The sequence below is a fragment of the Roseateles sp. genome (assembly GCF_049240545.1).
In the GTDB taxonomy this organism is placed as follows: domain Bacteria; phylum Pseudomonadota; class Gammaproteobacteria; order Burkholderiales; family Burkholderiaceae_C; genus Paucibacter_A.
Map to the genome: position 1 here is coordinate 1 of NZ_JBMLSK010000211.1, position 56,004 is coordinate 56,004.

The 56,004-nt window shown below is 63.5% G+C and carries 46 protein-coding genes and 1 pseudogene (1 of these 47 only partly in view); 27 read left to right on the top strand and 20 right to left on the bottom strand.

Features of this window, described 5'->3' with window-relative positions:
• The first annotated feature begins 501 nt into the window (after positions 1-501).
• Entirely contained in the window at positions 502-693 is a 192-nt protein-coding gene (locus tag ACOVRJ_RS13405) for a heavy-metal-associated domain-containing protein (protein ID WP_339597141.1), read from the top strand.
• Between the two features lie 4 nt (positions 694-697).
• Here the strand turns inward: ACOVRJ_RS13405 and ACOVRJ_RS13410 are convergent, their stop codons facing one another.
• The 3 genes from ACOVRJ_RS13410 to ACOVRJ_RS13420 form a co-directional block, all read right to left on the bottom strand.
• A complete protein-coding gene (locus ACOVRJ_RS13410; protein ID WP_422044351.1) occupies positions 698-2,848 on the bottom strand; it encodes a molybdopterin cofactor-binding domain-containing protein in 2,151 nt (716 codons plus the stop codon).
• Between the two features lie 2 nt (positions 2,849-2,850).
• Positions 2,851-3,318, bottom strand: a complete 468-nt coding sequence (locus ACOVRJ_RS13415) for a (2Fe-2S)-binding protein (protein WP_422044352.1) — start codon at positions 3,316-3,318, stop codon at positions 2,851-2,853.
• 101 nt (positions 3,319-3,419) lie between these two features.
• Positions 3,420-6,344 (bottom strand): DUF349 domain-containing protein, encoded by a 2,925-nt coding sequence (locus tag ACOVRJ_RS13420; RefSeq protein ID WP_422044353.1) that lies wholly within the window; start codon positions 6,342-6,344, stop codon positions 3,420-3,422.
• A 117-nt stretch (positions 6,345-6,461) separates the two neighbouring features.
• Here ACOVRJ_RS13420 and ACOVRJ_RS13425 point away from each other — a divergent pair, with 117 nt between their 5' ends.
• Entirely contained in the window at positions 6,462-7,352 is an 891-nt protein-coding gene (locus ACOVRJ_RS13425) for a hypothetical protein (protein ID WP_422044354.1), read from the top strand.
• Positions 7,349-9,646, top strand: coding sequence for an ATP-dependent DNA helicase (locus ACOVRJ_RS13430; RefSeq protein WP_422044355.1), 2,298 nt, complete (start codon positions 7,349-7,351; stop codon positions 9,644-9,646). The genes ACOVRJ_RS13425 and ACOVRJ_RS13430 overlap by 4 nt, the downstream gene beginning before the upstream one ends.
• Positions 9,647-9,656: 10 nt before the next feature.
• Here the strand turns inward: ACOVRJ_RS13430 and ACOVRJ_RS13435 are convergent, their stop codons facing one another.
• The 3 genes from ACOVRJ_RS13435 to ACOVRJ_RS13445 all read right to left on the bottom strand — a co-directional run bounded on the left by ACOVRJ_RS13435 (position 9,657) and on the right by ACOVRJ_RS13445 (position 12,575).
• The gene (locus ACOVRJ_RS13435; RefSeq protein ID WP_422044356.1) at positions 9,657-9,935 is read right to left on the bottom strand and encodes a protease inhibitor I42 family protein; all 279 of its coding nucleotides are present in this window, start codon (positions 9,933-9,935) and stop codon (positions 9,657-9,659) included.
• 18 nt (positions 9,936-9,953) lie between these two features.
• A complete protein-coding gene (locus tag ACOVRJ_RS13440; protein ID WP_422044357.1) occupies positions 9,954-11,642 on the bottom strand; it encodes a C1 family peptidase in 1,689 nt (562 codons plus the stop codon).
• A 207-nt stretch (positions 11,643-11,849) separates the two neighbouring features.
• Positions 11,850-12,575, bottom strand: a complete 726-nt coding sequence (locus ACOVRJ_RS13445) for a TetR/AcrR family transcriptional regulator (RefSeq protein WP_422044393.1) — start codon at positions 12,573-12,575, stop codon at positions 11,850-11,852.
• 163 nt (positions 12,576-12,738) lie between these two features.
• Here ACOVRJ_RS13445 and ACOVRJ_RS13450 point away from each other — a divergent pair, with 163 nt between their 5' ends.
• The 8 genes from ACOVRJ_RS13450 to ACOVRJ_RS13485 all read left to right on the top strand — a co-directional run bounded on the left by ACOVRJ_RS13450 (position 12,739) and on the right by ACOVRJ_RS13485 (position 23,010).
• A complete protein-coding gene (locus tag ACOVRJ_RS13450; RefSeq protein WP_422044358.1) occupies positions 12,739-14,346 on the top strand; it encodes a carboxyl transferase domain-containing protein in 1,608 nt (535 codons plus the stop codon).
• 63 nt (positions 14,347-14,409) lie between these two features.
• Positions 14,410-15,192: an enoyl-CoA hydratase/isomerase family protein gene (locus ACOVRJ_RS13455; RefSeq protein WP_422044359.1), complete on the top strand. Its 783-nt coding sequence runs from the start codon at positions 14,410-14,412 to the stop codon at positions 15,190-15,192.
• Positions 15,193-15,214: 22 nt separating this feature from the next.
• Positions 15,215-16,573 (top strand): adenosylmethionine--8-amino-7-oxononanoate transaminase, encoded by a 1,359-nt coding sequence (bioA, locus tag ACOVRJ_RS13460; RefSeq protein WP_422044360.1) that lies wholly within the window; start codon positions 15,215-15,217, stop codon positions 16,571-16,573.
• Positions 16,563-17,804: an 8-amino-7-oxononanoate synthase gene (gene bioF / locus ACOVRJ_RS13465; RefSeq protein ID WP_422044361.1), complete on the top strand. Its 1,242-nt coding sequence runs from the start codon at positions 16,563-16,565 to the stop codon at positions 17,802-17,804. Before bioA ends, bioF begins: the two co-directional genes overlap by 11 nt.
• Positions 17,801-18,487, top strand: coding sequence for a dethiobiotin synthase (gene bioD, locus ACOVRJ_RS13470; RefSeq protein ID WP_422044362.1), 687 nt, complete (start codon positions 17,801-17,803; stop codon positions 18,485-18,487). Before bioF ends, bioD begins: the two co-directional genes overlap by 4 nt.
• A 51-nt stretch (positions 18,488-18,538) precedes the next feature.
• Positions 18,539-19,627 (top strand): biotin synthase BioB, encoded by a 1,089-nt coding sequence (gene bioB / locus ACOVRJ_RS13475; RefSeq protein ID WP_422044363.1) that lies wholly within the window; start codon positions 18,539-18,541, stop codon positions 19,625-19,627.
• Between the two features lie 442 nt (positions 19,628-20,069).
• Complete coding sequence (locus ACOVRJ_RS13480) at positions 20,070-22,070, top strand: biotin carboxylase N-terminal domain-containing protein (protein WP_422044364.1); 2,001 nt, start codon at positions 20,070-20,072, stop codon at positions 22,068-22,070.
• A gap of 25 nt (positions 22,071-22,095) precedes the next feature.
• The gene (locus ACOVRJ_RS13485) at positions 22,096-23,010 is read left to right on the top strand and encodes a hydroxymethylglutaryl-CoA lyase (protein ID WP_422044365.1); all 915 of its coding nucleotides are present in this window, start codon (positions 22,096-22,098) and stop codon (positions 23,008-23,010) included.
• A gap of 41 nt (positions 23,011-23,051) precedes the next feature.
• On the opposite strand, the gene ACOVRJ_RS13490 is transcribed toward ACOVRJ_RS13485, so the two are convergent.
• Together ACOVRJ_RS13490 and ACOVRJ_RS13495 are read right to left on the bottom strand one after the other, a co-directional pair.
• Positions 23,052-23,714: a dienelactone hydrolase family protein gene (locus ACOVRJ_RS13490; protein ID WP_422044366.1), complete on the bottom strand. Its 663-nt coding sequence runs from the start codon at positions 23,712-23,714 to the stop codon at positions 23,052-23,054.
• A 58-nt stretch (positions 23,715-23,772) separates the two neighbouring features.
• Positions 23,773-24,990 carry a 6-phosphofructokinase gene (locus tag ACOVRJ_RS13495; RefSeq protein WP_422044367.1) on the bottom strand — a complete coding sequence of 406 codons (1,218 nt, stop codon included), beginning with the start codon at positions 24,988-24,990 and terminating at the stop codon, positions 23,773-23,775.
• Between the two features lie 191 nt (positions 24,991-25,181).
• Here ACOVRJ_RS13495 and ald point away from each other — a divergent pair, with 191 nt between their 5' ends.
• Positions 25,182-26,297, top strand: a complete 1,116-nt coding sequence (gene ald / locus ACOVRJ_RS13500; protein WP_422044368.1) for an alanine dehydrogenase — start codon at positions 25,182-25,184, stop codon at positions 26,295-26,297.
• Positions 26,298-26,431: 134 nt separating this feature from the next.
• A complete protein-coding gene (locus ACOVRJ_RS13505) occupies positions 26,432-26,734 on the top strand; it encodes a DUF883 family protein (RefSeq protein ID WP_422044394.1) in 303 nt (100 codons plus the stop codon).
• A gap of 73 nt (positions 26,735-26,807) precedes the next feature.
• On the opposite strand, the gene ACOVRJ_RS13510 is transcribed toward ACOVRJ_RS13505, so the two are convergent.
• Positions 26,808-29,060 (bottom strand): GGDEF/EAL domain-containing response regulator, encoded by a 2,253-nt coding sequence (locus tag ACOVRJ_RS13510; RefSeq protein WP_422044369.1) that lies wholly within the window; start codon positions 29,058-29,060, stop codon positions 26,808-26,810.
• A gap of 184 nt (positions 29,061-29,244) precedes the next feature.
• Between ACOVRJ_RS13510 and ACOVRJ_RS13515 the strand changes: the two genes are divergently transcribed.
• Positions 29,245-29,658 carry a phage holin family protein gene (locus ACOVRJ_RS13515; RefSeq protein ID WP_422044370.1) on the top strand — a complete coding sequence of 138 codons (414 nt, stop codon included), beginning with the start codon at positions 29,245-29,247 and terminating at the stop codon, positions 29,656-29,658.
• A 17-nt stretch (positions 29,659-29,675) separates the two neighbouring features.
• Entirely contained in the window at positions 29,676-29,915 is a 240-nt protein-coding gene (locus ACOVRJ_RS13520) for a hypothetical protein (RefSeq protein WP_422044371.1), read from the top strand.
• A gap of 1 nt (position 29,916) precedes the next feature.
• On the opposite strand, the gene ACOVRJ_RS13525 is transcribed toward ACOVRJ_RS13520, so the two are convergent.
• Together ACOVRJ_RS13525 and ACOVRJ_RS13530 are read right to left on the bottom strand one after the other, a co-directional pair.
• Positions 29,917-32,331: a YgiQ family radical SAM protein gene (locus tag ACOVRJ_RS13525; protein ID WP_422044372.1), complete on the bottom strand. Its 2,415-nt coding sequence runs from the start codon at positions 32,329-32,331 to the stop codon at positions 29,917-29,919.
• A gap of 160 nt (positions 32,332-32,491) precedes the next feature.
• A complete protein-coding gene (locus tag ACOVRJ_RS13530) occupies positions 32,492-33,223 on the bottom strand; it encodes a TetR family transcriptional regulator (RefSeq protein ID WP_422044373.1) in 732 nt (243 codons plus the stop codon).
• Between the two features lie 203 nt (positions 33,224-33,426).
• Between ACOVRJ_RS13530 and ACOVRJ_RS13535 the strand changes: the two genes are divergently transcribed.
• The 3 genes from ACOVRJ_RS13535 to ACOVRJ_RS13545 are packed head-to-tail and all read left to right on the top strand — an operon-like array spanning position 33,427 to position 39,243.
• Positions 33,427-34,704 carry an efflux RND transporter periplasmic adaptor subunit gene (locus ACOVRJ_RS13535; protein WP_422044374.1) on the top strand — a complete coding sequence of 426 codons (1,278 nt, stop codon included), beginning with the start codon at positions 33,427-33,429 and terminating at the stop codon, positions 34,702-34,704.
• Positions 34,705-34,719: 15 nt separating this feature from the next.
• Positions 34,720-37,848, top strand: a complete 3,129-nt coding sequence (locus ACOVRJ_RS13540) for an efflux RND transporter permease subunit (RefSeq protein WP_422044375.1) — start codon at positions 34,720-34,722, stop codon at positions 37,846-37,848.
• 3 nt (positions 37,849-37,851) lie between these two features.
• Positions 37,852-39,243 (top strand): efflux transporter outer membrane subunit, encoded by a 1,392-nt coding sequence (locus ACOVRJ_RS13545; protein ID WP_422044376.1) that lies wholly within the window; start codon positions 37,852-37,854, stop codon positions 39,241-39,243.
• Positions 39,244-39,741: 498 nt separating this feature from the next.
• On the opposite strand, the gene ACOVRJ_RS13550 is transcribed toward ACOVRJ_RS13545, so the two are convergent.
• Positions 39,742-39,960 carry a hypothetical protein gene (locus ACOVRJ_RS13550; protein WP_339597183.1) on the bottom strand — a complete coding sequence of 73 codons (219 nt, stop codon included), beginning with the start codon at positions 39,958-39,960 and terminating at the stop codon, positions 39,742-39,744.
• A gap of 408 nt (positions 39,961-40,368) precedes the next feature.
• A complete protein-coding gene (locus ACOVRJ_RS13555) occupies positions 40,369-40,575 on the bottom strand; it encodes a cold-shock protein (protein WP_058720877.1) in 207 nt (68 codons plus the stop codon).
• A 373-nt stretch (positions 40,576-40,948) separates the two neighbouring features.
• Here ACOVRJ_RS13555 and ACOVRJ_RS13560 point away from each other — a divergent pair, with 373 nt between their 5' ends.
• Positions 40,949-41,797 (top strand): alpha/beta fold hydrolase, encoded by an 849-nt coding sequence (locus tag ACOVRJ_RS13560; protein WP_422044377.1) that lies wholly within the window; start codon positions 40,949-40,951, stop codon positions 41,795-41,797.
• Between the two features lie 26 nt (positions 41,798-41,823).
• Here ACOVRJ_RS13560 and ACOVRJ_RS13565 read toward each other — a convergent pair whose 3' ends face one another.
• The 4 genes from ACOVRJ_RS13565 to ACOVRJ_RS13580 all read right to left on the bottom strand — a co-directional run bounded on the left by ACOVRJ_RS13565 (position 41,824) and on the right by ACOVRJ_RS13580 (position 44,523).
• Positions 41,824-42,231 carry a PilZ domain-containing protein gene (locus ACOVRJ_RS13565; protein ID WP_422044395.1) on the bottom strand — a complete coding sequence of 136 codons (408 nt, stop codon included), beginning with the start codon at positions 42,229-42,231 and terminating at the stop codon, positions 41,824-41,826.
• 15 nt (positions 42,232-42,246) lie between these two features.
• Entirely contained in the window at positions 42,247-42,702 is a 456-nt protein-coding gene (locus ACOVRJ_RS13570) for a hypothetical protein (RefSeq protein ID WP_422044378.1), read from the bottom strand.
• 101 nt (positions 42,703-42,803) lie between these two features.
• Positions 42,804-43,475 (bottom strand): GGDEF domain-containing protein, encoded by a 672-nt coding sequence (locus tag ACOVRJ_RS13575; protein ID WP_422044379.1) that lies wholly within the window; start codon positions 43,473-43,475, stop codon positions 42,804-42,806.
• Positions 43,476-43,758: 283 nt separating this feature from the next.
• Complete coding sequence (locus ACOVRJ_RS13580; RefSeq protein WP_422044380.1) at positions 43,759-44,523, bottom strand: hypothetical protein; 765 nt, start codon at positions 44,521-44,523, stop codon at positions 43,759-43,761.
• Positions 44,524-44,641: 118 nt separating this feature from the next.
• On the opposite strand from ACOVRJ_RS13580, the gene ACOVRJ_RS13585 reads away from it, so the two are divergent.
• From ACOVRJ_RS13585 to ACOVRJ_RS13610, 6 genes and pseudogenes are all read left to right on the top strand, one after another.
• On the top strand, positions 44,642-45,187 hold the full coding sequence (locus tag ACOVRJ_RS13585) for a DUF962 domain-containing protein (protein WP_422044381.1): 546 nt from the start codon (positions 44,642-44,644) through the stop codon (positions 45,185-45,187).
• Between the two features lie 79 nt (positions 45,188-45,266).
• Positions 45,267-45,575: pseudogene (locus ACOVRJ_RS13590) on the top strand (2-dehydropantoate 2-reductase N-terminal domain-containing protein); the annotation flags it as partial.
• Positions 45,576-45,586: 11 nt separating this feature from the next.
• Entirely contained in the window at positions 45,587-46,273 is a 687-nt protein-coding gene (locus tag ACOVRJ_RS13595; RefSeq protein WP_422044382.1) for a ketopantoate reductase C-terminal domain-containing protein, read from the top strand.
• A gap of 238 nt (positions 46,274-46,511) precedes the next feature.
• A complete protein-coding gene (locus ACOVRJ_RS13600) occupies positions 46,512-49,487 on the top strand; it encodes an adenosylcobalamin-dependent ribonucleoside-diphosphate reductase (protein WP_422044383.1) in 2,976 nt (991 codons plus the stop codon).
• Between the two features lie 20 nt (positions 49,488-49,507).
• Entirely contained in the window at positions 49,508-50,134 is a 627-nt protein-coding gene (locus ACOVRJ_RS13605; protein WP_422044384.1) for an EcsC family protein, read from the top strand.
• Positions 50,135-50,221: 87 nt separating this feature from the next.
• Positions 50,222-50,740 carry a hypothetical protein gene (locus ACOVRJ_RS13610; RefSeq protein ID WP_422044385.1) on the top strand — a complete coding sequence of 173 codons (519 nt, stop codon included), beginning with the start codon at positions 50,222-50,224 and terminating at the stop codon, positions 50,738-50,740.
• A 15-nt stretch (positions 50,741-50,755) separates the two neighbouring features.
• On the opposite strand, the gene ACOVRJ_RS13615 is transcribed toward ACOVRJ_RS13610, so the two are convergent.
• Positions 50,756-53,368: a diguanylate cyclase domain-containing protein gene (locus ACOVRJ_RS13615; protein WP_422044386.1), complete on the bottom strand. Its 2,613-nt coding sequence runs from the start codon at positions 53,366-53,368 to the stop codon at positions 50,756-50,758.
• Positions 53,369-53,471: 103 nt separating this feature from the next.
• On the opposite strand from ACOVRJ_RS13615, the gene ACOVRJ_RS13620 reads away from it, so the two are divergent.
• Both ACOVRJ_RS13620 and ACOVRJ_RS13625 read left to right on the top strand, forming a co-directional pair.
• Positions 53,472-53,900, top strand: coding sequence for a universal stress protein (locus ACOVRJ_RS13620; protein WP_422044387.1), 429 nt, complete (start codon positions 53,472-53,474; stop codon positions 53,898-53,900).
• Between the two features lie 90 nt (positions 53,901-53,990).
• Complete coding sequence (locus ACOVRJ_RS13625) at positions 53,991-55,367, top strand: NRAMP family divalent metal transporter (protein WP_422044388.1); 1,377 nt, start codon at positions 53,991-53,993, stop codon at positions 55,365-55,367.
• On the opposite strand, the gene ACOVRJ_RS13630 is transcribed toward ACOVRJ_RS13625, so the two are convergent.
• Together ACOVRJ_RS13630 and ACOVRJ_RS13635 are read right to left on the bottom strand one after the other, a co-directional pair.
• Positions 55,364-55,582 (bottom strand): cysteine-rich CWC family protein, encoded by a 219-nt coding sequence (locus ACOVRJ_RS13630; protein ID WP_422044389.1) that lies wholly within the window; start codon positions 55,580-55,582, stop codon positions 55,364-55,366. The genes ACOVRJ_RS13625 and ACOVRJ_RS13630 overlap by 4 nt on opposite strands.
• Positions 55,579-56,004: the final stretch of a malonate--CoA ligase gene (locus tag ACOVRJ_RS13635; protein ID WP_422044390.1), read on the bottom strand. It continues 1,104 nt past the right edge of the window; 426 of the gene's 1,530 nt are visible here — the last part of the coding sequence; its start codon lies off the right edge, out of view; its stop codon occupies positions 55,579-55,581. Before ACOVRJ_RS13635 ends, ACOVRJ_RS13630 begins: the two co-directional genes overlap by 4 nt.

A 56,004-nucleotide genomic window follows, 5' to 3' on the forward strand; every position in this document is an offset into this window, starting at 1 on the left:
TCGTCCAGGTGGATTCCACCTATCGAGGTGTCCGGGGAAATTAGACCAGCACAGAACTGGCGGGGCCAAGTCTTGAATATGAAGGCAAGACCTGCCCCTAAACCATCGACTTGCGTGGTGCATGCGCGCACGCAGCACCTATCGAGGCGACGCGCAGCGAGCCGAGTAGGTTGGAGTTCCCCTTCTGCATGGGCGAGGAGCGCAGAATTTGCCGGGCGTCGCGCAGCGACTTCAAGAACTGGCTTCGCGCCTCTTGTTTGAGCGGAGCGTAGCGCAGTGAGTTGGGCGCGGCCCGGTAAATTTGAGCATCCGAGCGGACCCGCAGGGCCATGCGGCAGGGGCGCCTTCTTTTGCTCACTTTTCTTGGCGCCAAGAAAAGTGAGTCGCCCGCCGGGGCGAACTCCCGGCATCGTCCGGGGCGCCTGCCTCAACCATACCGGCAATACATGCCCCTACCTCGCCGGTTTATGCTGAGAGCTGTTCAATGAGAAGGTCCCCACCATGTACGAATTCAAACTCCCCGATATGACCTGCGGCCACTGCGTTGCCGCCATCACCAAGACGGTGGCGAGCGTGGACGCCGAAGCCAAGCCCTTGTTTGACCGCGAAGCGAAAATTCTGCGGGTCGAAAGCGAAAAAGGCCGCGACGTGTTTGTCGCGGCCTTGACAGAAGAAGGCTATCCGCCCGCTTGAGGACTTAGGCCGGTTTCAGAAGGGCCGCCGCTTCGATCGGCAGCTTGCGCACCCGCACGCCGGTGGCGGCAAAGATGGCATTGCAAACCGCCGGCGCGATCGGCGGGGTGCCGGGTTCGCCGATGCCGCCGGGGGCTTCGGTGCTGGGCAGGATGTGAACCTCGATCTTGGGCATCTCACCGATGCGCAAGATCGGGTAGTCGTGGAAGTTGCTTTGCTCGACGCGCCCATCTTTGTGCGTGATCTTGCCGTACAGCGCGGCGCACAGTCCGTAGCAGATGGCGCTTTCCATCTGGTGCGTGATGGTCAGCGGGTTGACGGTCTGGCCGCAGTCCACCGCAGCCACCACGCGTTGCACCTTGGGTGTGCCGTCCTTGCCGATGGAGAGCTCGGCCACCTCGGCCACATAGCTGCCAAAACTCTCGGCCACCGCAATGCCGCGGTGGATGCCCTTGGGCGCTGGCTTGCTCCAGCCGGCCTTGGTGGCGGCCAACTCCAAAACACCGCGCATGCGCGGGTGCTGGCTCAACATCTTCAGACGGAACTGCAGCGGGTCGGCCTTGGCCGCATGGGCCATCTCGTCGACAAAGCTCTCCAGGAAAAAGACGTTTTGCGAGTGACCGACCGAGCGCCAGAACCAGACCTGGGGGCCGGGCTCGGCCTGGCCATAGGCGACGCGCTGGCTGGCAATCTCATAGTGATGGTCGGCAATGCCCTCGACCGCCATCGCGTCCACGCCGCTGGCGGGAATCTTCATGAAGCCGGAGGCGGCCATGATGGAGGGCGAACCGATGTCGGCGCGCAGCAGGCTCATCTGCCCCTTGTCGTCCAAGGCGCCTTCGAACTTGACCACCGAGGCGGGGCGGTAGAAGCCGGCGGCCATATCGTCTTCGCGCTCATAGATCAGCTTGACCGGGTGGCCGCTGATCTTGGACAAAAGCGTGGCGCTGATGGTGAAGTCATGCGCGAAGCGGCGCCCGAAGCCACCGCCGAGCAGGGTGGTGTGCACCTTGACCCGGTCGGTCGGCACGCCGGTGATCTTGGCGACGATTTGCTGCGTCGGCCCTTGACCCTGGGTACCGACCCAGACGCTGGCTTCGCTCTCGCGCACCCAGGCCGTGCAGTTCAGCGGCTCCAAGCAGGCATGGGCCAGATAGGGCACTTCGTAGGTGGCGCTCAGATGCTGGCTTGAATTGGCGGCGGCGTCCTTGAGGTTGCCTTTGTCGACCGCCACGGCGCTGGCGTTGTTGGCGGCGGTTTCCAGCAGGCTGCTGACCTTGGCGCTGTTCAACTCCGCTGCCGCGCCCATCTCCCACTGCACATTCAGCGCGGCGCGGCCTTTCTTGGCGGCCCAGAACCCGGTGGCCAGCACGGCCACGCCATGATCCAGCGCGATCACATGTTTGACGCCCTTGACGGCGCGTGCGGCCGCTTCGTCCATGTGCTTGGGCTTGACGCCGGGCGCGGGTGCACGCGACATCACCGCAATCAGCATGCCTTCGACAAAGGTGTCAATGCCGAATTGGGCGCTGCCATTGACCTTGGCCGCCACGTCCAGACGGCGGGTGGGCTTGCCAAGAATCTTGAAGTCCTTGCTGGCCTTGAGCCCTGGCTTGGCAGGCACGGCTTGTTGGCTGGCGCGCTCCACCAAGGCACCGTAAGGGATTTTCTTGCCGCTCGGGGCGATCACGTGGCTGCGTTCAGTGCGCAGTTGCGCGGCGTCCACCTTCCACAGATCGGCGGCTGCGGCCACCAGCATCTGCCGGGCCGCGGCGCCGGCGCTGCGCAGCGGCGTCCAATGTGCCCGCACCGTGGTGCTGCCGCCGGTGCCTTGCATGCCGAACATGGGGTTGTTGTAGGCCGTATCAGCCGGCGCTTGCTCCACGCCGACCAGGGCCCAGTCGGCATCCAACTCTTCGGCCACCATCATCGGGATGGCGGTCAAGACGCCTTGGCCCATTTCGGAGGAGCCGCAAATCACCGTGACGCGGTTGTCCGGCGTGATGCGCAGCCAGGCATTGGGTGTAAAGGTGTTGGAGCTTTGCGCCTCTGCACGCTTGAAGCTCAGCGGCAGGGCAAAAGACAGCAGCAGGGCACTGCCGGCGCTGCTCTTGAGAAAGCCGCGGCGGGAGCTTTGCAGGATCGTGGTGTCCATGTTCAGGCTCCCTTCTTCAGCAAGGCCGAGGCGTCGTGAATGGCGGCGCGCACCTGTTGGTAGGTGCCGCAGCGGCAGATATTGCCGCTCATGGCCGCGTCGATGTCGGCGTCGCTGGGCGACTTCTTGCGCGCCAGCAGGGCGCAGGCGCTCATCACCTGGCCGCTTTGGCAGTAGCCGCATTGCGGCACATCCAGCTTGACCCAGGCGGCCTGCACCGCGCGGCCGGTCTTGCTGGCCCCCACGCCCTCGATGGTGGTGACCTTCTTGCCGACGGCTGCCGACAGCGGGGTGGAACAAGAACGCACCGGCTGGCCGTCCAAATGCACGGTGCAGGCGCCGCACAGCGCCATGCCGCAGCCGAACTTGGTGCCGGTCAGCTGAAGGTCCTCACGCAGTGCCCACAGCAGGGGCATATCGGGTTCGGCATCCACCGAAGCGGCTTTGCCGTTGACGTTCAGTTGAATCATGGGGCGTTCCTTGCGTCAGCGTTGAAACAGCGCTGGGTTCACCCAGCGCCGGCAAGCATACACAGGGAGCGCGCACCTGTCTTGTCTGCGCCGTGTTGGCCTCAGACTTTGGCCACGACGGTGCCCAAAGCACCGGCCGGAGCATCAGGCAAGGCGCTGATGATGGCCTGAACCCGCCCTTGCTGCTCGGCGCTCAGCTGGCTTTGGCGCAAGGCGGCCACAAACCAAGCGGATTGCTGGACCGGGCCTTGCTCGTTGCTGCCGCGGCCTTCCATTGCATCCTTCAGCGCCTTGAGCTTGAGCTGGCGGCGCGCGGCCATCAGCTCGGGTGAGCTGTCCAGGTCCAGTGCAGCTTCGAGTTGCAGCAAGACTTCATCGAAAGCAGCATCGGCCGGGCCGGCCAGGCGTTGGGTCAAAGCCTGCTCCCACGAGGCGGGCAGGGCGCCGGCTTGGGTCCAAAGTGCTGCGAAGCTGTCCTCATCGAGGCCGGACGGATTCTGTTCGCGGCGCAAACACAGCGCCCACTTCTTGGCCAAGGCTTCGCACTGCGACTGCCATTGCAACTGGCTGCGGCCTTGCAGGATCTGCAGCGCCGCTTGATGGGCGGCTTGCAAGCGTGTGTTCAGCGCCGCCTCGGTGGCGCGTGGCAGCTCGCCGCCTTGGCGCCAGCCGCGGTCCACCTCGACCAGGGTGCGTCGAATCTCGGCGTCAGGCGTTTCCAAGCTCAGCGCGCTCAGCTGCGCCAGCAGAGCTTCATAGCCGGCCACGCTGGCCGAGATGGCTTCATCGCGGGCATTGAAGGCGGCTTCGCGCTGGGCAAAGACGGCGTCGGTGGCGGTCTTGAAGCGGGCCCACAGACTGTTTTCTGAAGAGCGGGCCAGCGGCAGGCTGCGTGCTTGTGCTTGCCACTGGGCTTGCAAGTCACGCACCCGCTGGGTGGCGTCGCGCTGCTGCGGCTGTGCTGCGATGTCGCGGGCCAGCGCCTCGGCGGCGGCAATCAGTTGTTCGCGTTGTGCTTCGGCGCGGGCGCGGGCTTGCTGCAAGGGTTGCTCAATGCGTTCCAGCAGGGCACGCTGGCGCTGCAGCAAATCGCTTTGCGCCGCATGCGGCACCGTGTGTTCCAACGGGCCGAGTTGGCGCCAGGCTTGTTGGAACTGGCTCAAGATGCGCAGCTGCTCTTTCCAATGGGCGCAGGCCTCTTCAGCGGCCAAGGCCGCTGTGGCTTCGCTGTTCAGCACCGCTGCGTTCTGCAGTTCGCTGAGCAAGACCTCGCGCGCCGCCAGATTGCTCTCGCGTGCGGCGCGCATCTCGGCCACTTGGGCAGCGATGGGGCGATGGGCGATTTGCAGCGCGGCATCGAAGCGCGTCCACAGGGCCTGACCGGCGCCGCCACTGAGGCGCTCGACCTCTTTCCAGCGCTGGCGCAGCGATTGAATCGCTTCGCGGTGGGCTTTCAGGTTCAGCTTGGGGGCTGATGGTGCAGGGGCAGCGGGGGCTTCCTCTTGGACGCTGTCTGTAGTGCTGCCGGGGCTGCTGGCCTGGGGGGCTTCGGCAACTTCAGCGCTTGCTGCGACTTCAGTCTCGGCCTTTGGCGCTTCAGCTACTGCATCGGCAGGCTGCGGCGTGGCTTGCGCCAGTTGCTCAGCTTCGGCAACCAGCGCGTCGAGCGCGCGGGCGCCGCCCCAATGCTCCCAGTCGCGCAGGCGCATGCGCTCGGCATGCAGCGCTTGCAGGCGGCCGCGCAGGGCCTCGCTCAGGTTCTTGGCTGCGAAGCTTTCGGTCAGCGTGTCCACGGCTTGCAACTGGCGCAGCATTTCGCTGCTCAGGCCTTCGCTAGAAGCGGCTTCGGCGGCTTGCAGCAAGACTTCGAGTTGCTGCAACTGCTCGGCGCTGGCATCGGGCAAGCTGGGCCGGCGTTTCTCATCAATCTTGTTCTTTTTCTTCTCGGCCTTGGGGGCCGCAGGTTCAGCGGCCTCGTGCTTGGCTTGGGGCGTCTGTGCACGCTTCCAGGCCGCAAACTGCTGTTGCAGCGCTTGCTCCCAGCTTGCTTGGGTCAAGGCGGGCAAAGCCTGCCATTGCTGCACCGCTTGCTCGAACGCTTGGCTGGCGGAGTTCACCTCAGGCGGGGGTGCTTCAGTCGTTTCGCCTTCGGCTGGTGCAGTGCTTGCTTGTGCCGGTGCTGCAGGCACAGCCGGCAAGGCGCGGCAATGCGTCAGCAAATTCAGCTTGGCCAAGAGCGACTCGGTTTGGCCCAAGGCCTCGGTGATGCGCTGTGCCAGCGCTTCGCTCTGGGGCAACTGGGGCTGGGCTGCGTGCAGCGCATGCAGCGCGGGGATCAATCCGTCCAGGGCCTCAGCTTGGGCTTCGCTCGCTGCGTTTGTGCAGCGGGCTTGCCAGTCGCTCAGGGCCTGTTCGGCCTCTTGGCACCAGCGCTGCAGCGCTTGCTCTTGCTCGCTGCGCTCGCGCAGGCTTTGGTTCAGCGCGGCGCTCAAGCGCGTGAAGGTTTCGATCTGCTCAGGCGCCAGCAGTGCCGCGTCCAGCGCCTGCCATTCGCGGTCCAAACTGATCAGGCGATTGACCGGCAGTTCGGCGTCCGCCTGCAAGGCCTGGGCGCTGGCGATCAGTGTCTGCGCCTGCGTGCGGGCCACGCGCTCGGCCACGGCTGCTTCCAGCTTTTGTTTGGCCAGACGTTGCACCCGGCGGTCGTGCTTGCGGAACTCGCGCTCGGCCTGCTTGAGGCTTTCTTCGCTGCTCAGGGCCTCAATCGCGGCCAGCTTGATGTCCAAGAGTGGCGTGGCCTGGGCCAGGGCCAGCAGGGCCGCTTCGTCGCCGAGGGCGGCTTGCAGGCGAGGAGCCCATTGCGATTTGGCATCCTCAATCGCGCGCGCTTTTTGTGCGGATTTTTGAGCCTGTGTTTCTTGCGCCAGCTCGGTGGCCCGGGCTTTTTGCTCTTGGGCAGCGGCTTGTGCAGACGGGGCAGCGGACGCGCTCTTGCGTCCAAATTTCTTGAAGATCCAGCTCAGCATGGGCGTGCGGCCTGGGCCGCGATTCGGTTGGGGGTTGTTCGACTTGGCAAGGCGCTTGCGTCGCGCGGTGCCGCCCGCAGTGTAGGTGGCTACCCATCACTGTAAACTTATACAGGCATGGACTCGCCTCAAACCCTCAGCCCCACGCGGGCCCAGCTCTCGCGCCTGATGAAGATCTGGCGCTCTGCGGGCTGGCCCTGTCATGACGGTTTGGAGCTGGATTTGATCGCCGCCGGCTGGGTGGAGCCCATGTCTGCTGCCACCAGTGGTCTGCACAGCCTGAGGCTGAGCACCAGCGGCATTCAAGTCTTGGCTGCGGCGCGGCGCCGCAATCTGCGCGCGGCCAGCGCTCATGACCAATTGGCGGAGCGGGTGGTGCGCAGCCTGCAGCAAAACGGGCGCGTGGTCTGGCGTGAGTTGTCGCTGCGGGCTCAAGTCTCACCAGCAGCAGAGGGCACCGCCGCTGCGGTGCTTGCGTCCGATGGTTTGGCTTCGCCGGAGCAGCCGGGCTTTTTGGCCGAAGCGCCCGATGCTGCGCCCGCGCCTCAAGCCGCAAGCGGCAAAGCGGTCTGGCGCATGGCGCGGCCGGATGTGTTTTCGGTGCGCAATACCTCGGTGCAGGCCTATCTGCAGCCGGTGGTGCATGAGGTCAAGGTCAGCCGGGCCGATCTCTTGTCGGACCTGCGCCATGCGGCCAAGCGCGAGTCATATCAGTGGCTGTGCAGCGAGTGCTTTTATGTATTCCCCGCCGGCATCGCCGAGCCGCAAGAGATCCCCGAGGACTTTGGTGTTTGGGTTTTGCACGGCGCAGTCGCGGACGGCCGGCTGGAGCTGTTGCGCCCGGCCCGGCACCGGCCCTGCGAGCTGCCGTTTGCGGTCTGGATGGCTTTGGCCAAAGCGCATCCGGCTCCAGGCCCGGAGGAGTCGGCGCAAGCGCAGCTGGGCGGCGAGGCCGAATTGCCTCTGCCTGAGTTGCCTGATCTGCCTGACCTTCCCGGGCCGTCGTGAGCACTCCGCCGCAGTACACGGTGGCGGTGCGGGCGCTGTGCGAGTTCGCCGCCAAGTCGGGCGACCTGGACCTGCGCTTCACCCCGGCGCCCAGCAGCCAAGAAGGCATCGCCGGCCATGCCCTGGTGGCGAGCCGTCGCGGCGCTGACTATCGCGCCGAGCTGAGCCTGAGCGGCCAATACCAAGCGCTCTTGGTGCGGGGCCGCGCCGATGGTTACGACCCCGGCCGCAAGCGTTTGGAGGAAGTCAAAACCCATCGCGTTGCGCTTGCGCGCATGCCGGCCAATCACCGCGCCCTGCATTGGGCGCAGCTGAAGGTCTACGGCGCGTTGCTGTGCGCCAGCGAGGATTTGACTGAGCTGGACCTGGCGCTGGTGTACTTCAACGTCGTCAGTGAAGAGGAAACAGTGCATTGCGAGCGCCACAGCGCGGCGGAGCTGCAAGTTTTTTTTGAGCAGCTGTGTGAGCGCTTCCAGGGCTGGGCCGCGCGTGAGCTGGATCACCGGGCGGCGCGCGACCTAGCCTTGAATGCGCTGCGTTTTCCGCATGCCGACTTTCGTCAGGGTCAGCGCCCCTTGGCGGAGTCGGTTTACAAAGCGGCGGTTTCTGGGCGCTGCCTCTTGGCGCAAGCGCCCACCGGCATTGGCAAAACCGTGGGCACGATTTTTCCGCTGCTGAAGGCCAGCCCGGGCCAGCGCCTGGACAAGGTTTTTTTCCTGGCGGCCAAAACCTCGGGGCGGGCCATGGCGCTGGAGGCCTTGAACAAAATCTCTCGTGCCGCACCCGAGGCGCCGCCGCTGCGGGTGCTGGAGTTGGTGGCCCGCGACAAGGCGTGCGAACACCCCGACAAAGCCTGCCATGGCGAATCCTGTCCGCTGGCTCAGGGATTTTATGAGCGATTGCCGGCGGCACGCTTGGCGGCCGTGTCGCAGGCGCCGGGCACGCTGCTGGACAAGGCCGTGCTGCGCACAATCGCCTTGCAGCATCAAGTCTGCCCCTATTACCTGAGCCAGGAGTTGGTGCGCTGGGCCGATGTGGTGGTGGGCGACTACAACTACTTTTTTGACCTCAGCGCCATGCTGCACGGCATGAGCCAGGAGGCGGGTTGGCGGGTGGCGCTTTTGGTGGACGAGGCGCACAACCTGGTGGAGCGCGGCCGCAAGATGTACAGCGCCGAGCTGCAGCAGGCCAAGCTGCGGGCCTTGAAGCTGGATGCGCCGGCCGTTCTGAAAAAGCCACTCGACAAGCTGCAGCGCACTTGGGCCGCCTTGAACAAAGAAGCGGGCGAGGCGCAGCGGGACTACGCGGTTTTGGAAGCTCTGCCGGCCAAGCTGCTGACGGCGCTGCAACTGGCCAGCGCCGCCATCACCGAGTACATGAGCGAGCACCCCACCGAAAGAGATGTGGCTCTGCAAGACTTCTATTTCGAAGCCTTGCAGTTCACCCGCTTGGCCGAACTGTTTGGCCCGCATTCGCTGTGTGACTGGCAGCTCAGCAGCCAGGGTTTGGCCAAGACTTCGTCCACCCTGTGCATCCGCAATGTGCTGCCGGCCGAGTTCCTGAAGCCGCGCTTGCAAGCCGCGCACACCGCCGTCTTGTTCTCGGCCACGCTGCAACCTTTTGCTTACTTTGCCGACCTTTTGGGCTTGCCCGAGCGCAGCGCCTGGCTGGAGGTGGAGGCACCCTTCAGTGCCGAACAGCTGCTGGTGCGGGTGGCGCAGCAGGTGTCCACCCGCTATCAGCATCGCCGCGCTTCCTTGCCGGCCTTGGTGGCTTTGATGGGACAGCAGTTTCAGCAGGCCCCAGGCAACTATCTGGCTTTTTTCAGCAGCCACGACTACTTGAACGAAGCGGCGGATCTGTTCGAGCGTGAGTTTCCAAACATCACGATCTGGCGCCAGCAGCGGCGCATGGCCGAATCGGCGCAAGCTGAGTTCCTGGCCCGCTTGACCGAGAGCAGCCAGGGCATTGGCTTTGTGGTGCTGGGCGGTTCTTTTTCTGAAGGGGTGGATCTGCCGGGCAAGCGTTTGATCGGCGCCTTCATTGCCACCTTGGGGTTGCCGCAGCTGAATCCGGTCAATGAGCAGATTCGGATGCGCTTGGATGAATTGTTAGGCCAAGGCTACGACTACGCCTACCTGTATCCGGGCCTGCAAAAAGTGGTGCAGGCCGCAGGTCGGGTGATTCGCACCGTCAGCGACGCCGGCGTGGTGGTCTTGATGGATGACCGCTATGCACGGCCCGAGATCCAGGCCTTGCTGCCGCGTTGGTGGCAAATCGATCGCTCGGCTTGAACTGCTTCGTTCAGTACAGATCAAGCTCAATGACGCGGGTTTCGATGGGCTCGCGCTCCCATCGACGCTTGTATTGAAACGCCAAGACATAGTGGCCGGGCTTGTCGGCCAGCACCTGAAAGACTTGTTGGCCGCCGTCCCCGGGGCTGGGGGCGGCGACTTGTTCCATGGCGAGTTCGCTCACCCGCAGGCCCGCCGGCGGGGTCAGCGGCTCCCAAAGATAGCCGGTGCTGGGCGCGGAGCCCAGCTTCAACTCAAAGGGTTTGCCGGCTTCAAACTTCAGGCGCATAGCGGGCTGGGATGTCTTTCAGGCATACCACTTGTGATACATCGCCGAGTCGGTGCCCTCGACAAAGCAGTCCAGGCGGCCGGGGGCCCAGGAACTGACGCCCACGCCTGAGCTCAGGATGCCACCCAGGTCCTCTTCGCCGCTCCAGCTGCTGCCGTTCCACCATTTGTGCATCATGTGCGAGGTGGCGCCGGCGTAGAACACATCGATGCGGTTCGGCCCCCAGGACTCCGCAGCCGGCTCGGCGGAGACATAGCCGCCCAGGCTCTCCCAGCCGCTCCAAGCACCGTTCCACCACTTGTGATACAGCTTGCTGTCGGTGCCTTTGACGAAGCAGTCGAGCCGGTTGGCGGCCCAGCTGGAGACCGCCGGGCCCGATGCCAAGACGCCGCCGAGGTTCTCCCAGCCGCCCCAGTGGGCGCCGTCCCACCACATGTGATACATCGCGGAGTCAAGCCCGCGGCCGAAGATGTCGATGCGATTCGGCCCCCAAGACACCGCGCAAGGCTCGGAGGAAAACTGGCCGCCCAGCGACTCCCAGCCGCTCCAGCCGCCTTGGAACCACTTGTGATACATGCGGTGATCCATGCCAACGGCGAAGATGTCCAGCCGGCCATTGCCCCAGGAGCAGATCGCCGGTGCACCCTGGATGCCGCCGCCCAGGCTCTCCCAGCCCTGCCAGCTGCTGCCGTCCCACCAGCGGTGGTGAACCGCCGAATCGGTGCCGCGTGCCACCACATCGATGCGATTGGCCGCCCAGGAGGTGGCGCTGGGCCGCGAGGTGATGATGCCGCCTAAGCTTTCATAGCCATGCCAACCCACTTGCGGTGGGGGCAAGACCACGCCTTGGGCGGTGGCGAAGGGGTAGGCGTCGAACTTGCATTCGCCGTAGCCGATCTTGAAGTAGCCCGCCATGCCAAAGCTCTCGGCCCAGGAGTTCTTGCAGATCCAGCATTGCTCGGCTTCGGAATAACCAATCACTTCAACGCAATGGCCGCCACGGTAGACGCCCGAGACATGGTGATAGACCCCGCTGCCATACGAGAAGAAATCGTCGTAGACATCAAAGGATGCCGAGCAGGGGCCGACATTGCTGAGGTAGTTTTTGCGGTCCACGATGCTGCTCAGCAGACCGTGCGAGTTGATCTTGATGGCCGAGGCCGCGCGGTTCGGGATGGCGCCGGCATGCGGTATCCAATAGTGCGGCTCGGCCGGGCTGCTTTGCGGGGGATTTTCAAAGGCTGCCATATAAGGGAAAAGCGCATCTGGCACCACGCCGCGCACCTTGATCTGCTCCAGGCAGTCATTGGCATTCCAGCCGCTACAACTGGCGCCGTGCGAGGAGCCGAAATGGGCATCGGCCTCCGAGAGATTCAGCAACTGACCTTTCTCGATCGAGGCCATGGACTCCACCAAGGCGGTGCAGCAAAAGGACACACAGGAGCCACAGTTTTTTTGATCCTTCACCGAGGTGACGTGATTGCCATTGCGGTTGCGCCAATCGACGGCCGGCGCGAAAGCTGGGGCGGCCTTGCTTTGCGCCGCAGGCGCTGCGCCGGCGTCGATGAACTCCTTGGTGAAGATCACGCCGAGCAGAGCCATCTTCTGGCTGTCTGTGAGCATTGATTGCGGGGTTTGTCGGGCGGTCCAGCGCGCCTTGGCCAGGTTGAGATCTTTGGACAGGGTGTTGATGTCAAGGTTCGGCATAGCAGGGCTCCCAGGGTGAATGCATATCGCCAGTGCACGGGGCGCTGACTGCTAGACACTAGGCGCAGAGCTGCTGGATTGATATGCCAGCCCCCTAGCTTGACCTGGGGGGGGCTTGGCCGGCCTATCGACGCGGGTTGATGGTCTTGGGCTGTACGTAGGGATAACGCATTGTTTACACGGCAACTGCTTGCTGAGCTTGGCGGCTCAAAGCCGGGCCATGGCCTCACCCAGCTCATCACGCAACCGGCGCAACTTCAGTAGCTCTTGCTCCGGCGCTTGCAGGGCCGGCCAGAGCAGGGCGACCAAGTCGCGTGCGGCGGTGTCGATCTCGATCTGCCGGCCGGCGATGATGACCTCCCACAGCATGTGCTCCATCGGCCCGAAGACCAGGGAGCGCAAGAGGCGCAGCGGGATGTCGCTGCGCACTTCGCCGCTGGCTTGGCCGCGTGCAAGCAAATCCATCAACGGCGCGGTGTAGCGGCGCTGCAGCTCGACAAAGGCGTCGCCAAACTCCTGCCCCTTGGTGCGACCCTCCGACAAGACCAGGGCGCACAAGCCGGTGCCCTGGATCAAAAACAGGCGCAAATGGGTGTGGACCATGAACTCCAGCTGCACCCGCACCGGCGCTTCGCGCGGCAGGCCGGCTTCGATGGCTTCGATGATCTCGTCGTACCAGTCGCCAATGACCCGCATGCACAGCTCGCGCTTGCCGCGAAAGTAGGTGAACACGGTGGCTTCCGAGATGCCCAGCTGCTTCGCAATCTCGGTGGTGGTGGCATGTTCATAGCCGCGCTGGGCAAAGACCTCGCGGCTCACGCGCAAGATGTCGCGCACCCGCTGCTCCGCCTTGGCACCGGCGGGCGCGCGGCGTTGGGTGGTGGTGTTGGCGGAGGAAAGGGAGGGCGGCTTGGGCGGTGTCACCGGGCGGATTCTGCGTATAAATTGAGTAAAGCTCAAGTCTGGCTTGCAACATTGTGGCTGCTGGCCTATTCTTCGGCCCTCGCGCGAAGACAGAAGCCGATAAATTGAGTACGCCGATCAAGATGTGAGCCGCACTCATGCAAAATCCGGTGCAGCGATTTTTGGAGACACCATGCCCGCCCTCAGCAGCAAACTGAATGCCCGTTCCGCCGATTTCAAGGCCAATGCAGAGGCCATGCGCGGCCTGCTGGATGACTTGAACAGCCGCTTGGAGAAGATTGCTCAGGGCGGCGGCGATGCGGCGCGCGCCAAGCACACCGCGCGCGGCAAGCTGCTGCCGCGCGACCGGGTCGAGATGCTGCTGGACCCCGGTACGCCGTTTTTGGAGCTGGCACCGCTGGCGGGCCTGAATATGTACGACAACGCCGCACCCGGTGGCGGCATGATCGCCGGCATCGGCCGCGTCTCCGGCGTGGACTGCATGATCGTCTGCAACGACGCCACGGTGAAGGGCGGCACCTACTACCCCATCACCGTTAAGAAGCATCTGCGCGCCCAAGAGATCGCTCAGCAAAACCGCCTGCCCTGTGTGTACTTGGTGGACTCGGGTGGCGCCAATTTGCCCAATCAAGACGATGTGTTCCCGGACCGCGATCACTTCGGCCGCATCTTCTTCAACCAAGCCAATCTGTCCGCTGCCGGCATCCCGCAAATCGCGGTGGTGATGGGCTCTTGCACCGCAGGCGGCGCCTATGTGCCGGCCATGAGCGATGAGACCATCATCGTCAAGAACCAAGGCACCATCTTCCTGGGCGGCCCGCCCTTGGTGAAGGCCGCCACTGGCGAGGTGGTGACGGCGGAAGACCTGGGCGGCGGCGATGTGCACACGCGGCTTTCTGGCGTGGCCGACCATTTGGCCAATAACGACACCCATGCCTTGGCGATTGCCCGCCAATCGGTGGCCGGCCTGAACTGGCGCAAGGACTCGCAATTGCTGCTGCAAACGCCGCGCGAGCCTTTGTTCGACGCCAGCGAGTTGCACGGCGTGATCCCGACCGACACGCGCAAGCCTTTTGATGTGCGCGAGGTCATCGCCCGCGTGGTGGACGGCTCCGAGTTCGAAGAGTTCAAGGCCCGCTACGGCGCCACCCTGGTCTGCGGCTTTGCGCACATCGAGGGCATGCCGGTCGGCATCGTCGCCAACAACGGCATCTTGTTCGCCGAGAGCGCCAACAAGGGCGCGCACTTCATCGAACTGTGCTGCCAGCGCAAGATCCCGCTGGTGTTCTTGCAGAACATCACCGGCTTCATGGTCGGCCGCAAATATGAGAACGAGGGCATTGCCCGCGCCGGCGCCAAGATGGTGACGGCGGTGGCCTGCGCCCAGGTGCCCAAGTTCACCATCATCATCGGCGGCAGCTTTGGCGCCGGCAATTACGGCATGTGCGGCCGCGCCTTCAGCCCGCGCTTCTTGTGGATGTGGCCGAATGCGCGCATCTCGGTGATGGGCGGCGAGCAAGCGGCCAGCGTGCTGGCCACCGTCAAGCGCGACGGTATCGAAGGCAAGGGCGGCGCCTGGAGCGCCGAGGAAGAAGAAGCCTTCAAGGCGCCGATCCGGCAGCAATACGAAGACCAAGGTCACCCCTATTACGCCAGCGCACGGCTGTGGGACGACGGCGTGATCGACCCGGCCGACACCCGCCGCGTCTTGTCCCTGGGCCTGTCGGCCGCCTTGAATGCGCCGATTCCGGATACCAGGTTTGGTGTCTTCCGGATGTGATGGGACTAGAGGCCAGCAAGATCGAGCAAGCGCCCTGATTGCGATACCGAGGGAGATGAATGCATGAGTAGCAGCCTGAAGATTGACCGGCAGGGCCATATCGCCACTGTCACCCTGAATCGCCCCGAGGTGCGCAATGCCTTCAATGAGTCGGTGATTGCCGAACTGACCGAGGCCTTCAAAACCCTGGGCCAGGACGCTAGCTTGCGCGCCATCGTGCTCGCCGCTGAAGGCAAGGCTTTTTGCGCTGGCGCCGATCTCAACTGGATGAAGGCCATGGCCGGCTATTCCTGGGATGAGAACCATGCCGATGCCTCGCGCCTGGCCGAGATGCTGTGGACGATTTACAGCTGTCCGGTGCCGGTGATCGCGCGGGTGCAGGGCGATGTCTACGCCGGTGGCGTGGGCCTGGTGTCGGTCTGCGATGTGGTGGTGGCCGTGGATGCGGCGGGCTTTTGCCTGTCGGAGGCCAAGCTGGGCCTGCTGCCCGCCACCATCGGGCCATATGTGGTGCGCGCCCTGGGTGAGCAAGCCTCGCGCCGCTGCTTCATCACGGCAGAGCGTTTCAGCGCTACCGAGGCGCATCGCCTGGGCCTTGTGCATGAGTTGGCCACGGTTGAGACCCTAGACGCCAAGGTGGCAGCGCTGGTGGAGGCCCTCTGTGCCAACGGTCCGGCGGCGGTGCGCGCCTGCAAGCGCCTGGTGCAGGACGTGGCACACGCGACAATCACGCCTTCGCTGCGAGATGACACCGCGCGCCGCATTGCTGACATCCGTGCCAGCGAAGAGGGCCGCGAAGGTGTGCAGAGCTTTTTGAACAAGAGTCGGCCGTCCTGGTTGGCTTGATGTTTTGATTCGGTCCTTGTCGATGAATTCCAGCAGTACCCAAGCCGATTGGCAGCGCCGCAGCCGCGCCGCCGTTTGGCACCCTTGCACCCAGATGGCACGCGCCGAAGTCGTGCCGCCGCTGCCGATCGCGCGTGGCTCTGGACCTTGGCTTTACGACTATGAAGGCCGCCGTTATTTCGATGCCAACAGCTCTTGGTGGGTCAATCTGTTTGGCCACGCCGATGCGGGCATCAATGCCGCCATCAAGCAGCAACTCGACACCTTGCCGCATGTGATGCTGGCCGGCTGCACCCATGCGCCCGCCGTGCGCCTGGCCGAGCGCCTGAGTGCGCGCACCGGTGATGCACTGGGGCATGTGTTCTTCGGCAGCGATGGCGCCAGCGCGGTCGAGATCGCGCTGAAGCAGAGCTTTCACAGCTGGCGCAACCTCGGCCGCGACCAGAAGCGTGAGTTCGTCTGCCTGAAGAACGGCTATCACGGCGAAACCATCGGCGCCTTGGCCGTCACCGACGTCAAGGTCTTTCGCGATGCCTATGACCCGCTCTTGATGCAGGCGCACATCGTCGAGTCGCCCGACGCCCGCCTGGGCAATGAGGCTCAGGCCCTGGCCGCCATGCGCGCGCTGCTGAGCGAGCGCGGCGCGCAGATCGCCGCCGTCATCATCGAGCCGCTGGTGCAAGGCGCCGCCGGCATGGTGATGTACAGCGCCGACTATCTGCGTGGCCTGCGCGCCTTGTGCAGCGAGTTCGAAGTGCATCTGATCGTCGATGAGATCGCCATGGGCTGTGGCCGCACCGGCACCTTCTTCGCCTGGGAACATGCCGAGCCCAAGACGAAGTCGGACTGGCCGGACTTCATCACCTTGTCCAAGGGCATCACCGGCGGCACCCTGCCGCTGTCCCTGGTGTTGACGACCGAGTCGGTCTACCAAGCCTTCTGGAGCGAAGACGTCACCCGCGGGTTTTTGCATTCGCATTCCTACACCGGCAATGCCCTGGCTTGCGCGGCGGCGAATGCGGTGTTGGACCGATTTGACGCGGGCCAGCTGGAGGCCAATGCAGGCCAAGCCGAATTGTTGAAGGCTGCCTTTGCGCCCTTGGCCGCGCACCCCCGCGTGGCGCATCTGCGCCAGCTGGGCATGGTCTTGGCCTTTGATGTGACGGAGCCCGGCCTGCGCTTCGCTGAACGCTTCCATCTGGCAGCGCGTGCGCATGAGTTGCTGGTTCGCCCCATCGGCAACACGGTGTATCTGATGCCGCCTTATGTGATCGATGCTGAAAGGGCCGCCTTTTTGGCGCAGGCCGTCACCCGCACGCTCGACGAGGTCCTGGCGCAAACGCCCGATTCAAGCAGCAAGGATCAACCTCATGTTGCTTGATCACTTGAACGAGAAGCTGCGCGCCATCGAGGCGCAAAGCCTGACTCGCTTTTTGCGTCAGGCTGAGAGCCCGACCGCGCCGCGTCAGCAAGTGCGTGGCGCCGATGGGCGCAGCCGCGAGCTGCTGATGTTCTGCTCGAACGACTATCTGGGCCTGGCTGCCGAGCCCAAGATCACCGAGGCCTTGATCGAGGGCGCGATGATTTACGGCGGGGGCTCCGGCGCCTCGCCCCTGGTCAGCGGCCACAGCCGCGCGCATGAACAGGTGGCCGAGACCTTGGCGACCTGGTTGGCGCCGAACATCCCCGAGGCGAGGGCGCTGGGCTTTTGCACCGGCTATATGGCCAATTTGGCCGTGGTCACGGCGCTGGGCGACGAGGGTGCGGAAATCTTCTCCGAAGCTTGGAACCATGCCTCGCTGATCGATGGCGCCCGCCTGGCGCGCGCTGAGGTGAAGCGTTATGCCCATGCCGATGTGGTGGGCCTGCGCGAGCTGCTTTCGGCCAGCACAGCCAAGATCAAGCTGATCGTCACCGACGCTGTTTTCAGCATGGACGGCGATCTGGCGCCGCTGCCGGCTCTGTTGGCGCTGGCCGAAGAGTTCGATGCCTGGCTGATCGTGGACGATGCGCACGGCTTTGGCGTCTTGGGCGAGAAGGGGCGTGGCTCGCTGGAGCATTTCGGTCTGCGCAGCGAGCGCCTGATTTTGGTTGGCACCCTGGGCAAGGCCGCCGGCCTGGCCGGGGCCTTTGTGGTGGCCCATGCCACCGTTACCCAATACCTGCTGCAGGCGGCACGCAACTTCATCTTCTCCACCGCGTCGCCGCCGGCCGTTGAGCATGCGCTGCTGAGCAGCTTTGCTTTGATCGAAGGCGAGCTGGGCCAGGCGCGCCGTGCCAATCTGCGCCGCTTGCAAGCCCAGCTGCGCGCGGGTGTTGAAGTGATTCTGCAGCGGCACCCGAGCCTGGGCTGGCGTTTGCCGCCGTCCGACACGCCGGTGCAGCCGCTCATCATCGGCGGCAATGCCGAGGTCATGGCGCTGGCCGCAAGGCTGGAGTCCGAAGGCATTCGCGTGCCCGGCATTCGGCCCCCCACCGTGCCCAAAGGCGAGGCGCGGCTGCGCATCACCTTGTGCGCGACGCATACCGAGGCCGATGTGGCCCAGCTGCTGGCCGCCTTGAGCGCAGCGGCAGCTGAGATGGACAAAACCGAAGAAAGGGCCAGCGCATGAAAGGCTTTTTCATTACCGGCACCGACACCGAGATCGGCAAGACCTGCATCACCGCGGGCCTGACCCATGCTTTCAGTGCCATAGGCCTGCGCGCCGCGCCGATCAAGCCGCTGGCTGCAGGCCAGGACTACGTCAATGGCCACTGGGTCAATGAAGACGTGCAGCAGTTGCACGCAGCGCAGAGCATAGGCATGAGCCCGGAGCAGGTCGGGCCGCTGCAGTTCCGCGCCGCCTGCGCTCCGCATATCGCCGCAGCGCTGGAAGGCAAAACCATTGAGCGCGAGCCGCTGCTGGCCGCCATCCGCGCCAGTGCCGCCTTGGGCGAGCTGGCGCTGGTGGAAGGGGTGGGCGGCTTTCGCGTGCCCTTGAACCCAGGCTATGACACGGCAGATATGGCTGTTGATTTGTCCCTGCCGGTGGTCCTGGTGGTGGGCTTGCGCCTGGGCTGCATCAACCATGCCTTGCTGACCGCCGAGGCCATCCGGGCCCGCGGCTTGCAGCTGGCGGGCTGGGTGGGCAACCAGGTGGACGCCGACATGCCACATGTGAAGGACAATCTGGGGGCGCTGGAGGCCGGCCTTGGCGCGCCTTGCTGGGGCCATGTGCCTCGGCTGTCAGTGCCCAGCGCAGCGGCCGTGGCCGCCTGTTTGAATCGGGAGCAGTTGCTTGCGCAGCTGGTCTGAACCCTTGCCTTCGCCACCTCCTTACTTTTCGAATCGCTTTTTGGAATCGCTATGAGCCACTCGCAAACCGTCAACCAAATCCAATCGCTGACGCCCACCACCGACGCGGAGCGCCGCAACAGCAAGACCTGGACGGTGGCCGAAGTGGTGGCCCTGTACAACCTGCCTTTCAACGATTTGATCTTCCGCGCCCAGCAGGTGCACCGCGAGAACTTCGACGCCAATGCGGTGCAGCTGTCCACGCTCTTGTCCATCAAGACCGGCGGCTGCGAGGAGGACTGCGCTTACTGCCCACAGTCGGCCCACTTTGACACCGGCCTGAAGGCCGAGAAGCTGATCCCGCTGCAAGAGGTGCTGGAAGCCGCCCGCGCCGCCAAGGCCAATGGCGCCACGCGCTTTTGCATGGGCGCCGCCTGGCGCTCGCCGAAAGAGCGCCACCTGGAAGCGATTGGCGAGATGGTCAAAGAGGTCAAGGCCATGGGCCTGGAAACCTGCTTGACCGCCGGCATGCTGGGTGACGGCCAGGCCGAGCAACTGGCCGAAGCCGGCCTCGATTACTACAACCACAACCTCGACACCTCGCCCGAGTTCTACGGCCAGATCATCACCACCCGCACCTACCAAGACCGCTTGGACACGCTGGACCGCGTGCGCAATGTGGGCCTGAAGGTTTGCTCCGGCGGCATCGTCGGCATGGGCGAAAGCCGAGGCCAGCGCGCCGGCTTGATCGTGCAATTGGCTAACTTGAACCCTTACCCCGAGTCGGTGCCGATCAACAACTTGGTGAAGGTGGAGGGCACGCCCTTGGCCGACAAGAACACCGAAGCCTTGGACCCGTTTGAGTTCATCCGCTCGATCGCTGTGGCCCGCATCACCATGCCGCGTGCCATGGTGCGTTTGTCGGCTGGCCGTGAGGAGATGCCTGAGAGCATGCAAGCCCTGTGCTTCTTGGCAGGCGCGAACTCGATGTTCTATGGCGACAAGCTGCTCACCACTTCGAATCCGCAGGCGGAGAAGGACCGCGCGCTGTTGAATCGCTTGGGCATGCGCTGTGCGAGTGAGGCGAATTTGGTGCCGCAAGCTGACGCTGCCGCTGAAGTTGAGGGTGGCTGCGGCAAGGTGAGCTGCCACTCGCACTGAGTTAATGCTTCATGGGTGGCGCTTGCTTTGATCTGACGCCCAAGCCGGGAATTCGCCCCGGCGGGCGACTTACTTTCTTGGGCGCCCAAGAAAGTAAGCAAAGAAGCCGCCCCGAATGCCCGGCCCTGACGGGTTCGCTGCGGTGCTCGACTTTGTCGGGCCGCGCCCAACTCACTTCGCTACGCTCCGTTCAAACAAGGGGCGCGAAGTCAGCTCTTGAAGGCGCTTCGCGCCGCCCGCCAAAGCCTGTGCTCCTCGCCCGGGCAAAACGGGGAACCCCGAATACCGCCACGCCTCGCTGCGCATCGGCTTGGCTTCAAGGCGAGTGCTTGAGTCCTCGGGCCGGCTGGGCGAGCAGGACTGAATGACGACATTGCGACCTACTCAGCAAACCTGGATGGGCCTAGAAAGTTCAAAGTTCACGAGACTGGAGACAAAAGAGATGTTCAAGAAAATCCTCATCGCCAATCGGGGTGAAATCGCCTGCCGCGTGGCGGCCACGGCCAAGCGTATCGGAGTCAAAACCGTCGCTGTTTACTCCGAGGCCGACGCCAAAGCCAAGCATGTGCAGGCTTGCGATGAGGCGGTCTTGATTGGCGGCCCCGCGCCGCGTGACTCTTATCTTCAGTGGCAGCGCATCATCGACGCGGCCAAGGCCACTGGCGCTGAAGCGGTGCACCCCGGCTATGGCTTCTTGAGCGAGAACGAAGAGTTTGCGCAAGCTTGCGCGGCCAATGGCCTGGTCTTTATCGGCCCGCCGGCCAGGGCGATTCAGGCCATGGGCTTGAAAGCGGAATCCAAGCGCTTGATGGAGGCGGCCGGTGTGCCGCTGGTGCCGGGCTATCACGGCGCCGACCAAGACCCGGCGCTTTTGCGCGCCGAGGCTGATCGCATCGGCTACCCCGTGCTGATCAAGGCCAGCGCCGGTGGCGGCGGCAAGGGCATGCGCGCAGTGTTTGCCGCCGAGGAATTCGATGCGGCCTTGGCTTCTTGCAAGCGAGAGGCCATCAATAGCTTTGGTGACGATGCAGTGCTGATCGAGCGTTATGTGCAGCGCCCGCGCCATATCGAGATCCAGGTCTTTGGCGACAATTTTGGCGACTGTGTGTACCTGTTCGAGCGCGACTGCTCGGTGCAGCGTCGCCACCAAAAGGTGCTGGAAGAAGCGCCGGCCCCCGGCATGACAGAAGAGCGCCGTGCCCAGATGGGTGGCGCGGCCGTGGCAGCAGCCAAGGCGGTCGGTTACAGCGGTGCCGGCACCGTCGAGTTCATTTGCGAGCAAGACGGGCGGTTTTACTTCATGGAGATGAACACTCGACTGCAGGTGGAGCATCCGGTTACCGAGGCCATCACCGGGCAAGACCTGGTCGAGTGGCAGTTGCGCGTGGCTTCGGGCGAGCCCTTGCCCTTGAAGCAGGATGAACTGCGCATGCAGGGCCATGCCATCGAGGCGCGCATCTGCGCTGAGAACCCGGACGCCGGTTTCCTCCCCGCCACGGGTGCCTTGAATGTGGCGCGCTGGCCCGAGCATGTGCAGTTTGAGCGCGGAGCGGTCCGCATCGATGCGGGCGTGGGCGAGGGCGATGCCATCAGCCCCTTCTACGACTCCATGGTTGCCAAGCTGATCGTCTGGGGCGAAGACCGGTCACAGGCCCTGGCGCGCTTGGACGCAGCGCTGCGCGACACGCACATCGTTGGCCTGCAAACCAATGTGGCCTTTTTGCGCCGTTGCGCGGCCACGGCTTCCTTTGCCCAAGCGGATCTGGACACCGCGCTGATCGAGCGTGAGCGTGCCGCGCTGTTTGAGCAGCCCGGTCTGCCCTTGACCATCAGTGCCGCTGCCGTGGTGGCGCACACGCTGGCGGCCGAGGCCACGCTGCAGAGCAGTGACCCCTGGAGCCGCCGCGACGGCTGGCGCATGTATGGCGCCTCGGCGCGTCGCTTTGACTTGGAAGTGACGGGCACTCATCACGAAGTCTTGCTCTCGCGCCACCACCAAGGCGGCATGCAGCTGACGGTGGCCGGTGAGGTCATCGCCTTCGCAGTTAACTCCCGCAGTCTGGAGTCGCATGAGCTGCTCTTGGGCCAGGGCTTGGCGCAGCAGCGCATCACCGTCAGCACCTATGCCGATGGCGAGGTGGTGGCCGTGTTCAGCGCCCAGGGCAGCAGCCTGGTGACCGAGATTGATGTGATTGCCCGCGCGGTTGACGGCCCCGCAGAAGGTGGCCGTTTGACCGCGCCGATGCCCGGCAAGCTGGTCAGCTTCCTGGCGCAAGTGGGCGATACGGTCACCAAGGGCCAGCCGCTGGCGGTCATGGAGGCGATGAAGATGGAGCACACTATCAGCGCGCCGCGTGATGGCGTGGTGCTCGAGCTGCTGTTCGCCGTGGGCGACCAGATCGCCGATGGCGCCGAGCTGCTGCGTTTGCAAGCCGCGGCTTGATCAGGCTGAAACGAGGAGAGCCCCGATGAGTAATTTTCCCAGCCGTGTCACCCTGGTCGATGTGGGCCCGCGCGACGGCCTGCAAAACGAGAAGGCACCGGTCGCCACCGAGCACAAGGCCCAGCTGGTGCACATGCTGCAAGCGGCCGGCCTGAAGGAGATCGAGGTCACCAGCTTTGTGTCGCCCAAATGGGTGCCGCAGATGGCCGACAACGTGGCGGTGATGGCCGCCATCGAGCGCCAGCCCGGCGTGCGCTATGCGGTGCTAACGCCGAATATGAAGGGGCTGGAAGCGGCGATTCCAACCCGGCCCGATGAGATCGTGGTCTTCGCCGCAGCCAGCGAGGCTTTCAGCCAGAAGAACATCAACTGCTCGATCGCCGAGAGCATCGAGCGCTTCGCCCCGGTGGTGGAGACGGCCAAGGCCGCGGGCATCAAGGTGCGCGGCGCCTTGTCTTGCGCCGTCGGCTGCCCTTACGAGGGCGACATCAGCGCCGATCAAGTCGAGCGCGTGGTGCGTTTGATGAAGGAGATTGGTGTCGAACATTTGGGCGTGGCCGACACCATCGGCGTCGGCACGCCGCGCAAGGTGCAGGCGGCGATGGAGCGGGCGCTCAAGCATTACCCCTTGGTGGAAGTGAGCGGCCATTTCCACGACACCTACGGCCAGGCCTTGGCCAATATCTATGCTTGCCTGGAGTTGGGTGTGCATCAGTTCGACACCAGCGTGGCCGGCCTGGGCGGCTGCCCTTACGCCAAGGGCGCCACCGGCAATGTGGCCAGCGAGGATGTGGTCTTCATGCTCAATGGTCTGGGCATTGAGACCGGCATCGATCTCGACAAGCTGGTCGACGCTGGCGCTTTTATCTCCGGTGTGTTGGGTCGTTTGCCGGTCTCACGGGTCGGGCGCGCCTTGTTGGCGAAGCGGGCGGCGGTCTGAAGGCGGGCGCCACGAGTTAGGTTCTCAATGAGTTGCCCGAATCAGCTTTCGAGATGCCGGTGCAAGAAGTCCAGCGTTCGCGCCCAAGCCAAGTCGGCGCTGGCAGCATCAAACACCTCCGGGCGCGCATCATTGAAAAAGCCGTGGTCCGCGGGATAACGGTACATCTCCGCTGAGTCTGGCAGCTGGGCCTGCAGCGCGTCCGCCAGCGCGGGCGTGCACCAATCGTCTTGGTCGGCAAAGTGCCCTTGGAAGGGGATCTTGATCAGGGCGGGGTTGGCGAGTGCAGCGGGTGCCAGGCCATAAAAGCAGCTGGCGGCGCTCAAGGCCGGCAAGTGGACAGCGGCGGCAATGGTCAGCGCCCCGCCCATGCAAAAGCCGCTGACGCCCACTTTGCTGCAGTGCTGCAGCAAGAAGTTCAGTGCGCCGGCCAGGTCTTGGTGGGTGGCATCGGCAAAGTCGAGGTTTTGCTTCAGATGCGTGGCTTCGTCGGCGGTATTGGCTTGGCGGCCCCGGTACAAATCAGGCGCCAGGGTGGTGAAGCCGGCTGCGGCATAACGCTCAGCCACATCGCAGATGTGTGAGTTCAGCCCCCACCATTCTTGGATCAGGATCAGGCCGGGGCGTTTCAGGCCGTCGGTGCTTTCCGCTTCGGCCAGATAGGCTTGGCTGAGTGCGACGTCGGGGCGTTGGTATTCCATCATTCGGCCCAATTGCAGATCCTCCGCTTCAATCTTGCTGATGTGAATTGCTGTGTTGCTTTCAATCCGGATTCAAAACCTTGGCCACCGGATTGGGGCGCAGGCGGAAGGCATCGGGCATGCCTGAACCCAACAAAGGGCGCAGGTAAAGCCGGAAAGCATCGGTTACATCGGTGCCGCTGGCGCTGATGAACTCGTCTTCCATCACCCGGGTCTTGCCGGCCACCGCTTCCAGCGGCAGCAGCGCATAGTCCACCGAGTATGTGCCGCTGCGCTGAATGGCCACCGAGCCGTCGCGCCCCGCGTGGAAGGCGAATTGCACCGCTTTTTCGCCCACCTCGCGTGCTTCACGTTGGTCCACATCGGAGACGCAGCCGATGAAGCTGCGCTGCAAATAGCCGAAGGTGTCACCGCGCACTCGCTTGATGCCCAGCTTGGATTTGATCTCTTCGCAGAGCAGATCGGCCAAGGCGCCATTGCCTGAGAGCTGCACATTGCCGTGGGCATCATGTTCCAAATCCTTGGCCAGCTGCGCCGCAATCGCTTGGCCGGAAGCGTCATGAATACCTTCAGAGACCGCGATGACGCAGCGGCCATGGCGCTCGTACATGGTCTTCACATCGGCCAAGAAGCGGTCCAGTTCGAAGACGCGCTCGGGCAGGTAGATCAGATGCGGGCCGTCGTCGGCGAATTTTTTGCCCAAAGCGGAGGCGGCGGTCAAGAAGCCGGCATGCCGGCCCATCACCACACCCACATAGACGCCGGGCAGGGCCGCGTTGTCCAGATTGGCGCCCGCAAAAGCCTGGGCCACGAAGCGGGCTGCCGAGGGGAAGCCGGGCGTGTGGTCGTTGCCGACCAAGTCGTTGTCAATCGTCTTGGGGATGTGGATGCAGCGCAGCGGGTAAGCAGCAGCTGCCGCCTCCTCGCTGACGATGCGTACCGTGTCGGAGGAGTCGTTGCCGCCGATGTAGAAGAAGTGGGTGATGCCGTGGGCCTGCAGCACCTTGAAGATCTTGTGGCAGTAGGCGGCATCTGGCTTGTCGCGGGTGGAGCCCAGGGCGGAGGAGGGTGTGGCCGCTACCAACTCCAAGTTGTGGCTGGTCTCCTGGGTCAGGTCGACGAAGTCCTCGTTGATGATGCCGCGCACGCCGTGTCGGGCACCGTAGACCAGGCCGACCTGGTGTTGTCGCCGTGCCTCCAGCACGACGCCGACCAAGGATTGATTGATGACGGCGGTGGGGCCGCCGCCCTGGGCGACAAGAATCTTGCAGCTCGACATGGGGGCTCCTGATGTCAGGGGGATGCGTGACGATGCGTGGTGATTGTGGCTTAGCAATCGCGTACGAGGTGATGCAGCATAAGAGAATCTAATGATGCTGAAGTGTCTTGAATCTTGCTTGCATGCCCGCCGCGATGGTCGTACAACCACTGCCACCACAACAAGGCTTGACCAAGCCACGGAGACCTGCCATGAAGATCGGATGCCCGAAGGAAATCAAGAATCATGAGTACCGCGTCGGCCTGACGCCGGCCAGTGTGCGCGAGTTGACTTCGCGCGGCCACCAAGTGCTGGTGCAGACCGGCGCCGGTGCGGCCATCGGTCTGTTGGATGAGCACTATGTGGCGGCCGGCGCCAGCATCGCACCCGATGCGGCCAGCGTTTTTGCGCAAGCCGAGATGATCGTCAAGGTCAAGGAGCCGCAGCCGCAGGAATGCGCGATGCTGCGCGAAGGGCAGATCCTCTACACCTATCTGCATCTGGCGCCGGACCCGGAGCAGACGGCGGCCTTGGTCAAGTCCAAGGCGATTTGCATTGCCTACGAAACCGTCACCGGCCCTGGCGGCGGCCTGCCCTTGCTGGCGCCCATGAGCGAGGTGGCGGGGCGCATGTCCATCCAGGCCGGTGCTGCGCATTTGGAGAAGAGCAAGGGCGGCATGGGCGTCTTGCTGGGCGGGGTGCCAGGTGTTGCCCCAGCCCATGTGGTGATCATTGGCGCGGGCGTGGTCGGCACCCATGCGCTGCAGATGGCTGTGGGTCTTGGCGCGCGGGTGACGGTCTTGGACAAGAGCGTGGACCGCCTGCGTCAGCTCGATCTGGTGTTCGGCAATCGCATCAGCACGCTGTACTCGAATGTGCAAAGCGTGGAGGAGTCGGTGCTGGCGGCTGACTTGGTCATCGGCGGTGTGCTGATCCCTGGAGCGGCGGCGCCCAAGCTGGTGACCCGCAATATGGTCTCGCGCATGAAGAAGGGCGCGGTGGTGGTGGACGTGGCCATTGACCAAGGCGGCTGCTTCGAGACCTCGCATGCCACCACTCACGCCGACCCGACCTTTGTGGTGGACGGCGTGGTGCACTACTGCGTGGCCAATATGCCGGGCGCGGTGGCGCGAACCTCCACTTTCGCGCTCAATAACGCCACGATTGCGCATGCTGTCGCTCTGGCCGATAAGGGCTGGCGTCAGGCCTTGAACGACAGTCCCTACCTGTGCTCGGGCTTGAATGTCGCTTTGGGCCAGGTCACTTATGAGGCCGTCGCGCGTGATCTGGGCTATGAGTATGTGCCCGCAGAAAGTTTGCTCGACTGACTTGAATGAACCTTATTCCACGCAGGGTTGGGGATTGTGCCCAGGCTCATTGACGTAGATCATTGCACCGGCGCCGCAAAGCGTTAGTGTCATGAAGTCCAATCAAGTATTGCTAGGAGAACACCATGTCGGATCTGTCCCAGGCTCAGAAGGATCGTTTGATGAGGGATTTGCACTCGGTGGTCGCGGAGGCCGAAGGGCTGCTGCGGGCCACGGCGGGGCACGTCGGGGAGGGCGCTTCGGAGCTGCGCGAGAAGGTGCAGGCCAGCTTGGACAGGGCCAAGCACAATTTGGCCGATCTGCAAGATGCCGCGGTGGAGAAGGCCAAGGCGGCCGGCCGTGCGACCGATGCGTATGTGCATGACAAGCCTTGGCAGGCCATCGGACTGGCCGCAGGCGTTGGCGTGCTGCTGGGGATGTTGATCAGCCGTCGGTGACCGAGAGACACCAAGTCGGCCAGAAAAGCCGGCTTGGGTCTGTGGCTACTGCGGCCTCTGCGCGCCGATGCCTTTACTCGGCGCTGCCTTGGGGCTGCGTCATCCAGCGCTCCAATTGATCGGCGGGCATGGGGCGGGCGAACAAATAGCCCTGTCCTTCGTGGCAGCCCAAGTCGATCAAAAGTTGGCGTTGTTCCTCGGTCTCGATGCCTTCGGCAATCACGGTCAAGCCCAGACCGCGGCCCAAATTGATCACCATCTGGGCAATCGTGGAGCCTGCGCTGGAGGTTTGAGCCTCGCGCACAAAGGCCCGGTCAATCTTCAGCCGTTCGACTTCAAGCTGACGCAGATGGCTCAGCGAAGAGAAACCGGTGCCGAAGTCATCAATGGCCACCGAGATACCCAGGCGCTTGATATCCGCCAGCACCAGCATCACCAGCTCGGTGTCCTCCATGGCCATGGACTCGGTGATCTCTAACTCCAAATTGCGGCCCAGGATCCCGATGTCTTGCATGGCTCGTGTCAGCACCGAGATGAAGTCCGGATGCCTGAACTGCGCCAAAGACACATTCACGCACATGCGGAAATCGGCAAAACCAAGCTCCAACATGCGTTTGAGTTGATGGCATGCGGTGCGCAAGACAAACTCACCGATGCTGATGATGAGGCCGGATTTCTCGGCCAAGGGGATGAACTGGTCCGGCGGGACAAAAGCGCCTTCCTCGGTGCGCCAGCGCAGCAGCGCCTCGGCACCAATGGTGTTGCCGCTGGCCAAATCTACTTGGGGTTGGTAGACGACAAAGAGCCGATTCTCTTCAAAGCCGGCGCGCAAGCCCTTCAGCAGCTTGAAGCGCTCGCGTGCGTCGGTTCCCATCGCGGACGAGAAGTATTGCGAGGAGCCGCGGTGCTGTTGCTTGGCTTGCTTGAGGGCAATTTGAGCATCCAGCAGCAACTCCGAGCCGACCGCGGCAGACTCTGTTAAACGCACCAAGCCGGTGGTGGCCGACAGCTGCAGCCGCTCGCCGGAGACCTCAAAAGGCTCCAGGAACACATCGGCAATGGTTTCTCCGCTGACCTGTTCGTTCGGGCCAAGCAGCCCGAAGGTGTCGGCGCCAACGCGAGCCATGGCGGTGCTGAAGCCGAGCTTGGCCGCCAAGCGCACGACCACCGCCTGAAGGACTTGGTCGCCGAAGTGGTGGCCGAAGGCATCGTTGATGTCGGAGAAATCATCGATGTCGATCAGCGCCAAGGTCACGCCGGCCGGGTCTTTCAGATTCTTGTCGAGCAGTTCAACAAAACGGTTGCGGTTCGGCAGGTGCAGCAACTGGTCGTTGTAGGCCTGATCCAGCAATTTGCTGTAGAGCACCACATTCTCGAAACCGACCGAAATATTGGAGCAAAAAGCGCGCAGCAGTTGCTGGTCCATGGTGCTGAGCGCGCGGCCGATGTCGACCAGGGCCGCCATCGGTCGGCCGTTGGCCAAGCCGAAATAAAGGCAGGTGCCGTCGTCGTAGATGTTTTCTTTCAGACTCAAACAGCGCTGCAGTCGTTCTCGCACCGATTTGATTTGCACGGCGGCCAGCGGGCTGTTGATCAGGCCGCTGTACTGGCCCGCAGCGGCGACGATGCGTATCTCAGCATCCGCGTCATGCTCCACCTGAGCGCAGACCAGGCCCTCGGGCAAGGTGCCCAACATGGCACACAGCTGCGTGACCACACCTTCAGCAAAGCGGTGCAAGCCGCGCATGCCGCTTAACTCGGTGCTCGCGTCGACAATCATTTCAAGACCGCGCCGGTTGGCTTCCAGGGCGCAGATCTGTTTGTAGGAGCGGATCGCGGCGGTCAGCACCGTATAGAGCCGGGTGCGGGTCAGCTCGGACTTGGTCTTGTAGTCATTGATGTCATAGGCTTGCACCGTCTCGATTTCAGGCGCATAGCCGGGCTGCCCAGTGCGAAGCACGATGCGCACGGCGCCAAGGCGCAAGTCGGTACGAATGAAGCGAACCAGTTGCAGGCCCGCATCCTCCGACTCCATGACCACATCCAGCAACACAACCGCCAAGTCGGGCTCGGAGGCCAAGACCTGCCGCGCCTCGGCCGCTGAAGTCGCATGCAGGAAACTCAGGGGCAGGCCTTCGACCTGCAGGCCTTGCATGGCCAATTCGGTGGCCTTATGGACATCGCTGTCGTCGTCAACGATCAGAATGCGCCATGGACGTATCGGGTGATCGCCATCGGCATCGCCGTGCTCTGGGCCATCCAGGAATTCCAGCAGATCATCATCACCCGACGGGTCGGGCAATGCCGGACTGTTTGTCTCGCGCATGAGGGGCCTGTGCTCCAGCCGATGAATTGACAATTGCGTAAAGGTATTGGATTGTGCACCGAGTCGCTATAAGCGCAATTGCCTATGTGGTGCCTTTCCCGACGGGTATGTTTGCGGTTATAGACGATTTGCATCAGCATCAGTCTGTCAATCAAAGAGTAGATGTGACTTTTATGAGGGTTGTATGAGCGAGCAAGAAGACGGGCGCGGTGACAAGCTTGGCGGCACAGCCGATGGCTTGGGTCTCGGGGGCAGGGCGCGCCGAATGCTGACACATGGGCTGGAGCTGTTGCAGAACCGGGTTGAACTGCTTTCGACCGAGCTGGAAGCAGAAAAGCTGCGCTTGTTTGCTGCCTTGGCGCAAGGCTTTCTGGCTTTGCTGTTGGGCGTGGCGGCCTTGGGGCTGCTGTGCGCCAGCTTGCTGATGCTGACACCGGAGCGCTGGCGCTGGCTGACCGCCTTGGGCTTGGGGCTGCTTTGTCTTGGCTTTGCACTGGGTTTGTGGCGCAAAGCGCGCACTCAGCTGAGTCAGCCGGGCGGCATGTTCGCGGGCACCGCGGCAGAGCTTGAGCGCGATCGCAGTGGCTTGGAGCCTTGATTATGTTCAGCCGTGAAATGACTGAACTGAAGCAGCGCCAACTCGCCTTGAAGCTGCGCAATACTGAGCTGCGCGGCGAATTGCGGGCGGATTTCGGGGCTTTGTCTCGCCCTACGGGTTGGCTGGGCTTGGCGGGTGGCGCGGCAGGCTTGGTCCTGCTTCTGACCAGCTTGCGCCGCCCAGAACGGGTATCAAGGCTGCTGGGTTGGACTCAGCTGGCCTTGCGGCTGATTCGTCTGTTCACCACCCGTTCGTGAGTCAACGCGCCCCGGGTTTCTTGCTCACCCCGCTGCGCTGACCACTCCCGCCGAGCGGTGAGGCTTTGCGTGCCGGGGCGGGCCGATTGCCTTTGTCGCGCGGAGGGAGTCCGGTGTGCTGGGTCAGGATCTGGCCTGGCTGTGGCGTGCCGCCGCTGCGTTTGGCCAAGGGCTTGGCGACCGAGGTCTTGACGCCGGTCGGCGTGGAGTTCTTGCGGCGCGCACTCTCGTAACTGCCATCGGTTACCGGTTGGTAGGTCGGGATCAGATGGTATTTGCCGTTACCGATCAAGTCTTCGCGGCCCATGGTCTTCAGCGCTTCGCGCAGCATTGGCCAGTTGTTGGCATCGTGGTAGCGCAAGAAGGCCTTGTGCAGGCGGCGCCGGCGGTCGCCGCGAACGATGTCCACGCTTTCGCTGGTCTCAGCATTGCGGCTGATCTTCTTCAGTGGGTTTTTGCCCGAGTGGTACATGGCCGTGGCCGTGGCCATGGGGCTGGGGTAGAAGGTCTGAACTTGGTCTGCGCGGAAGCCGTTCTTCTTCAGCCAAACGGCCAAGTTCATCATGTCCTCGTCCGAGGTGCCTGGATGGGCGGCGATGAAGTAGGGGATCAGGTACTGCTTTTTGCCGGCCTCTTCGCTGGCCTGCTCAAACATCTGCTTGAACTTGTCGTAGGTGCCGATGCCGGGCTTCATCATCTTGGAAAGCGGGCCGCCCTCGGTGTGCTCGGGGGCGATCTTCAGGTAACCACCGACGTGGTGGGTGACCAGTTCTTTCACATACTCCGGCGACTTGATGGCCAGGTCATAGCGCAGGCCCGAGCCGATCAGGATCTTCTTCACGCCCTTCAAGGCCCGCGCGCTGCGGTACAGCTTGATCAGCGGCGTGTGGTCGGTGTTGAGGTTGGGGCAGATGCCGGGGTAGACGCAGCTGGGCTTGCGGCAGGCGGCCTCGATCTCGGGGCTCTTGCAGCCGATGCGCCACATGTTGGCGGTGGGGCCGCCCAGGTCGCTCACCACGCCGGTGAAGCCGGCCACCTTGTCGCGGATGTCCTCGATCTCGCGAATGATCGAGTCCTCGCTGCGGCTCTGGATGATGCGGCCCTCGTGCTCGGTGATCGAGCAGAAGGTGCAGCCGCCGAAGCAGCCGCGCATGATGTTGACCGAGAAGCGGATCATCTCCCAGGCCGGGATCTTGGTCGCACCCTCGTGGCTGCCGTTCTCGTCGGCATAGCGGGGGTGGGGCGAGCGCGCGTAGTTCAGGTCGAAGACGTGGTCCATCTCGGCCGTGCTCAGCGGGATCGGCGGCGGGTTGATCCAGACGTCTCGGTCGCCATGGCGCTGCACCAGAGCGCGGGCATTGCCCGGGTTGGTTTCCAGGTGCAGCACGCGGTTGGCGTGGGCGTAAAGCACGGGGTCGCTCTTGACCTGCTCGTAAGCGGGCAGGCGCACCACGGTGCGCTCGCGCGGCGGCATTTGAATCTTGCCGGCCAAGGCGATCGCTGCCGAAGTCGCGGCCGGGCTGGCCGCATTGCGCACGATTTTGATCGGCTTGGCGCCGTCCGATTCGGGCGCCTTGACCTGACCGGTCACGCAGGACGCGGCCTTGCTCTCGGCGGTTTCTTCAATCGTTTGGTAGGGGCTGATGTGGGCGTCGATGCGGCCGGGCATGTCGACCTCAGACGAATCCAGCTCGAACCATTCATGCGAAGTCGGGTCATCCGTGCGGCGCATGAAGGCGGTACCGCGCACATCGGTGATGGACTCGACTTTCTGCCGAGCCGCCAGGCGGTGGGCGATTTCCACAATGGCACGTTCGGCATTGCCGTAGACCAGCAGATCGGCTTTCGAGTCCACCAGCACCGAGCGGCGCACCTTGTCCTGCCAGTAGTCGTAATGGGCGATGCGGCGCAGCGAGGCCTCGATGCCGCCGATCACGATGGGCACATCATTCCAGGCTTCCTTGCAGCGCTGGGTGTAGACCAGAGTGGCGCGATCCGGGCGGGCACCGCCCAGGCCGCCGGGCGTGTAGGCGTCATCGCTGCGGATTTTTCGATCGGCCGTGTAGCGGTTGATCATCGAATCCATATTGCCGGCCGCGATGCCGAAAAACAGATTCGGTTTGCCGAGCACCTTGAAGGGATCGGCACTTTGCCAGTCGGGTTGGGCGATGATGCCAACCCGGAAGCCCTGGGCCTCCAGCGTGCGCCCGATCACCGCCATGCCGAAACTGGGGTGGTCCACATAGGCATCGCCGGTGACGATGATGATGTCGCAAGAATCCCAGCCGAGCTGATCCATTTCTGCGCGGCTCATGGGCAGAAATGGCGCAGGACCAAAGCGCTTGGCCCAGAACGGGCGATAGGCCGTCAGGGCTTTGTTCGGTTTCGGTACGGTGAGGGTCGGGTGTGCGGACACGGCGGCGGCTCGGGAGATGGGCAACCCGCGATTGTCCCTGACTTGGGGCAAACCCGGGGAATACCGGCAAAAATCAAGGGCTTAGGCGCGCGAAGAAACCATGGCGCGCCGTGTGTTTTTCATGAATGGGCAGGCGGATCGGCTTCGCTTCAGCAGATGCCTAGGCTTGCAACGGGGGTGCTGTTGCTTGTGTGGTCGGCGCGCGGCGTCGGCAAATGCCTTCTTGACCTAAGCGTGCGCGTTCCTCTTCACTCATCGGCGGGAGTAGCGAGCCCCCACTGAAGGCGAGGCTATTCAAGAAGCCCTCGACTGCGCTCTGGCCCACCTCCAGGAGATTGAAAGAGTGGGGATCCATGATCCATTGATGGAGCAATCCGTCCACCAATGCCACCAGAGCGACGGCTGCGATCCGGGTGTTGAGGCCCTGAGGCAGTTGACCCATGCGCACGGCGTGATCAAAGGCGTCTTGATTCTGACTGCGCCAATCACGATGCGAGCTCAGCTTGCGTTCTTGCAAGCTCTGCATTTCGCCGCTGTACTCCACCTTTTGCATCGCGATCTCAAACACCCGGCGGGTGCGCTCGTTGTGCATGGCGGAATAGAACACGTTGACCAAGCCCCAGCGCAGTTCCGCCAAACTCAGGTGTTGGGCTTGCTGTGTGGTGGGTTGCATGCCTTCCTCAAGTGGCATGGTGGCGCGTTCCATCATGGCGTGGAACAACTGGGCCTTGTCTTGAAAGTGCCAGTAAACGGCGCCGCGGGTGACGCCGGCGGCCTGTGCAATGTCTTGCAAAGAGCAGCGCGACACCCCGTGTTGCTGGAACAGCAGTTCCGCCGCGTCAAGCAAGCGGGCGCGGGTCTCTTCGGCTTCCTGTTTGGTTTTCCTGGCCATCGTGACGCAATTTTACGCCATAAAACATACATTCGCGAATGTATGTATACTCGCACCAGTGCTGATCAAGCCAAGGCACTCCTTTGCTAAGCCAGATCGCCAAGCTGAGTCTTCGAGGTTTCTCTGTTTCTCATGGACTCTTGCTCGCTGGATCGAGCGCCATCTTTACTCTGCCTGCTGGGCAGCCCAACGTGATTCAAGCCATGAAGCATTCACTTCCTACGCCAAAGACCGTACCCCAACTGGGGGCAGGCGCCCGTCTCTTGTATTGGGCTCCTCTGACGATTGCCATCGCTGCCACCTTGACGGCTTGCGGCGGCGGTGCCAAGCCCGCAGCGGCCCCAGGCCCCGGCGGTATGCCCCCCCCGCCGCAGGTCGGTGTGGTCCAGGCGCAAAGCCAGGCCGTCGCGCTGCAAACCGAATTGCCGGGCCGTGTGGAAGCCCAGCGCACAGCGCAGGTGCGCGCCCGCGTTAACGGCGTGGTCTTGAAGCGCCTGTTCACCGAGGGTAGCGAGGTCAAGGCCGGCCAGGCCTTGTTCCTGATCGACCCTGCGCCTTATCAAGCTTCGCTGGACAGCGCGCAAGCCACCCTGGCCAAGGCGCAAGCCAATTTGGTTCAGGCGGCCGCCCAGGCCGAGCGCAACAAGCCCTTGCTTGAGGGCAAGGCGATTTCGCAGCAGGAATACCTGACATCGGTGGCTGCCGCCAAGGCGGCGGAGGCTGATGTGGCCGCCGGCCGCGCGGCGGTGCAGAGCGCGCGGCTGAATCTGGAGTATGCCCATGTCAGCGCCCCCATCTCCGGCCGCATCGGCCGCGCCTTGGTGACGGAAGGCGCGCTGGTCAGCGCCGCCGAGGCCACGCAGCTGGCGCTGATTCAACAAACCAGCTCGGTCTATATCAACTTCACCCAAAGCGCCAATGAAGTGCAACAGCTGCGCCGTGCCCTGAGCACAGGCCAGCTGCGCAAGGCCGGTGGCAGCAATGGCCTAGCCGCCGAGGTGCGCGTGGTGCTGGATGATGGCAGCGAGTTGGCCAAGCCCGGCAAGCTCTTGTTCACCGACCTGAGCGTGGACGCCGGTTCGGGCCAAGTGACCTTGCGCGCCGAGGTGCCGAATGCCGAAGGGCTGCTCTTGCCCGGCCAGTATGTGCGGGTGCGCCTGACGCAAGGCGAGTTGCCGGCCGGCATCTTGCTGCCGCAGCAAGCCGTCAAGCGCGGCAGCCAGGGCGACACCGTGTTGGTGGTCGGCCCCGACAACAAGCCCGTGCCGCGCGTGGTCAAGGTCGGCCAGGCGGCCGGCAATCAATGGGTGGTCTTGGATGGCCTGAAGGTTGGCGAGCAAGTCATCGTGGACGGTTTCCAAAAGATGTTTGTACCCGGTGCGCCGGTCACGCCGGTGCCTTGGTCCGTTTCGTCGCCGGCCTCCGCTGCTGCAGCAATGCCTGCAGCCACGGCATCCGCCGCCAGCGCTGCATCGAAGTAAGTCGAGGTTTTCACAATGGCACGTTATTTCATTGATCGGCCGATTTTTGCCTGGGTGATCGCCTTGTTCATCCTGGTCTTCGGTGCGGTGGCGATCACCAAGCTGCCGGTGGCGCAGTACCCGACCGTGGCGCCGCCGGCGCTGTCTATCAATGTGGTCTATCCCGGCGCTTCGGCCAAGACCTTGGACGAGAGCGTGATCTCCGTCATCGAACAGGAGCTCAATGGCGCGCCCAAGCTGGCCTATCTGGAATCGGTCAGCCAGGCCAATGGCACGGGCGCCATCACCGTCACTTTTGAGCCGGGCACCAACCTGGAGCTCGCCCAAGTCGAGGTGCAAAACCGCTTGAGCCGCGCGGCGCCGCGTCTGCCGGCTGCCGTGACCCAGCAGGGCGTGCGTGTCGACAAGGCGGGCAATAACTTCCTGCTGTTTGTGACCTTGTCTAGCAAGGAAGGCAAGCTCGACCCGGTGGCCCTGGGCGACTATGCGGCGCGCAACATCATTCCCGAGTTGCAGCGTCTGCCCGGCATCGGTCAGGCACAGCTTTTCGGCACCGAGCGCGCCATGCGGATTTGGTTGGACCCCGCCAAGCTACAGTCCTTCAACATCAGCACGGCTGAAGTCAACGCCGCCATCCGCGCCCAAAACGCCTTGGTGCCGGCCGGCTCCATCGGTGAGCTGCCGAATCTGTCGAGCCAGACCGTGGCCGCGACCGTGGTGGTCAAGGGTCAGCTGGAAAGCGTCGATCAGTTCCGCAATATCGTGCTGCGCGCCAATGCGGACGGCTCCAGCGTGCGCTTGAAAGATGTGGCGCGCGTCGAACTCGGCGGGCAAAGCTATGGCTCCTACTCGCGCTTGAACGGCAAGCCCAGCACTGGCATCGGCATTCAGCTAGCGCCGAGCGGCAATGCGCTGGCGGCCGCGACCGCCGTGAAGGAGCGCATGGCTGAGCTGCAGCGCTTCTTCCCGGAAGGCATCAATTACGAGATCCCGTACGACTCGTCCAAGTTCGTCAACATCTCCATCACCCAGGTGGTGCACACCTTGGTGGAAGCGGTGGTGCTGGTGTTCTTGGTGATGTTCCTGTTCTTGCAGAACTGGCGCTACACCTTGATCCCGACCATCGTGGTGCCGATCGCGCTGCTGGGGACCTTCGCCATCATGTTGGGCTTGGGCTTCTCGATCAACGTCTTGACCCTGTTCGGCATGGTGCTGGCCATCGGTATCTTGGTGGACGATGCCATCGTGGTGGTGGAGAACGTCGAGCGCATCATGAACGAAGAGGGCTTGAGCCCGCTGGAAGCCACCCGCAAGGCGATGGGTCAGATCTCCGGCGCCATCATCGGCATTACCGTGGTGCTGGTGTCGGTGTTCGTGCCCATGGCCTTCTTTGCCGGCTCGGTCGGCAACATCTATCGCCAGTTCTCGCTGGCCATGGTGGCCTCCATGCTGCTGTCGGCACTGATGGCGCTGACGCTGACGCCGGCCCTGTGCGCCACCTTGCTGAAGCCAGTGGCGGCCGGTGAAGCGCATGCCAAGACGGGTTTCTTCGGCTGGTTCAACCGTGGCTTCTCGCGCACCGCCAAGGGCTATGAAGGCTGGGTCGCCAAGCTGCTCAAGCGCAGCGGCCGCATGATGCTGGTTTACGGCGTGGTGATTGGCGCCGTGGGCTTGATGTACACGCGCATGCCGACCTCTTTCCTGCCCAATGAAGATCAGGGCTATCTGATCGTCAATGTGCAGCTGCCGCCGGGCGCGACGCTGAATCGTACCCAGGCTGCCGTCAAGCAGGTGGAAGACTTCATGCTCAAGCAACCCGAAGTGCAGTCCACCGTGGGCGTGCTCGGCTTCTCCTTCTCGGGCCAAGGCCAGAATGCCGCGCTGGTGTTCGTGCCTTTGAAGCCCTGGGATGAGCGCAAGGGTCCGGAGCACAGTGCGCAAGCGCTGGCCGGCCGTGCTTTTGGGGCTTTCATGGGCGTGCGTGATGCCTTCATCTACCCGCTCTCGCCCCCGCCGATTCCTGAACTGGGAACGGCCACCGGCTTCGCCCTGCGTCTGCAAGATCGCGGCGGCCTCGGTCACGAAGCGCTGCTGAATGCACGTAACCAGTTGATGGGCATGGCCAGCAAGAGCAAGGTCATCACCGGCATGCGTCCCGATGGCTTGGAAGACGCGCCGCAACTGCAGGTCGATATCGACCGCGACAAAGCCAACGCCTTGGGCGTCAGCTATGAAGCGATTGCCAATGTGATCGGCACCCAGCTGGGCTCTGCCTATATCAATGACTTCCCGAACGCAGGTCGTCTGCAGCGGGTGGTGGTGCAGGCCGACGCGGGCGCACGCATGCAGCCGGAAGATCTGCTGAAGTTGAACGTCAGCAATGCCAAGGGGCAGAGCGTGCCTTTGTCGGCTTTTGCGTCCACGCGTTGGATCACCGGCCAGATGCAGGCGGTGCGCTACAACGGCTACCCCGCCATGCGTTTGGCGGGCGACGCGGTGCCGGGCGCCTCCACCGGCGCGGCCATGGCCGAGTTGGAGCAGATGGTCAAGCAATTGCCGGCCGGCATTGGCTATGAGTGGACCGGCATGTCGCGGGAGGAAAAACTCTCCGGCTCGCAGGCCACCATCCTCTTGGTCTTCTCGCTCTTGGCGGTGTTCTTATGCTTGGCGGCGCTGTATGAGAGCTGGAGCATTCCGCTGTCGGTCTTGTTGGTGGTGCCGCTGGGTCTCTTGGGCGCATTGGCCGGAGCAACGCTGCAGGGCATGCCCAACGATGTGTTCTTCAAGGTTGGCCTGATCACCATCATTGGCCTCTCTGCCAAGAACGCGATTCTGATTATTGAGTTCGCGAAGGACTTGCAAGCCGAAGGCAAGGGCTTGGTCGAGGCGATTCTGGAGGCCTGCCATCTGCGCTTCCGCCCCATCATCATGACCTCGATGGCCTTCATCTTGGGCGTGATGCCGTTGGTCTTCGCCAGTGGTGCGGGCTCGGCCAGCCAGCGCGCCATCGGTACCGGCGTGATGTCCGGCATGATTTCGGCCACCGTTTTGGCGGTCTTGTTTGTGCCGGTGTTCTTCCTGGTCGTGCGTCGCATCTTCAAGGGCAAGACTGCCCCGGTGACGAGCCCGGCTGCGCAGGAGTAAACCATGATGACAAGAACAAGCATGAGCAAGAACCTGATTGCCGCTGCGGCGGCCCTGATGCTGAGCGCTTGCGCGTCCATGGCGCCTGAGCACCAAAGGCCGGTGCCCGCCATGGCCGAGCAGTGGTCCAACTCGGCAGGCCCGGCGCAAGGCGTGGCCGCCAGTGATCTGGCCTGGCAGAGCTTTTATGCCGGCGACGCACGCTTGCAGGCCTTGATCCAGCTGGCGCTGGACAACAACCGCGATCTGCGCGTGGCTTTGCTGAACGTGGAGCAAGCGCGTGCTTTGGCGGGTGTTGCCGATGCCAATCGCTGGCCGACGGTGGGCGCCGGCGTGAACGCCAGCCGTCAGCCCGACGGCAAGGGCGGCAGCCAGAACAACTACCAAGCCGGTCTGCAAATCAGTGCCTATGAGTTGGATCTGTTCGGCAAGGTGAAGAGCCAAAGCGATGCCGCCACTGCTCGCTATCTGGCCAGCGCCGAAGGCAGCCGTGCGGCGCAGATCAGTTTGATCGCCGGTGTGGCCGCTGCGCACTTTGCATTGCAGGCCGATGAAGAACTGCTGGCCCTGGCCGCGCAAACCGCCAAGGCGCGCGAGGACAGCCTGCGTCTGACTCGTTTGCGCTTTGATGCGGGCGCCAGCTCTTCGCTCGAGCTGAACTCGGCAGAGTCCGCTGCCGCTTCGGCTCAGGCCAGCCTGGCGCAAGCCAAGCGTCAGCGCGAACTCAGCGAGAACGCCCTGGTGCTTTTGATCGCCCAGCCCTTGCCCAAGGACCTGCCCAAGGCGCAAAGCCTGGCGATGCAGCGCACGCCGGACTTGCCGGCGGGTCTGCCCTCTGAAGTCTTGGTCAAGCGGCCTGATGTGTTGCAAGCGGAGCAATTGCTGATCGCGGCCAACGCCAATATCGGCGCGGCGCGTGCGGCTTTCTTCCCGTCCATCAGCTTGACGACGAGTTTGGGTACGGCCAGCAGCGAGCTGTCCAATCTCTTCACCAACACGGTGTGGAGTGTGGCCGGCCAGGCCTTGATGCCCATCTTTGACGCAGGCCGCAACCAAGCCAATTTGCAGGCCAGCAAGGCGGCGCAAGGCATTGCGGTCGCGCAGTATGAGAAGACGGTGCAAACCGCCTTCCGCGAAGTGGCTGATGCCTTGGCAGGCAAGGCCACCTTCAGCGATCAACTGCAAGCGCAGACCGCCCAGGCTCGCGCCGAGGCCGAGCGCCTGAAGTTGGTGGAGCTGCGTTTCGCCAATGGCGCCTCCAACAGCCTGGAGCTGCTCGACGCGCAACGTGCGAGTTATGCCGCCCAGCAGGCCTTGCTGCAAGTGCGCTTGGGTCTGCTGCAAAACCATGTGCAGCTTTACAAAGCCTTGGGTGGAGGCTTGGCGAAGAGCTAAGGCCTAGTTTGCTCAGCAATGCAGGGCGCCGGTGTCGAAAGACACGGCGCCTTTTTTACTGCGACTTGACGTGCGCTATATGGTTTGGCGGTGATCAGGACGCTTGGGGGCTCTGCGCCGCTCCTGTCTGGTCCAGTGGCCCAGCCCTTCGCTAGGCTCAAGCCGTCCACAGGACGCCTTGAGTCCGAGCTCAGTCCCCCGCCGTCGCCTTGCAGGCGCCGGCTCCTCCTTTACCTCGCGGAATCACACCCCCGACGCCACTCGGCAGTTCCACCGGTGTGCGTCCGCGTCGAGGGAGCGCGGCCGTGTCGGATCAGGACGCTTGGGGGCTTTGCGGCGCGAGGTAAAGGAGGAGACCCGGGCTTAGCCCGGGGCGGGGGACAGGAGCGACGCAGAGCCCCCAAGTGGCCTGATCGCCGCCGATCAGCAAAGCAATCGCTGAGACCTGGATTTTGAAAGCCCGGGCCGGGGGCGATCAGCTAGTGAACGAGAGCAGCTTCAGTGCGCTCGCACCCAGGCCAGTCCCTCGGCAGTCGCGTAGCGAATCGCAGCACGTTGGCTGATGAATCGCGGTGTGAAGCGCATGACCCGGTCATGGCTGGCCATGCCGCGGCCAGAGCGGATAGAAACGGACGCGGCGTAGCTGCCGTCGTCCTGCGGTTTGATCATGGGTGAGACAAGATATTTGCCCACCTCAATGCTTTTTGTAGTTTGCATTTTTTTCAAAGAGGTGTGCGTCTTGACGCAGCGTTAGCGGTCCAGACGCGATTGGAGAAGGGCTTGTGCTGCCGCGAGTTGATCCGCTTGCTTGACGGGCAATAGCGGTCTTGACGCAGTGGATCGAGAGTCTTCTAGGCCTCTATCGATCACGGGGCTGGGCTTGGGTGCCCGGCTTGGCTTCGGGATGATGCGCGGCCGTGGCGGGCCGTCCCGGCTTGCCTGGGTGAGGCAAGGCATTTGCAGTGTGCTGGGTCAATCGATCGGCGCTTAAGGCGCGATGAATTGCCTAGCAATGTTTCTTATTCTTCTTTGGCCGACGCTCACGCGTCTAGCAAAAACAATGGGTTGACACTTGCGCGTCAACCCATCGGTTGGCAGCGCCACCAGGGCGCCGCCCGAGCTCAATTACAGAGCGCGGATGTTCGAAGCTTGCAGACCCTTAGGGCCTTGCTTGACTTCGAATTCAACCTTTTGGTTTTCGGCCAAAGTGCGGAAGCCGCCGTTGTTGCGGATTTCGCTGTGGTGAGCGAACAGGTCCTTGGAGCCGTCTTCAGGCGTGATGAAGCCGAAGCCCTTGCCGTCGTCGAACCATTTCACGGTGCCGGTTTGCATTGTTGTCATGATGTGTTCCTTTGGAAACAATTAAAAAAACACTCCGCGACGCGCACACAGGCGCGGCTCTGCGGAGACAGAAACACTCAAGAACAGTCAAACGGGGAGTTGAAACTGAAGCGAGCCCAAGTGCGTGTTGAAGCGAACTGTTGCGGTCGGGTGCGATGTGGACATCGAACCAGCCGCGGGGGCTGCAGATTGAAGACCTTGAAGAAACGGTCTTGTGCGTATCTATGCGGCTAATGTAACACATAAACGGAGCATCCGCGCGGCATCTATGGAGCCGAATAGAGAGTGCTCCTTGTTTTTCGACAACAAGGAGCAGCCGGCGCAGCGGAGATACTGAAGCGTCTTCAAAGAAAGGGGCTCTGCAATGAGGATTGATATCGGTGCCGGGGTGCGCTTGTTTGTGGACGTGGAAGGACCGGGCTTGGTGCCCGATGGGGCGGGCATGTGCGAGAAGCCGACCCTGATCTGCATGCACGGCGGCCCTGGTTTTGACCACAGTGCTTTCAAGCCTGGGTTTTCAGTGCTGGCCGATATCGCGCAGATCATTTACTACGACCATCGTGGTCACGGCCGCAGCGACGCGCGGCCTTCGTCTGAGTGGAATCTCGATACCTTGGCGGACGATGTGGTGCGCTTGTGTGATGCACTAGGCATCAGCAAGCCCATCGTGCTGGGCCAGTCTTTTGGTGGCTTTGTGGCGCAGCGCTATATCGAGCGTCATCCCGAGCATGCGGCCAAGGTGATTTTGTCCAGCACTTCGCCGCATATGGCGATGGAGCGCAAGCTGGCCATGTTTGAAAAGCGCGGCGGACCTGAGGCGCGTGAGGCCGCCCTGCGGTTTTGGTCCGATCCCACGCCGCAGCATTGGGCTGATTACTGGACCTCTTGCCGGCACCTCTACAACACCCGTCCGCCGCAGGATCCGCAGGCGGGTTCTCGCACCTTGATCCGCGAAGAGATCCTCTTGCACTTCGTCGCGGGCGAAAAGCAGGGTTTGAATTTGCTGCCCGGTCTCGCGCGCGCTCAGTGCCCGGTCTTGGTGATGGCCGGGGAGGAGGATCCGGTGTGTCCTTTGCAGGATGCGCAAGAAATTGCGGCCGCTTTACCGGCGCAATGGGCTCAGTTGGTGAGCTTTCCGGGCGTGGGCCACGGGGCTTGGCGAGATGACCCGCAAGCCGCTTTTGCGGCGCTGCGCCAATTCATTTTGGCTTGAGCGAGGGGCGCTCGCGCCCCTGCGACTCAGTTGCTGATCAGGGCGGCGAGTTCGCGCTCGACCAGGCTGGTGTCGCCTAGATTCATTTCGATCAGGCGGCGCAGATGGGTGATGCTTTCGATGTCGATACTGCGGCACAAAAAGCCGGCTTGCTCGCCTTCGACATGGGCCAGCTCGCCTGCCATGGCGATGATGGTGCTTTGATCCGTCAGCTTGACCTTCAGCAGGCAGGGCAGCCCCAAGGCCAGCTGTGAGGCGCCGGGCAGGCTCAGCAATGCGCCTTTCAGCGACAGGTCCAGCACCTTGGCATTCAAGTGCTCTTGGGTGGTGATCAGCTCGGCCTCGACTCCGAAGGCGACGCGGGCGAACTGGCGGCGTTCTGTATTGATGGCAAGCTCCTGATGCTTGGAATCGATGCTAGCAGAGGGCGGCAGTGCTGTCAGGCCTTCTTAGGCTGCATTACCGGTGTATATCGTGCTTTGATCGACGGCCTTTTGCAGCCGGACCGGTACGACGGCGTCCAGGCCCATGGACTCCAGCGTGTACCAGGCCGCCCGTAGATAAGCCGCCGTGGCTTGGCGGATTTCATTGCTCCCTGCAAAGGCGACGCAGGTGTGGGCTTGCATGTTGGGCAAGTAGCTTTTGTGCCGCTGAGCCGGGCTGCGTGCTTCCAGTACCGGCGCTTTGTAGCGCAGGGCGATGCGCGCCAGCTGGGTTTGAACCTCATCGCTTTGGGCGTGTTGCGGGCCGAGCAGTCGGGCCAGATCCCCCAAGACCTGTTCGGCTGCGGCGGCCAGCAAACGGGCGGCATAGTCGCTGCCGCCGGCCAGATAGTGCGCGGCAGCCAAGTCCGCATACTCCAAGGCCATGGCCAGTTGCGGCAGGTCGGTGTCTGTGCTGCTCATGTGTCGATGAAGTGAAAGCGAAAGCGATGGACTCGGTCTAGCAAGGCCTGCAAGTTTAGGAGGCTGGCGCCGGGGTGCCGTTCGTCAGTGTGTGCAGCAAGTCACGTCGTGCCGCTGCGCAAACAGTTGCCTCCTGACTGTTTGGCGGCGGCCAAGCCGCTTTCGGCCCTTTCGATCAGGCGCTTGGGCTCGTCGATGGGGCCGCGCCAGGCGCTCAGGCCCATGCTGAGGCTGCCGAGTTGCTGGCTGACCCAGGCGCAGCGGACGCGCTCGCACACTTTGCGCGCCGAGGGCAGATCCACATCGGGCAGTGCCAACAGCAAGCCATCGCCGCGCCCGCACTGCGCCAGCAGGTCATCGGGTCGGCATTGCAGGCGCAAGAGGGCCGACAAGCGGGCCAGAGTCTGCTCTGGCGTTGACGTGCTGTGGGCGTCCACACTGAGGGCGACCAGGCAAAAGTCGCTGCCCAATCGCGTCGGCTCTTGCAACCACGCGGCCAACTGATCGCCCAACTGATCGCGGGTCAACAGTTCGGGGGCCAGCGCCAAAAGACTGAGGCGATGAAACTGCTGGTAATGGCGCAAGGCGTTCGCCCAGTCGCCGGCTTGCTCGGCAAGCGCGCTGAGGGCTTCATAGTCATGTGCCAGTCGCACCAGTTGCTGGGATGAGCGGTGCGGCAGGGCTTCCAACAAGTCAATGTCACGCTGCAAGGCCGCTGGGCTTGAGGGCGCAACGCTGGGGTCTTGAGGGAGCAAGGAAGAGGGGGCTTGCATGCCGTGGCCGGTGTGTGAATGGGTGAATGATGGGGCAAGGGTACGCCACCAGCGCGAAGAGTATCGCTTTACAGCGTCGCTTGGGGCGGGGCTGCACTGTGGGTGACTGGGTTGCTGGGCAGTAGCAGCCGCACCATCGGCCCACCTCCCCCTCACGGTTGGCCAGTGCGATGCGACCGGCATGGGCTTCCGCGACTTCGCGTGCGGCGCCGAGTGTCCGCGGACATGGGTGGACATGCGCCGACAAGGCGAACGGACAGGCGCGCGCGGCCCAGGCCCGAGCTCAGCGCTTGGCGATGAGCTCGAACTCGATCAGCAATTCATCTTGCACGGCCAGCAAGCCGCCGGCGATTGAAAATGGCTGCAGGCCAAAGTCGCTCTGCCGCAGCACCAGTGCGCCTCTTGCTTGCAAGCTTTTGGTCTGCAGTTCGGTGTGCATGGCTAGCCATTGCTGGCGTCTTTGGCCGTGCAGTTCGATCTCCAGCAGCACGGCCAACTTCGGCGCTGCCCCGCGGATGGCCAGCGAGCGCAGCCGTACCCAAGGGTGCATCTCGGCTTGCAAGCCGGCCGCCCCCAGCATGTTCTGGCGCGTGGCCGCGATCGCCTCGGCCGATAAGGCGGAGGCCCAGCCCGGCCCCAGCGCCGCGCGCGCCGCCGCTTCGTCCAAGACCAGTTCATCGAGCCGAAAGGCCAGCTCGAAGGCGGTGCCCTGCACATCGTCTTCGGGTTGGAGTGGCGCCAGGACCAAGCCCTGCAGGCCCGGCACGCTCAGCACATGGTTGTGGCCCAGCCGCGCCGCCCGCCCACCACGAAAGACATGGATGCGCACCGACGAGGCCGCCGCGTCAATCGCCAGCAACTGCTCGGGCTTTGCCTGTGCTTGTTGTCGCAAACCGGCAAAGTCGGCAGGCCAGGGCCGATCGGGGCTGTAGATCGCCGACTTGGGGCTCGGCTCGGCCTTGATCGGGTCGGGTGCAGCGGCGCAGCCGGCCAAGACCAGCCCGCTGATCAGCAGCGCCAGGGCGGGCCGCAGGCTCGGAGAAGTCATCCGGGTCCTTGTTGTTGGAAAATGAGCCACAGAATATGTCTCAATTTTGACAGCCAGGGCGACACATGCTGAACTAGCATGAAGCCAAAACAATCGCCCCATTCCATTGGAGACTCTTATGGCCGCCAGCCCTTTTCGACCCGCCATTGATTTGATGGCTCAATACGCCAGCTATCACCGCGATCGCCGCAATATCGTGACCCACTTTGTCGGCATTCCCTTGATCGTCTTCGCCATTGGCGTTTTGCTGGCGCGTGCCGAGCTCAGCGTCGGAGGGGTTTCGTTGACGGCCGCCTGGGTGCTTTGGGGTCTCAGCACGGCCTGGTACCTCACCCGGGGTAATTTGGTTTTGGGCTTGGCCGTCAGCTTGGCCAACGGTGTGTTGATGGCGCTGGCCGAGCCCTTGGCGGCAGGCACCCTGAGCAGTTGGTTGAGTTTTGGGCTGGGCAGTTTTGTGCTGGGCTGGGTGATCCAATTCATCGGCCACTATTACGAGGGCAAAAAGCCAGCCTTTGTGGATGACTTGGTGGGCCTGCTGGTTGGGCCCATGTTTGTGGTGGGCGAGGCGCTGTTTTCGCTGGGTTGGGGACGCGAGTTCTTGCGCGAGATCGAACGCCGCGCCGGCCCCACCCATTTGCGCGACCTTGCCCATCCTGCCGCTTGAGGGCTGAGCCTTCAATCAGCGGGCTTGCCATGCTGCGCCCCCGCCGGGGCTTGCCATGGCGGCCTTGAAGGTCTGGGTGATGGGCGCCGGCTCGGTCGGCTGCTGTGTGGGCGCAAGCCTGGCCGCTGCGGGTCTGCAAGTCCACTTTGTGGGGCGGCCACGGGTGTTGCTAGCCTTGCGCGCCAAAGGCTTGCGTTGGAGCGATCTGGACGGGCGACATCAGCATCTGTCCGCCGAAACCCTGCATCTGCATGAAGCCCTGCCGGCCGGGCCGAGCCCCGATGTCACGCTGCTGTGTGTGAAAAGCGGTGCCACCGCCGAGGCGGCTGCTCAGTTGGGCGCGGTGCTGCCGGTGGGCGGCTTGGTGCTGTCCCTGCAAAACGGCATTGCGAATGTCGAATGTGGTCGGCAAGTGGCACCGCACCTGGACTGGCGCGCCGGCATGGTGCCCTTCACAATGTGGCCGAGCTGGGGCCGGGGCGTTTTCATCGTGGTACCCAAGGGGCGCTGGTCGTGCAAGGGCAGAGCCGCGAGCTGCCTTTGTTGGCGCTGCAGAAGGCTTGGGCGAGTCAGGGTTTGGCCCTGGAATTGCTCGCCGACCCCAAAGACATGCGGGCCTTGCAATGGGGCAAGCTCTTGCTCAATTTGAACAACCCGGTCAATGCCCTGTCGGGGCTGGCCTTGCGCGCGCAATTGTTGCAGCGTGGCTATCGGCGCTGCCTGGCGGCCTTGCAACAAGAGGCCTTGGATGTGCTTGCGGCCGCCGGTTTGGTGCCTGCGCGTCTGACCCCTTTGCCGCCGCGCGGGCTGCCCGGTTTGTTGCGACTGCCGACGCCGCTGTTTCGCCTGCTGGCGGCGCGCATGTTGAAGATCGATGCCCAGGCCCGCTCCAGCATGGCCGATGACCTGGCCTTGGGCCGCGTAACCGAAATCGACGCGCTGTGCGGCGAGGTGCTCCGCTTGGCCGCGCAACTGGGCCGATCGGCGCCGCTGAATGCGCGCATGCAGGCCTTGGTTCAGGCGTGGCCGCAGCGCCAAAACCCCTATGGGCCCGAGGAATTGTGGGCAGCCCTAACACAGGCTTGAGTCGCCTTGAAGCCTGCGTCAAAAGATCTTTTTTTGCCGCCCAAGTCTGACCAAAGTGCGGCCCTAGAGGCGCAGCGTTTCCAGACTCAGCCTGTGAGCACCTGCTCACAAGAGAGGCTGTCGCCGAGGCTGCTGATCGGCTGATAGCGTGTTCGCTCTGAGCCAGGTCAAGCGGCGCTCGCTAAGATGCCAGCACCATCGCGCACCGACCCAGATTCAGCCTTTTGCGGAGACCTGCATGACCTCGCCCAGCCCTGCCAAGAACGCATCCGAACTTGCCTTGCAAGGGGATATTTTCAGCAGCCCCAGCCCGCGTGTGGCGCTCGCGCCGGCCTCGGCTTTGCCGGCTCAAGAAATCAGCGCCGAGGTGCTGCTGGAGAAATACGCCAAGGGCGAAGAGCAAACGCTGGATGAGTTGCGTCAGCGCATAGCCCGCGCCTTGGCCCAGGCCGAGGCGCCGGAAGCGCGTGCCGAGTGGGAAGCGCGCTTTCTGGATGCGCAGCGGCGCGGCTTTGTGCCAGCAGGTCGCATCAATTCGGCTGCAGGCACCGATTTGTCGGCCACGCTGATCAACTGCTTTGTGCAGCCGGTGGGCGACTCCATCGCCTCCGATGAAGACGGCCACCCCGGTATCTACACCGCCCTGACCGAGGCGGCCGAAACCATGCGGCGCGGCGGCGGTGTGGGTTATGACTTTTCGCGCATTCGCCCGCGCGGCGCCTGGGTTGGCTCGACGCAAAGCAGTGCCTCGGGCCCGGTCAGCTATATGCGTGTGTTTGACCGCAGCTGCGAAACGGTGGAGAGCGCCGGCAGCCGGCGCGGTGCGCAGATGGGCGTGCTGCGTTGCGATCACCCCGATGTGGAAGAGTTCATCCACGCCAAGGACAAGGGCGATCTGAAGAACTTCAATATCTCGGTGGGCGTGACCGATGCCTTTATGCATGCGGTGGAAGCTGACGCTGAGATTGAGCTGACTCACAAGGCCGAACCCGGCCAGAAGCAGCGCGCTGCCGGCGCTTACCAGCGCGGCGATGGCTTGTGGGTCTACCGCAAGCTGCGCGCACGCGAGCTCTGGGATCAGGTCATGCGCTCCACCTATGACCATGCCGAGCCGGGCGTGCTGTTTCTGGATCGCATCAACGCCGACAACAATCTCTACTACTGCGAGGCGATTGCCGCCACCAACCCCTGCGCCGAGCAGCCGCTGCCCCCCTATGGCTGCTGCTGCCTGGGTTCGGTCAATCTGACCACCTTTGTGCGCGACCCCTTCGGCCCGAACGCCAGCTTCGATGAAGAGGGCTATGCCGAGGTCTGCCGCGTCGCCACCCGCATGCTGGACAACGTGCTCGATGTGACGCCCTGGCCGCTGCCCGCGCAGCAGCAAGAGGCGCGCAACAAGCGCCGTGTCGGCTTGGGCTTTACCGGTCTGGGCGACACCTTGGTGATGCTGAACCAGCGCTACGACACCGAGGCGGCTCGCGATGTGGCACGTCGTTTGAGCGAAGTGATGCGCAACGCGGCCTATGAGGCCTCGGCCGATCTGGCCCTGGAGCGTGGCGCCTTCCCGCTCTTCAATGCCGATCTGTATTTGTCCGGCGGCAACTTTGCCTCGCGCTTGCCGCAGGGTTTGAAAGACAAGATCCGCGTGCAGGGCTTGCGTAACTCGCATCTGCTGTCGATTGCGCCCACAGGGACCATCAGTCTGGCCTTTGCCGACAACGCGTCCAATGGCATCGAGCCCGCCTTCAGCTGGAGCTACACCCGCAAGAAACGCATGGCCGATGGCAGCTACAAGGAATACGCCGTCGAGGATCATGCTTGGCGCTTGTATCGTCATCTTTTTGGCAGCGATGCGGCGCTGACGCCTGCCTTCGTCACCGCGCTGGAATTGAGCGCGGCCGACCATTCGGCCATGGTGGAGGCGGTAGCGCCTTTTGTGGACACCTCGATCTCCAAGACGGTCAATGTGCCAGCCGACTATCTGTACGAGGACTTCCAAGACCTCTACACCCAAGCGTGGAAGAGCGGGCTGAAGGGCTTGGCCACTTACCGGCCCAACAGCATTCTGGGCTCGGTGTTGAGTGTGGAACCAGCGGCGGTGCAAAAGCCCGAGCCGCTCAAGCCGGTACCGGCGGACGGCAGCAACCAGCGCATGTTGGTGTCGCGTCTGCCGAATGCGGTGCTGGCCTCGCTGCGCTGGCCCAGCCGCCCCGAGTTGCCCGGCGGCAACCCGGCTTGGAGCTACATGATCCGGCACCCGCATGGGGACTTTGCCCTCTTCGTCGGCGAGTTGCCGGCGGTGGGGCCGGATGCCGGGCTGTTCGGCAAGAACCTGCCGTTTGAGGTTTGGGTCAATGGCGCCGAACAGCCGCGCGGCTTGGCTGCCGTGGCCAAAACGCTGTCGATGGATTTGCGCACCAATGATGCGGCTTGGCTGCGTCTGAAGCTGGATGCCTTGGCGACGGTCGCGGAAGAGCGCGCTTTCGAGATGCCGATGCCGCCGGGTGGCGAGTCGCGCCTGTTCCCCGGTGTGGTGGCGGCCACGGCGGCCGTCATCCGCTGGCGCTGCGAGCAGCTCGGGGCCTTGCAGGAGGGCGGGGCCACGCCGGTGATGGATGCGATGTTCAGCCGCGAAGAGCCGCGCACCAGCACCATGGGCACCCTGGCCTGGGCGGTGGATGTCGACAATCCGGCCACAAACGAACAATTCACACTGACCCTGAAAGAGGTCAGCCTGCCGAGGCCCGACGGTGGTTTTGTCACCCGACCTTGTGCCATGGGCTTCTCGGGCAACTACCCGAAGGCGCTCGACGGTATGGCGCGATTGCTGAGCCTGGACATGCGCGTGATGGACCCGGCCTGGATCGGCATGAAGCTGCGCAAGCTGCTCAATGTGGGCGAGCCGCTGGGCCACTTCATGGCGCCGGTGCCGACCCTCACCGGCGAACGCCGCCAGCAAATCTGGCCCTCGACCGTGGCCTATGTGGCGCGCTTGATCATCCATCGCTATGCCATGCTGGGTGTGCTGGATGAGCAGGGCTTGCCCTTGGTGGAGATGGGGCTGTTGCAGGCGCCGGCGGCTAAGGCCAAGACCGGCGCCAGCGTTGCCGCGATGGCCGGCAAGCCCTGCCCTGAATGCGGCAATAGCACCATGATCCACAAAGACGGCTGCGATTTCTGCACCGCCTGTGGCTATGTGGGGCAGTGCGGTTGAATCCAACAGGCCCTGAGTCCATGTCTAAGTCGGATGCCATGTTGCCCGCGCTGCCCGTCCAGGCGCATATGTCCGAGCGCGTATCGAACGCCTTGCTCGGCTTGATCGGCAGCCGGCCCGAGTCCAAAGCGACGGCGCGGGCCACACTCTCTTTGGCGGCGCAGGCGGCACAGGTCGCCGCTCACGATGCGGCCAAGAAAGCGGCGATGGCGGCCGGTGCCTTGGCACTCCCGCCCGGGCCCTTGGGCTGGCTGACCATCGTGCCCGAGATGGCTGCGGTCTGGCGGATTCAGTCGCAGCTGGTGGCAGATATTGCGGCCCTCTACGGTCGTACCGCCGAGTTAGGCCAGACGCAGATGCTGTACTGCCTGTTTCGCCACACGGCGGCCCAAGCGGTGCGGGATTTGGCGGTGCGTGTGGGTGAGCGCATGCTGGTGCGTCCGGCCACCACGGCCTTGATGCAAAAAGTGGTGGGCGCAGTGGGCGTGCAACTGAGCCAAAAAGTTTTGGGCAAGAGCGTGTCGCGCTGGGTGCCCATGGTGGGCGCGGCCGCGGTCAGCGCCTATGCCTACTACGATACCCAGCAGGTGGCCAAGGCGGCCATCGAGATGTTCGAGCGCGAACAAATCATCGAAAACCCCGACTGAGTGAGCGTGAATCTGGCGCTGTCGGGCGCTTTTTGATACTTACCGGCGCTTACACTTGGGCAACAGCCGAGACCGCCGCAAGCCCTCATGAGTCCGCCCCCCATTCTTGATGTTGAAGCCTCCGGCTTCGGGCGCGGGAGTTATCCGATCGAGATTGGCTTCGTTGACTCGACCGGCGCGGCCTTTTGTTGCCTGATTCAGCCGGAGCCCGAGTGGCAGCATTGGGCTGCATCCGCCGAGTCGCTGCATGGCATCACCCGCGAGATCCTCAAGCGCCATGGCAAGCCGCCCTTGTGGGTGGCTGAGCAGATCAACCGCCGTCTGGCGGGGCAAACGGTGTATTGCGACGCTTGGGGCCATGACTATCCCTGGCTGTGCCGCTTATTTGACGCGGTCGAGATGACACCCAGTTTCCGCCTCGCCGATATGCGCTCGCTGCTCAGCGAAGCGGAGGCCGAGTTGTGGCATGCGGTGCTCGATCAAGTTCGCGCCGAGATGCAGTTGCGTCGCCACCGCGCGAGCAGCGATGCCATGGTCTTGCAACTGACTTTGCAAAGGGTCAAGCAAGCCCAGGCCCAGGCCCAGGCAATGCGCGGTGCGGCTTGATGCCCGGCGGCTGAATCAGAGTTCTGGCACGCTTCCTCTTGCGCAACTGCGGCCCGCGCGTTTGGCTTCATAGAGCTGAGCGTCAGCCACCTCGATCAAGGACTCCAGTTCGGCCTCGGCACCGTGGCGCACGCAGAAGCCAACGCTGACGCCAATGTGCAGCTCCAGGGTGTCGATCATGAAAGGCAGGCCGATGGCGTGCACGATCTTGTGTGCCACAACCGCGGCATCTTCGGCTTGATGAATGGTCGACAGCAGGACGGCAAATTCGTCGCCGCCGATTCGTGCAATCAGGTCTTGCGGGCGTAAAGCGTTGCGGATACGCCCGGCCACAGCCCGCAGCAGCGCATCGCCCACCGGGTGGCCATGCTGGTCATTGACGGGCTTGAAGCGATCCAAATCCAGATAGAGCAAGGCGACCAGATGCTGGCTTTCCCTTGCCAGCTCGATCTGCTCGCGCACATGCAACTCGAAGCCAGCGCGATTGAGCAGATGGGTCAAGGGGCAGGTCATTGAGGCGTCCCGCAGGCGCTGCTCCTCGCGCTTGACCGCTGTGATGTCGCGGGCAATGCAGATCACGCCCTCAATCTGGCTGCCTTCGGTGTGTAGCGGTGCGAACTGCACCTCAAACACCTGTTGCTCCTCGCGCTCGCCGTACTCGCGTTCGACAACGACGGTTTCTCCCGTCATGGCGCGCTGGATGCTTTCGCGGTTGGATTCATAACCGGCTTCGTTTAGCATGTGCCGCAGGGGCTTGCCGATCCAGGCTTGAGGGTCGATCTTGAACTTTCGCTGATAGGCCTGATTGATGAAGAGCAGGCGCTCTTTTAGATCGATCACCGAGATCATCGCGTCCGAGGTGTGGGCGATGGCGGCCAGAATCGTTTCGCTACGCTGCCGCTCTCTTTGGGCCTGCAACTCTTGGCTGATGTCGCGAAGAATCACCGACAGCGTGCTGGTCTGGTCGCTGGCGCCGCGATGCCGCAGCACCGTGCAATCGCATTCCAGGGTCTGGCCTTGGTCGTCAATCAGGGTGCGGCGACCTTTCCACTGGCCTTGCTGGCTGGCGCTGAGGGCGAGTTGCTCTTGGAAGTCCTGCAGCGTTTCTTCATGGAGGAAGCGCTTGAAGTCAATGCTGCTCACGGCGGCATCGGCGGCCACGCCGAAACGCGCGCGGGCAGAGGGATTCAGATAGGTCAGGTTGCCCCGGTGGTCGAACTGGGCCACGAACTCGGGCGTTAGGTCGAGGATGGCGTTGAGGGTTCGCACGGCGCTTTGCTGCGCAGCCAGTTCGGTGATGTCTTCAACCGTCCCCACCTGACCCAAGAGCCGACCGTCCACACGTAATGGCGCGCTGCGCACAAACAGCAGGCGCGTCTCGCCGTCGCGGCGGGTGATGCGACCGGCCTTCCTGAAGGACTCGCCCTTGGCCACTGATTCTTGCCACCTGGCCTTGGCCGACTCGCGGTGTTGCTCCGCGGTGACCTGCAACCAGCCCCAGGCTTTCTCCTCCGGGCGGAGGGTCTGTAGATCCAGATAGGTCTGGTTGCAATCGATCACCTCGCCCCGTGGATTGCAGCGAAACAGGCCCAGTGGCGAGGCATTGGCCGCTGCCGCTTGCAGGGCTTCTTCGACGCGTGCGCGCTTCCACAGGCGCGCCAGCATCCAGGTCAAGGCCAAAGCGGCCGCGCTGACCAGGGCACTGAAGAGCAAAACGGCGCGTCGTTGTTCGACATAGTCCGCCAGCACCGCCCCTTCGGCTTCTGAAATCAGCAGCTTGACGCCGTAGCCCTCCAACGCTCGAAAGGCCCCGATGCGCCGAATGCCATCGGTCGCGCTGCCGTCGGTGACGAACCAGCCCGAGGGCCCGTTGAAGGCTTCTCGGCGACCGGGCGCAGATTTGGCAAACACATCGCGCCCGACGAAGTTGGGTAACTCCGGGACGCGCGACAGGGCCACGCCGTCGCCACGCAGCAGGGTCACGGCGCCGGCATGGTCTTGGGCGAAGAGTTGATGGATCTGCCCCAAGCGCCGCAGATCGATCAGAGCCAGTGCAAGCTCCAGCCCCTCGGTGGGCGCACTCAGTCGCATGGCGAGCGGCAACATCAAGGGCGTGCCTTCCCGAAGCCTGAAGGGCACGCCGATATGCAGCCCCTCGGTCGAAGGCAGTCGCATCAATTCAAACAACTCTTGCCCGGCCACGCTGGCATAGGCTTGCCCATTGATCGAAGGGATGCGATAGACCTGGGCCTGTTGATCGACCAACATGACGTCCATCAAGCCACGAGAACCTTCGCGAAGGGTCTCGGCCAACTGCGCCAGCGATACATCTTGCAAAGCGGCCTTGCGCCCGCGGGTCAGCAGCCAGAGATCGATGGTTCGCAGACTGTCTTCCGCATGGTGCAACACGGTGGCCGTCTGAACGGCAGCGGTTTCGGTATCGCTGGCCAATTCTTGCCGCTGCCGGCTGAGCAACTCCTCCGGGTAGACCCAAACAAACCAAGCGACAAGACTCCATAGCAAGAGCAGCACCAGTCCAATGGCAGCAAAGGGGCCGAAGCTCTCAAGGCGGCCCTGCCGGGTGAACATGCCGGTGTCGGACGGGGTGGAGGGTTCGGTTTCGATCATTCAGGAGTCAGCATTGCGGGCTTGGGCCGATTTGACTTGGGACAAGTCGAGCGTGGCCGCTGGCAGTGATGATGATGCCAAATTCCTAAGCTAGGAGCTGACCATGATCAAGAAAATTCTTTTGCCCACCGATGGTTCAGAAACTGCGGGTCGGGCGGCGCAGATGGCTGTGGATCTGGCGCAGCGCTATCACGCGACGCTGGAGATTGTCAGCATCATTGATCCCATGCCCTTTGTGTCGTTTTCTGGGGGGGAGGCCTTGTCCTTCTATCTGGATGCCGCCGAGAAGGCCGCCGCTGAAGGCATTGCCCGCGCCGAAGGGATTGCCCGAGTCGGCGGTGTCGAGTTTGCCAGCCGGGTTCTGCGTGAGCATGGGCCGGCTCAGTCCATCTGTGCCTATGCACAAGGCAATGCTTGCGATTTGATCGTGATGGGCTCGCATGGCCGCCGCGGTCTGGATGCGGTCCTTTTGGGCAGCGTGGCGCAGAAGGTGCTGACCTTGGCGACGCCGCCAGTTTTGGTGGTCAAGTAAGCCCATCGCGTTGATGAGCCTGCGGCTGCTTCAGGTCCTCCGCGTCCCTGATCGGTTCGCAAGCGGGGGCGGCGGACTCGGCGCTGGATCATGAGCGGCCACCACAAGGCGCCCAAATCCCATCCCTTGCATCAGGCGACCGTGCGTCAGCGTCGGCGCGTTGGGGCGCCGCCGCATGGCGTGGCCCATCACAGGCGAGGCATCTCGCAGCGCTTTGAGCGTATCCGCAGCGCCGGTGCCGGGGCTTGGGCTGCGTTTCTGGCGGTTCTGGGCCCCGGGCTTTTGGCGGGTCTGTCGGATGATGATCCGGCCGGCATTACCACCTACTCCGTCCTGGGGACGGACTTTGGCTATCGCCTGCTCTGGATCGTGCCCGCATCGACGCTGCTGCTGGTGCAGTTTCATCTGCTGGCGGTGCGCATTGGCGCGGTCACCGGCCTGGGTTTCGTGGGGGCGATTCGGCAGCGCTGGGGCAAGGGCATGGCCTACCTGGCCGTCTTGGGCCTGCTGCTCGCTAACTTCGGCACCATCTGCGCCGAGTACGCCGGCATTGCCGCGGCTGGCTCGCTGATTGGCATTCCGAACTGGCTGAGCACGCCCATCGCTGCGGTCTTGATCTCGCTGCTGGTGGTGCTGGGTTCTTTCCACCGGGTCGAGCGGGTCTTGTTGCTGATCTCCTCGACGCTGGCGCTCTATATCGTGGACGGCATTCTGGCTGCGCCGGACTGGGGCTTGGTCTGGCATCACTCGCTCGTGCCGCATCTGCCCGAAAGCCCGGCCGGCTGGGTGGTGATTGCTGCCACTTTGGGCACGACCCTGGCGCCTTGGGGCCTGGCCTTCATTCAGTCCTATGCGGTGGACAAGAAAATCAGCGTGGCGCAGCTGAGGTGGGAACGCGTCGACGTGGTGATCGGCTCGGTCTTGACCGGGGTGATTGGTCTGGCCATCGCGGTGGCCTGCGCGGCCACCTTGCACCGCGCTGGCGTGCACATCCAAGATGCCAGCGATGCCGCTGCAGCGCTGCGGCCGTTGGCCGGCCAGTTTGCCACCGTGCTCTTTGGTGCCGGGCTCTTGGGTGCATCCTTGTTGGCGGCGGCCATCGTGCCTTTGGCAACGGCTTACTCCATCGCCGAAGGGGTTGGTGAACCCGCTTCCTTGGATCTGGACTCACGCCACTTCCAATGGTTTTACGCCGCCTTTGTCGGTCTGACGGTGGCCGCTGCTGCTGTGGTCTCGCTGCCGGGCCTGCCTTTGATTCCGCTGATCTACAGCAGCCAGGTCATCAATGCAGTGCTGCTACCGCTGCATGTGATCGCGCTGCAATTGCTGGCGCGGGATGCGGGGGTGATGGGCGAGGCGCGCAGTGGCTGGCTGTCCAGCCTGGCGGCTTGGATCAGCATCGGCCTGATCTGCGCTTGCGTGGCGGCCTTGGCGGCCAGCGAACTGGGTCTGTTGGGTCGCAGTTAGGTTTCGGCTTGGTCAGCCGCTGCGGCGGACAGCGCTTTCAAGCAAGCGATGCACAGGCAACTGCTGTACTCTGCCGCCAATTGCTGGCGCAAGGCGGGGCTCAGATGCAGGTCAAAGCAGTCGCAATGCGCGTCGGCGGCGCCGCAATGAAAGCTGCCGCCGCAGCGTGGGCAACGGTCGTCCAGTACTGGATTCAAGGCTGAAGAGTCGTTCATACGAACAAGCCTCGGTGCTGCTCGCGCAGCAGGTTTTTTTGCACCTTGCCCATGGCATTGCGCGGCAACTCGCTCACCACAAAGATCTGCTTGGGCACTTTGAAGCCGGCGATCTGGCGCTTCAGCGTGGCGATCAGGGCGGCGCCGTCCACCTGTGCGCCCGCTTGGGCCACCAACACGGCCACCACCGCCTCGCCAAAGTCCGGGTGCGGTACGCCGACCACAGCCGACTCGGCCACGCCCTCCATCTCGTTCAAAAAGGACTCGATCTCGGCCGGGTAGACATTGAAGCCGCCGGAGATGATCAGGTCTTTGCTACGCCCGACGATGGTCAGGTAGCGCTGCGCATCGAAGCGGCCGACATCGCCGGTTTTGAACCAGCCATCGGCGGTGAACTCTTCCTGAGTTTTTTCGGGCATGCG

What these genes read in the sequence shown, in the direction of transcription:
- ACOVRJ_RS13405 (WP_339597141.1), top strand. Translation starts at nt 502, where the DNA reads ATGTACGAATTCAAACTCCCCGATATGACCTGCGGCCACTGCGTTGCC.
- ACOVRJ_RS13410 (WP_422044351.1), bottom strand. Translation starts at nt 2,848, where the DNA reads ATGGACACCACGATCCTGCAAAGCTCCCGCCGCGGCTTTCTCAAGAGC.
- ACOVRJ_RS13415 (WP_422044352.1), bottom strand. Translation starts at nt 3,318, where the DNA reads ATGATTCAACTGAACGTCAACGGCAAAGCCGCTTCGGTGGATGCCGAA.
- ACOVRJ_RS13420 (WP_422044353.1), bottom strand. Translation starts at nt 6,344, where the DNA reads ATGCTGAGCTGGATCTTCAAGAAATTTGGACGCAAGAGCGCGTCCGCT.
- ACOVRJ_RS13425 (WP_422044354.1), top strand. Translation starts at nt 6,462, where the DNA reads ATGGACTCGCCTCAAACCCTCAGCCCCACGCGGGCCCAGCTCTCGCGC.
- ACOVRJ_RS13435 (WP_422044356.1), bottom strand. Translation starts at nt 9,935, where the DNA reads ATGCGCCTGAAGTTTGAAGCCGGCAAACCCTTTGAGTTGAAGCTGGGC.
- ACOVRJ_RS13440 (WP_422044357.1), bottom strand. Translation starts at nt 11,642, where the DNA reads ATGCCGAACCTTGACATCAACACCCTGTCCAAAGATCTCAACCTGGCC.
- ACOVRJ_RS13450 (WP_422044358.1), top strand. Translation starts at nt 12,739, where the DNA reads ATGCCCGCCCTCAGCAGCAAACTGAATGCCCGTTCCGCCGATTTCAAG.
- ACOVRJ_RS13455 (WP_422044359.1), top strand. Translation starts at nt 14,410, where the DNA reads ATGAGTAGCAGCCTGAAGATTGACCGGCAGGGCCATATCGCCACTGTC.
- bioA (WP_422044360.1), top strand. Translation starts at nt 15,215, where the DNA reads ATGAATTCCAGCAGTACCCAAGCCGATTGGCAGCGCCGCAGCCGCGCC.
- bioF (WP_422044361.1), top strand. Translation starts at nt 16,563, where the DNA reads ATGTTGCTTGATCACTTGAACGAGAAGCTGCGCGCCATCGAGGCGCAA.
- bioD (WP_422044362.1), top strand. Translation starts at nt 17,801, where the DNA reads ATGAAAGGCTTTTTCATTACCGGCACCGACACCGAGATCGGCAAGACC.
- bioB (WP_422044363.1), top strand. Translation starts at nt 18,539, where the DNA reads ATGAGCCACTCGCAAACCGTCAACCAAATCCAATCGCTGACGCCCACC.
- ACOVRJ_RS13480 (WP_422044364.1), top strand. Translation starts at nt 20,070, where the DNA reads ATGTTCAAGAAAATCCTCATCGCCAATCGGGGTGAAATCGCCTGCCGC.
- ACOVRJ_RS13485 (WP_422044365.1), top strand. Translation starts at nt 22,096, where the DNA reads ATGAGTAATTTTCCCAGCCGTGTCACCCTGGTCGATGTGGGCCCGCGC.
- ACOVRJ_RS13490 (WP_422044366.1), bottom strand. Translation starts at nt 23,714, where the DNA reads ATGATGGAATACCAACGCCCCGACGTCGCACTCAGCCAAGCCTATCTG.
- ACOVRJ_RS13495 (WP_422044367.1), bottom strand. Translation starts at nt 24,990, where the DNA reads ATGTCGAGCTGCAAGATTCTTGTCGCCCAGGGCGGCGGCCCCACCGCC.
- ald (WP_422044368.1), top strand. Translation starts at nt 25,182, where the DNA reads ATGAAGATCGGATGCCCGAAGGAAATCAAGAATCATGAGTACCGCGTC.
- ACOVRJ_RS13510 (WP_422044369.1), bottom strand. Translation starts at nt 29,060, where the DNA reads ATGCGCGAGACAAACAGTCCGGCATTGCCCGACCCGTCGGGTGATGAT.
- ACOVRJ_RS13515 (WP_422044370.1), top strand. Translation starts at nt 29,245, where the DNA reads ATGAGCGAGCAAGAAGACGGGCGCGGTGACAAGCTTGGCGGCACAGCC.
- ACOVRJ_RS13520 (WP_422044371.1), top strand. Translation starts at nt 29,676, where the DNA reads ATGACTGAACTGAAGCAGCGCCAACTCGCCTTGAAGCTGCGCAATACT.
- ACOVRJ_RS13530 (WP_422044373.1), bottom strand. Translation starts at nt 33,223, where the DNA reads ATGGCCAGGAAAACCAAACAGGAAGCCGAAGAGACCCGCGCCCGCTTG.
- ACOVRJ_RS13535 (WP_422044374.1), top strand. Translation starts at nt 33,427, where the DNA reads ATGAAGCATTCACTTCCTACGCCAAAGACCGTACCCCAACTGGGGGCA.
- ACOVRJ_RS13540 (WP_422044375.1), top strand. Translation starts at nt 34,720, where the DNA reads ATGGCACGTTATTTCATTGATCGGCCGATTTTTGCCTGGGTGATCGCC.
- ACOVRJ_RS13545 (WP_422044376.1), top strand. Translation starts at nt 37,852, where the DNA reads ATGATGACAAGAACAAGCATGAGCAAGAACCTGATTGCCGCTGCGGCG.
- ACOVRJ_RS13550 (WP_339597183.1), bottom strand. Translation starts at nt 39,960, where the DNA reads ATGCAAACTACAAAAAGCATTGAGGTGGGCAAATATCTTGTCTCACCC.
- ACOVRJ_RS13555 (WP_058720877.1), bottom strand. Translation starts at nt 40,575, where the DNA reads ATGCAAACCGGCACCGTGAAATGGTTCGACGACGGCAAGGGCTTCGGC.
- ACOVRJ_RS13560 (WP_422044377.1), top strand. Translation starts at nt 40,949, where the DNA reads ATGAGGATTGATATCGGTGCCGGGGTGCGCTTGTTTGTGGACGTGGAA.
- ACOVRJ_RS13570 (WP_422044378.1), bottom strand. Translation starts at nt 42,702, where the DNA reads ATGAGCAGCACAGACACCGACCTGCCGCAACTGGCCATGGCCTTGGAG.
- ACOVRJ_RS13575 (WP_422044379.1), bottom strand. Translation starts at nt 43,475, where the DNA reads ATGCAAGCCCCCTCTTCCTTGCTCCCTCAAGACCCCAGCGTTGCGCCC.
- ACOVRJ_RS13580 (WP_422044380.1), bottom strand. Translation starts at nt 44,523, where the DNA reads ATGACTTCTCCGAGCCTGCGGCCCGCCCTGGCGCTGCTGATCAGCGGG.
- ACOVRJ_RS13585 (WP_422044381.1), top strand. Translation starts at nt 44,642, where the DNA reads ATGGCCGCCAGCCCTTTTCGACCCGCCATTGATTTGATGGCTCAATAC.
- ACOVRJ_RS13595 (WP_422044382.1), top strand. Translation starts at nt 45,587, where the DNA reads ATGTGGTCGGCAAGTGGCACCGCACCTGGACTGGCGCGCCGGCATGGT.
- ACOVRJ_RS13600 (WP_422044383.1), top strand. Translation starts at nt 46,512, where the DNA reads ATGACCTCGCCCAGCCCTGCCAAGAACGCATCCGAACTTGCCTTGCAA.
- ACOVRJ_RS13605 (WP_422044384.1), top strand. Translation starts at nt 49,508, where the DNA reads ATGTCTAAGTCGGATGCCATGTTGCCCGCGCTGCCCGTCCAGGCGCAT.
- ACOVRJ_RS13610 (WP_422044385.1), top strand. Translation starts at nt 50,222, where the DNA reads ATGAGTCCGCCCCCCATTCTTGATGTTGAAGCCTCCGGCTTCGGGCGC.
- ACOVRJ_RS13615 (WP_422044386.1), bottom strand. Translation starts at nt 53,368, where the DNA reads ATGATCGAAACCGAACCCTCCACCCCGTCCGACACCGGCATGTTCACC.
- ACOVRJ_RS13620 (WP_422044387.1), top strand. Translation starts at nt 53,472, where the DNA reads ATGATCAAGAAAATTCTTTTGCCCACCGATGGTTCAGAAACTGCGGGT.
- ACOVRJ_RS13625 (WP_422044388.1), top strand. Translation starts at nt 53,991, where the DNA reads ATGAGCGGCCACCACAAGGCGCCCAAATCCCATCCCTTGCATCAGGCG.
- ACOVRJ_RS13630 (WP_422044389.1), bottom strand. Translation starts at nt 55,582, where the DNA reads ATGAACGACTCTTCAGCCTTGAATCCAGTACTGGACGACCGTTGCCCA.